The 57671-nt window shown below is 69.8% G+C and carries 51 protein-coding genes and 3 pseudogenes (1 of these 54 running past the window's edge); 40 read left to right on the top strand and 14 right to left on the bottom strand.

Going from position 1 to position 57671, the window contains the following annotated elements:
- The first annotated feature begins 614 nt into the window (after positions 1-614).
- Entirely contained in the window at positions 615-3332 is a 2718-nt protein-coding gene (locus OG422_RS30855) for a Helicase associated domain protein (protein WP_331759981.1), read from the top strand.
- Positions 3333-3359: 27 nt separating this feature from the next.
- Here OG422_RS30855 and OG422_RS30860 read toward each other — a convergent pair whose 3' ends face one another.
- On the bottom strand, positions 3360-3626 hold the full coding sequence (locus OG422_RS30860) for a hypothetical protein (RefSeq protein ID WP_331759778.1): 267 nt from the start codon (positions 3624-3626) through the stop codon (positions 3360-3362).
- 494 nt (positions 3627-4120) lie between these two features.
- On the opposite strand from OG422_RS30860, the gene OG422_RS30865 reads away from it, so the two are divergent.
- Complete coding sequence (locus tag OG422_RS30865; RefSeq protein ID WP_331759779.1) at positions 4121-4459, top strand: hypothetical protein; 339 nt, start codon at positions 4121-4123, stop codon at positions 4457-4459.
- Here the strand turns inward: OG422_RS30865 and OG422_RS30870 are convergent.
- Positions 4456-5316 (bottom strand): hypothetical protein, encoded by an 861-nt coding sequence (locus tag OG422_RS30870; RefSeq protein WP_331759780.1) that lies wholly within the window; start codon positions 5314-5316, stop codon positions 4456-4458. The genes OG422_RS30865 and OG422_RS30870 overlap by 4 nt on opposite strands.
- A 147-nt stretch (positions 5317-5463) precedes the next feature.
- On the opposite strand from OG422_RS30870, the gene OG422_RS30875 reads away from it, so the two are divergent.
- Positions 5464-5709: a hypothetical protein gene (locus tag OG422_RS30875; protein WP_331759781.1), complete on the top strand. Its 246-nt coding sequence runs from the start codon at positions 5464-5466 to the stop codon at positions 5707-5709.
- A gap of 39 nt (positions 5710-5748) precedes the next feature.
- Here the strand turns inward: OG422_RS30875 and OG422_RS30880 are convergent, their stop codons facing one another.
- Entirely contained in the window at positions 5749-6585 is an 837-nt protein-coding gene (locus OG422_RS30880; protein ID WP_331759782.1) for a hypothetical protein, read from the bottom strand.
- A 236-nt stretch (positions 6586-6821) separates the two neighbouring features.
- Between OG422_RS30880 and OG422_RS30885 the strand changes: the two genes are divergently transcribed.
- Positions 6822-7160 (top strand): DUF6233 domain-containing protein, encoded by a 339-nt coding sequence (locus OG422_RS30885; protein WP_331759783.1) that lies wholly within the window; start codon positions 6822-6824, stop codon positions 7158-7160.
- Positions 7161-7491: 331 nt separating this feature from the next.
- Here the strand turns inward: OG422_RS30885 and OG422_RS30890 are convergent, their stop codons facing one another.
- The 5 genes from OG422_RS30890 to OG422_RS30910 form a co-directional block, all read right to left on the bottom strand.
- On the bottom strand, positions 7492-7713 hold the full coding sequence (locus OG422_RS30890; protein WP_331759784.1) for a hypothetical protein: 222 nt from the start codon (positions 7711-7713) through the stop codon (positions 7492-7494).
- Positions 7714-7761: 48 nt separating this feature from the next.
- Positions 7762-8028, bottom strand: coding sequence for a hypothetical protein (locus tag OG422_RS30895; protein ID WP_331759785.1), 267 nt, complete (start codon positions 8026-8028; stop codon positions 7762-7764).
- 493 nt (positions 8029-8521) lie between these two features.
- Positions 8522-10573, bottom strand: coding sequence for a hypothetical protein (locus OG422_RS30900; protein WP_331759786.1), 2052 nt, complete (start codon positions 10571-10573; stop codon positions 8522-8524).
- Between the two features lie 39 nt (positions 10574-10612).
- A complete protein-coding gene (locus OG422_RS30905; RefSeq protein ID WP_331759787.1) occupies positions 10613-11281 on the bottom strand; it encodes a hypothetical protein in 669 nt (222 codons plus the stop codon).
- 637 nt (positions 11282-11918) lie between these two features.
- Positions 11919-12191 carry a hypothetical protein gene (locus OG422_RS30910; RefSeq protein ID WP_405748127.1) on the bottom strand — a complete coding sequence of 91 codons (273 nt, stop codon included), beginning with the start codon at positions 12189-12191 and terminating at the stop codon, positions 11919-11921.
- Between the two features lie 418 nt (positions 12192-12609).
- Between OG422_RS30910 and OG422_RS30915 the strand changes: the two genes are divergently transcribed.
- From OG422_RS30915 to OG422_RS30960, 10 genes and pseudogenes are all read left to right on the top strand, one after another.
- Positions 12610-13467 carry a hypothetical protein gene (locus OG422_RS30915; RefSeq protein WP_405748129.1) on the top strand — a complete coding sequence of 286 codons (858 nt, stop codon included), beginning with the start codon at positions 12610-12612 and terminating at the stop codon, positions 13465-13467.
- A gap of 110 nt (positions 13468-13577) precedes the next feature.
- Positions 13578-13859 carry a hypothetical protein gene (locus OG422_RS30920; RefSeq protein ID WP_326615662.1) on the top strand — a complete coding sequence of 94 codons (282 nt, stop codon included), beginning with the start codon at positions 13578-13580 and terminating at the stop codon, positions 13857-13859.
- The gene (locus OG422_RS30925; protein WP_405748130.1) at positions 13856-14020 is read left to right on the top strand and encodes a hypothetical protein; all 165 of its coding nucleotides are present in this window, start codon (positions 13856-13858) and stop codon (positions 14018-14020) included. The genes OG422_RS30920 and OG422_RS30925 overlap by 4 nt, the downstream gene beginning before the upstream one ends.
- On the top strand, positions 14017-15054 hold the full coding sequence (locus OG422_RS30930; RefSeq protein WP_331759792.1) for a conjugal transfer protein: 1038 nt from the start codon (positions 14017-14019) through the stop codon (positions 15052-15054). Before OG422_RS30925 ends, OG422_RS30930 begins: the two co-directional genes overlap by 4 nt.
- Entirely contained in the window at positions 15051-15371 is a 321-nt protein-coding gene (locus OG422_RS30935; RefSeq protein WP_331759794.1) for a hypothetical protein, read from the top strand. Before OG422_RS30930 ends, OG422_RS30935 begins: the two co-directional genes overlap by 4 nt.
- Complete coding sequence (locus tag OG422_RS30940) at positions 15368-15988, top strand: hypothetical protein (protein ID WP_331759796.1); 621 nt, start codon at positions 15368-15370, stop codon at positions 15986-15988. The genes OG422_RS30935 and OG422_RS30940 overlap by 4 nt, the downstream gene beginning before the upstream one ends.
- Entirely contained in the window at positions 15988-18522 is a 2535-nt protein-coding gene (locus OG422_RS30945) for an ATP-binding protein (protein ID WP_331759798.1), read from the top strand. Before OG422_RS30940 ends, OG422_RS30945 begins: the two co-directional genes overlap by 1 nt.
- On the top strand, positions 18519-20993 hold the full coding sequence (locus tag OG422_RS30950) for a hypothetical protein (RefSeq protein ID WP_331759800.1): 2475 nt from the start codon (positions 18519-18521) through the stop codon (positions 20991-20993). The genes OG422_RS30945 and OG422_RS30950 overlap by 4 nt, the downstream gene beginning before the upstream one ends.
- Positions 20990-21961 (top strand): NlpC/P60 family protein, encoded by a 972-nt coding sequence (locus OG422_RS30955; protein WP_331759802.1) that lies wholly within the window; start codon positions 20990-20992, stop codon positions 21959-21961. The genes OG422_RS30950 and OG422_RS30955 overlap by 4 nt, the downstream gene beginning before the upstream one ends.
- 488 nt (positions 21962-22449) lie before the next feature.
- Positions 22450-23889 (top strand): annotated as a pseudogene (locus tag OG422_RS30960) (ISL3 family transposase); the annotation flags it as partial.
- A 29-nt stretch (positions 23890-23918) separates the two neighbouring features.
- On the opposite strand, the gene OG422_RS30965 reads toward OG422_RS30960, so the two are convergent.
- On the bottom strand, positions 23919-26252 hold the full coding sequence (locus OG422_RS30965; RefSeq protein ID WP_405748134.1) for a tyrosine-type recombinase/integrase: 2334 nt from the start codon (positions 26250-26252) through the stop codon (positions 23919-23921).
- Positions 26249-27283, bottom strand: a complete 1035-nt coding sequence (locus tag OG422_RS30970; RefSeq protein ID WP_331759806.1) for a site-specific integrase — start codon at positions 27281-27283, stop codon at positions 26249-26251. Before OG422_RS30970 ends, OG422_RS30965 begins: the two co-directional genes overlap by 4 nt.
- A gap of 219 nt (positions 27284-27502) precedes the next feature.
- Here OG422_RS30970 and OG422_RS30975 point away from each other — a divergent pair.
- The 20 genes and pseudogenes from OG422_RS30975 to OG422_RS31070 form a co-directional block, all read left to right on the top strand.
- Positions 27503-27790, top strand: a pseudogene (locus OG422_RS30975) (IS21 family transposase); the annotation flags it as partial.
- Positions 27787-28585: pseudogene (gene istB / locus OG422_RS30980) on the top strand (IS21-like element helper ATPase IstB). The pseudogenes OG422_RS30975 and istB, both read left to right, overlap by 4 nt.
- Positions 28586-28682: 97 nt before the next feature.
- Positions 28683-29219 carry an SMI1/KNR4 family protein gene (locus tag OG422_RS30985; protein WP_405748135.1) on the top strand — a complete coding sequence of 179 codons (537 nt, stop codon included), beginning with the start codon at positions 28683-28685 and terminating at the stop codon, positions 29217-29219.
- Positions 29220-29536: 317 nt separating this feature from the next.
- On the top strand, positions 29537-30028 hold the full coding sequence (locus tag OG422_RS30990) for a hypothetical protein (RefSeq protein ID WP_331759811.1): 492 nt from the start codon (positions 29537-29539) through the stop codon (positions 30026-30028).
- Positions 30025-32250, top strand: a complete 2226-nt coding sequence (locus tag OG422_RS30995) for an ATP/GTP-binding protein (protein ID WP_405748137.1) — start codon at positions 30025-30027, stop codon at positions 32248-32250. The genes OG422_RS30990 and OG422_RS30995 overlap by 4 nt, the downstream gene beginning before the upstream one ends.
- A 23-nt stretch (positions 32251-32273) precedes the next feature.
- Positions 32274-33248 carry a replication-relaxation family protein gene (locus tag OG422_RS31000; protein ID WP_331759814.1) on the top strand — a complete coding sequence of 325 codons (975 nt, stop codon included), beginning with the start codon at positions 32274-32276 and terminating at the stop codon, positions 33246-33248.
- A 574-nt stretch (positions 33249-33822) separates the two neighbouring features.
- Positions 33823-34824, top strand: a complete 1002-nt coding sequence (locus OG422_RS31005; RefSeq protein WP_331759816.1) for a hypothetical protein — start codon at positions 33823-33825, stop codon at positions 34822-34824.
- Between the two features lie 259 nt (positions 34825-35083).
- A complete protein-coding gene (locus OG422_RS31010) occupies positions 35084-35674 on the top strand; it encodes a hypothetical protein (RefSeq protein ID WP_405748139.1) in 591 nt (196 codons plus the stop codon).
- Positions 35668-36531, top strand: coding sequence for an ATP/GTP-binding protein (locus tag OG422_RS31015; RefSeq protein WP_331759820.1), 864 nt, complete (start codon positions 35668-35670; stop codon positions 36529-36531). The genes OG422_RS31010 and OG422_RS31015 overlap by 7 nt, the downstream gene beginning before the upstream one ends.
- Before the next feature lie 36 nt (positions 36532-36567).
- Positions 36568-37260, top strand: coding sequence for an SAF domain-containing protein (locus tag OG422_RS31020; protein WP_405748141.1), 693 nt, complete (start codon positions 36568-36570; stop codon positions 37258-37260).
- Positions 37261-37265: 5 nt separating this feature from the next.
- Positions 37266-38141: a hypothetical protein gene (locus OG422_RS31025; protein ID WP_331759824.1), complete on the top strand. Its 876-nt coding sequence runs from the start codon at positions 37266-37268 to the stop codon at positions 38139-38141.
- On the top strand, positions 38134-39684 hold the full coding sequence (locus tag OG422_RS31030; RefSeq protein ID WP_331759826.1) for an ATPase, T2SS/T4P/T4SS family: 1551 nt from the start codon (positions 38134-38136) through the stop codon (positions 39682-39684). Before OG422_RS31025 ends, OG422_RS31030 begins: the two co-directional genes overlap by 8 nt.
- The gene (locus OG422_RS31035; RefSeq protein WP_405748142.1) at positions 39681-40604 is read left to right on the top strand and encodes a type II secretion system F family protein; all 924 of its coding nucleotides are present in this window, start codon (positions 39681-39683) and stop codon (positions 40602-40604) included. The genes OG422_RS31030 and OG422_RS31035 overlap by 4 nt, the downstream gene beginning before the upstream one ends.
- 5 nt (positions 40605-40609) lie before the next feature.
- Positions 40610-41500, top strand: a complete 891-nt coding sequence (locus tag OG422_RS31040; RefSeq protein WP_405748144.1) for a hypothetical protein — start codon at positions 40610-40612, stop codon at positions 41498-41500.
- 50 nt (positions 41501-41550) lie between these two features.
- Positions 41551-41763 carry a hypothetical protein gene (locus tag OG422_RS31045; RefSeq protein ID WP_331759832.1) on the top strand — a complete coding sequence of 71 codons (213 nt, stop codon included), beginning with the start codon at positions 41551-41553 and terminating at the stop codon, positions 41761-41763.
- Positions 41764-41827: 64 nt separating this feature from the next.
- Entirely contained in the window at positions 41828-42181 is a 354-nt protein-coding gene (locus tag OG422_RS31050; RefSeq protein WP_331759834.1) for a TadE family protein, read from the top strand.
- Entirely contained in the window at positions 42181-42627 is a 447-nt protein-coding gene (locus OG422_RS31055) for a hypothetical protein (RefSeq protein ID WP_331759836.1), read from the top strand. Before OG422_RS31050 ends, OG422_RS31055 begins: the two co-directional genes overlap by 1 nt.
- Positions 42628-42629: 2 nt before the next feature.
- Positions 42630-43091, top strand: coding sequence for a pilus assembly protein TadG-related protein (locus OG422_RS31060; protein WP_331759837.1), 462 nt, complete (start codon positions 42630-42632; stop codon positions 43089-43091).
- A gap of 5 nt (positions 43092-43096) precedes the next feature.
- Positions 43097-46513 carry a LysM peptidoglycan-binding domain-containing protein gene (locus OG422_RS31065; protein ID WP_331759838.1) on the top strand — a complete coding sequence of 1139 codons (3417 nt, stop codon included), beginning with the start codon at positions 43097-43099 and terminating at the stop codon, positions 46511-46513.
- Positions 46514-46566: 53 nt separating this feature from the next.
- On the top strand, positions 46567-47292 hold the full coding sequence (locus tag OG422_RS31070; protein WP_331759840.1) for an A24 family peptidase: 726 nt from the start codon (positions 46567-46569) through the stop codon (positions 47290-47292).
- A 270-nt stretch (positions 47293-47562) separates the two neighbouring features.
- On the opposite strand, the gene OG422_RS31075 is transcribed toward OG422_RS31070, so the two are convergent.
- A complete protein-coding gene (locus OG422_RS31075) occupies positions 47563-48963 on the bottom strand; it encodes a hypothetical protein (protein WP_405748145.1) in 1401 nt (466 codons plus the stop codon).
- A gap of 599 nt (positions 48964-49562) precedes the next feature.
- Complete coding sequence (locus OG422_RS31080; RefSeq protein WP_331759844.1) at positions 49563-49793, bottom strand: hypothetical protein; 231 nt, start codon at positions 49791-49793, stop codon at positions 49563-49565.
- On the opposite strand from OG422_RS31080, the gene OG422_RS31085 reads away from it, so the two are divergent.
- The 4 genes from OG422_RS31085 to OG422_RS31100 all read left to right on the top strand — a co-directional run bounded on the left by OG422_RS31085 (position 49792) and on the right by OG422_RS31100 (position 54622).
- Positions 49792-50010, top strand: coding sequence for a hypothetical protein (locus OG422_RS31085; protein WP_331759846.1), 219 nt, complete (start codon positions 49792-49794; stop codon positions 50008-50010). The two genes, OG422_RS31080 and OG422_RS31085, sit on opposite strands and share 2 nt — an antisense overlap.
- A 491-nt stretch (positions 50011-50501) precedes the next feature.
- Positions 50502-52364: an ATP-binding protein gene (locus OG422_RS31090; RefSeq protein WP_405748182.1), complete on the top strand. Its 1863-nt coding sequence runs from the start codon at positions 50502-50504 to the stop codon at positions 52362-52364.
- Between the two features lie 133 nt (positions 52365-52497).
- Positions 52498-53784 (top strand): hypothetical protein, encoded by a 1287-nt coding sequence (locus OG422_RS31095; RefSeq protein ID WP_405748147.1) that lies wholly within the window; start codon positions 52498-52500, stop codon positions 53782-53784.
- Between the two features lie 301 nt (positions 53785-54085).
- Positions 54086-54622 (top strand): hypothetical protein, encoded by a 537-nt coding sequence (locus tag OG422_RS31100; protein ID WP_331759851.1) that lies wholly within the window; start codon positions 54086-54088, stop codon positions 54620-54622.
- A 174-nt stretch (positions 54623-54796) separates the two neighbouring features.
- Here the strand turns inward: OG422_RS31100 and OG422_RS31105 are convergent, their stop codons facing one another.
- Both OG422_RS31105 and OG422_RS31110 read right to left on the bottom strand, forming a co-directional pair.
- Complete coding sequence (locus OG422_RS31105) at positions 54797-55204, bottom strand: hypothetical protein (RefSeq protein ID WP_331759853.1); 408 nt, start codon at positions 55202-55204, stop codon at positions 54797-54799.
- Positions 55201-55569 carry a DUF6415 family natural product biosynthesis protein gene (locus tag OG422_RS31110; RefSeq protein WP_331759855.1) on the bottom strand — a complete coding sequence of 123 codons (369 nt, stop codon included), beginning with the start codon at positions 55567-55569 and terminating at the stop codon, positions 55201-55203. Before OG422_RS31110 ends, OG422_RS31105 begins: the two co-directional genes overlap by 4 nt.
- A gap of 325 nt (positions 55570-55894) precedes the next feature.
- Between OG422_RS31110 and OG422_RS31115 the strand changes: the two genes are divergently transcribed.
- Positions 55895-57130 carry a Tat pathway signal protein gene (locus OG422_RS31115; protein WP_331759857.1) on the top strand — a complete coding sequence of 412 codons (1236 nt, stop codon included), beginning with the start codon at positions 55895-55897 and terminating at the stop codon, positions 57128-57130.
- Positions 57131-57137: 7 nt separating this feature from the next.
- Positions 57138-57671: the 5' portion of an N-acetyltransferase gene (locus OG422_RS31120; protein WP_331759982.1), read on the top strand. Its footprint extends 6 nt past the window's final position; the window shows 534 of its 540 coding nt (coding positions 1-534); its start codon is at positions 57138-57140; its stop codon lies off the right edge, out of view.

Here is a 57671-nt window from a genome sequence, read left to right on the forward strand (position 1 = left end):
CCGGAGGAACGACGCACGATCCTACGGATCGTAAAGACGATAAACCCCTCCGGGGTTTAAACAATTCCTCCGGAATTGTTTCGTAAATTCCTCCGGAATTTACCGCCCGAGCTGGTCTCGGGGTGTGGTCGGTCCGGCGAGCACAGGGGAGGTTCCTGATGCGACTTCAAGCAGGCGGCCTATGGGAGTGGTGAGGGGATGTCTGCTTCTGACGGGGCGGTAGCGGGCAGTCGATGGGCCATCGGGTTCTGGCCGGTCATCACTCAACGTCCAGGCCACCTGATTCCAGTGTCTTGCGAGTCGCACCCTACCAGAGTTCGCCCCCCGGGTCCGCTTCCTTCCACCCCCCTGCATCACTACGTGATGCAGGGGTAGAATTTGTGAAACGAAGGCACCACCCCAGGGTCGGCAGACCCCTGGGTTTCCCTGCACAACATTTTCCCTCCAGTACCGGAGGGAAAACACCGAATCTCACTCCCGGCCGTCCGGTGTTTTGGTCAGCTCCGGAATGTCCCTTGATGCAGGGGGGGAATCCACGGTGTCTTTCGAGCGGTTTATTGTTGCGTTGATTTTCCTTCAGGGCGGAAATGGAGGGGCAGGGGATGGGAAACAAGATGGGTGAGATTCCGCTTTTCCCGCATCAGGTGGAGTTTGTTGATGCGGTTGTCCGGGGGCTTTCGGGGCCTCTGGATGGGGTGTTGTCTGCCCGGGGGTTGCGTGGGCAGGTGGTGTCGGCGACCGGTACGGGCAAGACGATCTCGGCGGCGACGGCGGCACTGCGGATGGTGCCCCGGGGGCTGGTGGGGGTGTTGGTGCCGACGCTGGATCTGCTGACGCAGACGGTTCAGGCGTGGCGTGCGGTGGGGCACAAGGGTCCTGCGGTGGCGGTGTGTTCGTTGGGGGCGGATCCGCTGCTGGAGGCGTTGGATGTGCGGTGCACGACGAATCCGACGCAGTTGGCGCTGTGGGCGCGTCAGGGGCCGATGGTGGTGTTCGCGACTTACGCGAGCCTGGTGTCTCAGGGTCTGGAGGACGACCAGGACGGCGACGGCGAGGGTGTGGCCGACGAGGAGCGTGCGGGGGCTCCGGGGGTGCTGGAGCAGGCGCTGCGCGGTTCGTACGGCCAGCGGATGAGTCCGTTCGACCTGCTGGTGGTGGATGAGGCGCACCGGACGAGCGGGGCGATGGGTAAGGCGTGGGCGGCTGTTCACGATCAGGAGCGGATTTCGGCGGCGCGGCGGCTGTACATGACCGCCACGCCCCGCCTGTGGGCGCCCGCTGCGGCATCCGGCGAGGCATCCGGTGGGGAGGGCGCGGAGAGCGGCTCTGAAGGCCGGTCAGAGGCGTTGGGCGGGCGGTTGGTGGCGTCGATGGACGACGTCGAGTTCTATGGGCCCGTCTTGTACGAACTCGGGCTGATGGAGGCTGTGGAGCGGGGCATCCTCGCGTCGTTCGAGGTGGATGTGCTGGAGATCCGCGACCCCGAGGCCCCGGGCGAGGGCGCCGTTGCGGAGGAGGTGCGGGGCCGGCGGCTTGCCGCTCTGCAGGCGGCGTTGCTCAAGCACGCGGATGCCACCGGGGTCCGGAATCTGATGACGTTCCACTGGCGCACGCTCGAGGCGATGGCGTTCGCGCGGGCGCTGCCGGAGACGGCCGCGGAGCTGCACGAGACGGATCCTGCGGTCTACCCGAAGCGGGTGGGGGCCGAGTGGCTGTGCGGGGAGCATTCGGCAGCCCACCGGCGGGTGGTGCTCGACCGGTACGCGAACGGGCTGGACGCCGACGGCTGGGTGACCGACCTGGGCATCCTGGCGTCGTGCCAGGTGCTGGGTGAAGGGGTCGACATCCGCGGCAGGCGCGGTGTCGACGGCGTGGTGTTCGCGGACACGCGCAGTTCGCCGGTGCAGATCGTGCAGATCACCGGCCGGGGGCTGCGGCAGGCCCCCGGTGAGGGGAAGGTCGCACGGCTGGTCGTGCCGGTCTTCCTGCAGGCCGGGGAGGACCCTGAGGACATGATGGCCTCCGCTTCCTACCGGCCCCTTGTAGCGGTGTTGCAGGGGTTGCGTGCCCATGACTCCCGGCTCATCGAGCGCATGGTCCTGCGCACCGCCAGCTCCCGTGGCAAGGCCACCTCGGTGGTGGCCCTCGATCCCGGACGCGAGGAGGACGAGCACGACGAGGGCGAGGACGGGCAGTCCGAGGAGGAGCAGCCGGCCTCCGACGGCGGCGCCGGGGAGGGCGCGGAGCAGGACGGCCGGGAGACGGACGCGGCGGCCGAGGCCGCCGGCGGCGAGGACGGGGGCCAGGAGGACGAGGACGGCCGCGGGGGTGTGCCGTTGCTGCGGTTCTCCCTGCCGCGCAACCCCGACGTCATCGCCGCGTTCCTGCGCACCCGGGTGCTGCGGCCGGACTCCGAGGTGTGGCTGTCCGGGCTCAACGCCCTGCGCAAATGGGTCGCGTCGCAGGGGCATGCCCAGGTGCCGATGGACACCGTCGTGCCGCTTGGGACGACCGAGAGCAACGGTGATGGCGGCAACGGCGGGACGTACGCGCTGGGAGCGTGGGTCAGCGAGCAGCGCCGGGCGTTTCGTGCGGGGACGCTGAAGGCATGGCGGGCTCAGTTGCTGGACGAGCTGGGCATGGTCTGGTCAGTCGTCGATGCCCGCTTCTACAAGAACCTCGCCGCCGCCCGGGGCTACTTCGCCGTGCACCGTACGCTCGCTGCGCCCAAGGACGCGTCCCTCGACGGAGTGGCGGTCGGTCAGTGGCTGGCCAACTGCCGCAAGGCGGGCGGGTTGGGCAAGGACGAGGAACGCGCGGCGGAGCGGCGCCGGGCGCTGGAGCGGATCGACCGGGACTGGAATCCGCCGTGGCCGCTCCAGTGGCAGCAGCGGTATGCCGCGCTCGCCGCGGTCCTCGACGACGGGGCCACCCTTCCCGAGATCCTGCCCGGCGTCACCGTGAGCGGCCAGGACATCGGCACCTGGCTCCGCGCGCAGCGGGAGGGGTGGCAGCAGCTGGGCGAAGGGCAACGCAAGCGGCTGGCCGAGCTCGGTGTCACGCCGCTGCCGGCCGCCGTGGAGCGGGCCCGGGCCAGGGCCGCGGAGGGCGGCTCTGCGGCCTTCGATCGGGGGGTTGCGGCCTTGGTGCAGTACAAGGCCCGTACGGGCTCTGTGACGGTGCCCAGGGCCCATGTGGAGACCGTGGTGGTCGACGGTCAGGAGCACGCGGTGAAGCTGGGGGTGTTCTTGTCGAACAGCAAATCCAGGCGCGGCAAGCTCAGCGCAGACAAGCTCCAGCAGATGGCAGAACTTGGGCTGGAGTGGGCGTAGCCGGGCCGGGCGTAGACCGAAGGCGGTCTACGCCCGGTAGGTGGCATCGGCGTGGTCGATGTACGCGGCGGCCATGAGCGCGACGCCCTGGGCAGGGACGCCGCGTACCAAAAGCTCCACTCTCTGCCTGTTGACACCGATGCGGACCAGCCCGGATCCCCATAGCGACATGCCGTCACCTTCCTGGACGGGTCCGATCTTGGTCTGGATGATGCCGCCGTCGTGGAGGGGGCAGCGAGTCCATGCCGTGTGGATGTGCAGTCGGCGTCCGGCGTCCTCTTCCAACTCCTGCATCGAGCACCAGGGACCTCCTTCGAACCCCGTCTTGACCGCCACTTCATCAAGTGCCGCAGCGACCTCCGACAGCCACGCCCGTGAGGGCGGGACCAGATCCAGATGCGGCTCCCAGGAGCAAGGGCGCCGGGGCGTACGTGTAGTCATGCTCGGAGATTGTGCCCAGCGCGGTGACCCAGGTCCGGCAGACTCCCCGCGGTGGATCTGGGCTGGTGGGCCAGTTCGGTGTCGAGCAGGATGCGGTCGACGGTCTCGTGCAGGGTGCTGTCGGCAGCGATGTCGGTCTCGACTCCACCGGGCAGCAGATCGAGGGGGCGGTACCAGTCGGCGCATCTGCGCCTCGCCGTACTCGCTCGCCTGCGGCTTGGTGGCGTGGCGGACGAGGGTCTCCTCGTTCGGTACGTCCAGGGTGGAGTGGGTGAAGGCTCTGCGCGCCCCGCTGCGGCACTGAAAGACTCGGTCCGTCGTGATCGCCGAGAGCCAACGGAGGACATGTGAGCCAGCCGGAACAGCCCTGGCAGCCGGGCCCGAACGACCTGCCCTTCACCACCCACCTGATCAACCCGCATGGCGACCGGCACCTCGGCTTCAACGACGCAGACGGCCGCTTCTACCGACTGTGGCAGCACCGCCGGCCCGAGCCACTGCACACCGGCGACGCGATCCTGCTGCGCCCCAGCGACGTCGACCAAATCATCAAGCTGTCCATCCTCTGGGTGAAGAACCACCCGGCCGACCCGCGCAGCGACGCCCTGGCCGATGAAGTAGCCGCCGGGACCAAGGCCGTCGTGCTGCACTTCGCCCAGGCCGCCCAGGCCCCCGTGCAGCGCTAGACCGACGTCCCACCCGCCGTGCCCCAGCCTCCGAGGAAGTCGGCCAGGGCACGGCGCTGTTCTTCCTCGCGGGCGATCTGCTGCGCGAGCACGGCGCGGTCGACGTACGGGGCGACGGCGGCGAGGACCAAGCGCTGCAGCTCGTCCGGCTCCAGGGCCTCAACCTCCCACTGCACGGGGTGCCGGCGGTCGAAGCCGTAGCGGTCGGCGAAGGCCGGCCACCGGGGGTCGCCGCGCTTGCCCTCGGTAGCGGGCAGTTCGTACTCGCGCACCTGGTCGTAGGTGAGCAGCACCCGGGTGACCCGGCTCCAACAGCCGGTGCGCTCCACCCAGTCGCGCTCGATGTCGGCGCCCGAGCAGTCGAAATCGCCGATGTAGGCAAGGTGAGCCTCGCGCGGGTCTCGGGCCGTGCGATGGCGGACGACGTCGACGTAGGACTGGGAGCCGAAGCCGCGGACCACCAGGACTGGGATGCCATAGTCGGCGAGCCAGCCGGTCAGCTGCTGGCGGAGCGTGTCTTTCTCCGCGGCGACGTACAAGGCGTGCTCCTGGCCCGCGGTGCGGTCCAGGCGGAACCAGTCGGGCATCTCCTGGACGAACGCGCCCACGTCCGGCCAGGTCGGCGGCACGTGGACCTCGCGGACGGTGTCGATCAGGTCGGGGAACCGGCCTTCGCGGCGGGCCTGGGCCAGCTGTGCCGACAGCCGCCGGTACTTCGACGCCGTGTGCGGCAGCACGCCCTCGGTGGCCAGCCGGTACATGACCTGGCGGAGCGTGACCTTGAGCGGCGCGTAGCCCAGGACGATCTCCCGTGCCCGGTCCACCACAGCAGCCCACCGGATGCGTTCACCCGCCATACCGGTACTTGTACCCATTGGCCGTCACGGCGTGATGCGCCACCGGGTGATGTTCCGCGGCGTGCTCGGATCGGGGTTATCCACAGGCTCCGGTGCCTTCGCCGGGTTCCCTCTACGGTGCTGCCCAGTCGATCACGGGGGTGTGGGATGCGGTACGGCGTTGTGGTGGAGGAACTGGCGGTTGAGGTCATGGCTGAGCTGCCAAGCGACCAGGCCCGCAAGGAGGTGCTGGCGCTGATCGAGGCGGTGCGGATGGATCCGCGTGCCTGGCCCGATGTCCGTGATCCGGGCGCGTGGGAGGAGATTCGGGAGGCTTTCGGGCGCAGGTGCTGGATTCAATATATGCCGCACTCTGGGACGATTGAGGTCCGCGAGATCGGCTGGGCGGGCTGACTTGGGCAGTGCACGGCCGAGCGACGGCCAAACCTCACGTCAGCTGCACGACGGGCCCGTGCCGAGGAAGGCTTCTCTGATGAGAGCGGTCACGTGCCCCGGGTGGGCGCAGGCATCCGTGGTGTCCAGTTCCGTCCAGGTGCGCAGGATTCCGTCGTTGTCGATATCAGCGAGTCGCAGGAGGTTCCAGGAGGAGTCCCCGCGGTGGAACTCCCAGGGGGAGCCGGTGCTGCCGTGCAGTGTGATGCGGCACCCGCATCCGAAGCCTGAGCTGTAGTTTTTCGCGAGCTCTGTTTCGTCTTGGATGTGGTGGTCAGTCTCCAGTGTTGCTTTGTCGCCGAGAAGATCAGCCACTGCTGTGATCGTCTCGTGAGCGTTTGTGGGCAGCGCGCCCAGATACGGGGTCTGGGCGAGGATGCGCACCGCATCTGCGGCATTGATCCCGGCGACCCGCGATTCCTGGCCGGCGGCCCCAACGAACATCTCGGCATTGCTGAGGTTCAGATCGTCGCCGTGGCCGCCGTCGAACTCCGGCATCACGACGTCCTGCCGTGCATCCATGAGGTGCAGATACTCGCCGAGCTTCTCCAAGGCTGTTCCGGCCGCATCGATCTGGGCGAACAGCGCCGAGGCCACGACGGCTGCTTGCTGTGGGGTGTAGAGCGCCCACTCCTGGTCCAAGCCAGCAGCGGTTGCCTCTGCTGCCTCAGCTCCCGCAATCGCCACGGCGATCACTTCCCCGGGGTCATCGGCTGGCCCGTAATCGGTCACCAGGTGGATGCCAGCACAGACGTCATCGACCAGCCGCCGGCCACCTTCGGAATCGGCTTCAGCGGCACGTCGCCACAGATCGAGCCACTCCTGCGGTTCTTCCATGTCTCCTCGCAAGGATTCGGGTCAGCGCAAGGCGCTGTGGTGCTGGCAGCTTTACCGGCCAGACGCTCACCTCACGCGCTCCCTTTTCACCTCGGGCACACCCAGCGAACGCCCGGACAGTTCCGGACGTGCCGGTTTGTCACACGTGCGGCCTACGCGGCTCTGGAGGCGTGGCAGGTACCCAGCAGCTCCTCGATGTATGCCTCCCGCTGCACCAAACCCTTAGAATCGAACTTGTGAGCGATATCCCTCCGCTGCCTCCTGACCTGCCGCGGCTGCACGCGATTGCGACGTACCTTCAGCTGGAGCTGGAACGCGTGCACCATCGGATGGCCGAAGTGGAGCAGTGGGAGGCCAGTCGGCGGGCGTCGGCGCGGCCGGCGGTACGTCCGGAGTGGACGCTGCAGATGGATATCGGCGCGGATCCGCGGCCGGTCGCCGTGCACCACGGCGAGTGCAGCGTGCCTAGCGCCAGGATGCGGCAGATCACCCGCCGTGACGCGTTCGAGGCACTGGCCGCCGGCGTCCAGGCGTGTGTCCTGTGCCGGCCCGATCGTGAGCTCCAGGTCGACTGAGGAATGCCGCCGCACCCCGCCGGATTGTCATGAGGTTGAGAGAAAGGTTCCACGATGACCACACCCACATCGAACCCACCGAGCCCTGTGCCACTGGCCTGTGCACCCAAGGACGTCGGAAGATGCGCGCGGTGCCACCAGAGCTGCCAGAGGTACGGCCATGGCGGGAACCCACTGTGCGCCACCTGTCGCGCCAAGGTCGAAGCCGCCCGTCAGAAGCCGACGAGCGGCTGAGGCGCGGATACTGGTGTTGGGAGGGGCTTGGGTCACCCTCGGCGGCGGGCGGGCGCTGGTGTACGGGGCGCTGTCGGCCGTGTTGGGTGCTGAGCCGTCAGTCCGTCGCGATGCTCCACACGCCGGGGCCACCGCCGCGCCATTCGATCGCGGGGTCGTCGAGCCGGACTTCGTCCGGGTCCAGTCCGGCCCGGCGCAGGAATTCCAGCAGATCGGCCACGTCGTAGGCGATGCCTAGGCTCTCGGCATCGACATGCACACGGCGGCCGCCGGTCGGGGCCGGCGGATGTACCACGATGCGGGGCCGAGGCTTGGGCATACCCCTACGTTGCCGATCCCGGGCTCCCCGCGCCCGCCGTGCAGCTGGTCAGGGGACGTCGCCACCCCAGTCCCAGCGGCGCGGGTCCGACGGTCGCGGCTCGTACAGGGCCCGCCCGCCCGGCCCGTATGCACCGATCTCGGTAATCAACGCCGCTCCGTCATCCAGCTCGCTCTCGGTCCAGCCGGTCACATCGACCAGGAGACCATCCAGCGGACCGCCGACCAGCTCCCGGTAGACGTGGCCCGCCTGTGGGCCGGGGTCAGGATCGTCGTGGTCCGCGCCGTAGACGCGGCCGCGCATCAGCTCGTCCATCCCCACAACCTCGCACCCGCCACCGACAGCCAGCCGTATGTCGCGGGCACCCCAGTGCGGACATCGGCCAGGGTTTCCGCTTGTTGGGGCCATCGCGACGACGAAGCAAGAGGGGTGGCCCAGGGGCCACCCCTCTTGCTTCACACCTCCCGGCTGTCGACCAACCGGAACAACCCCGGCGCCCACACACGCCCTTCGCACACGTCGCAGTCGCAAGAGTGCATGCACTGCCCGCACGACAGCTCATCGCAGAACGGATCCGGCCCGTGCCACTGATGCGCAGGGTCAGGGTCTGGGCACCCCCATGTCGCGCAGCTCCGGTCCTTCGACCACGTGGGATAGATGACGTGTTCGCGCCGCCCTTCGATCCCGTGCGCCAGCGGCACGCCGGGGCACTCGAACCGGGAGGCCCGGCCGCCCTCCCTCGTCAGGAAGGCGGCCCGGCACCGCGAGCACTGGTAACGCTGCTCCGGGCGCTTGATCAGGTTGTGAGTCACCGGACTACCTCCAGCTGGGGCCGGGGCATCGTCGTGCTCGGGCCAGGCGACGAGGCCGAGACGCAGCACCCGGGCGCCGTCGCGGGCTTCCACGTGCCACGGGCGCCGCTGCCGGTGCTTGCGGCCCGCGCCCCACAGGGTGCGGGAATGGCCGACAGCCCCGCACCGTGGCCGATGCGCCTGCCGGGTCGGGAGCGTCCGGCGGCCGGACAGATGCGCGTCGGCCAGGGTGACCGGTCACGCCGTTCCAGCGAACCTGCCTGCTCAAGGCGGTTACCCGGCTTGCTTGCGCCCCGGATACCCCGGACGCCCCGCCGCGCAGCGGATACCCGAATGCTTACCCCAACCCGGATACCCGCAGGTGAGCAGGGCTTATTCGCTGCGCGTTGGACACGGCCATCACAGCGCAGCGCATCGGTCACCCCGCCGTGGACTGCACACCGCAGTGCCATGACCGACCGGCCACCGTCGGCCATGACCGATGGCCGATGCCGGTATATCGGCCATCGGTCATCGGTCATGCAGCGGACCGGCCATGACCGATGGGGCACGGACTCAGCCACCGCTTGCGTGCTCCCTATCGGCCATCGGCCATGGCACCCATGATCAACTTCGCGCGGCGGCCTCGCGCTGGTGGCTGACGTCTCGGTGTGCGGATGACCGATCGACCGATGCCAGGGGCCAGGCCGTACTGCACCAGAAGCTGGAGCGCGTGTGTCGACGGATGGCCGAGGTGGAGCAGCGGGAAGCGACCGGACGGGCGTAGGCGCGGCTGGCGGTGCCGCCGGAGTGGACGCTGCAGATGAGGGTCGGGCCGGTTCCGCGGCCGGTCGCCGAGCCGCCTCGGCCCGTTCCGCCTCCCACTGTGCGACGATCCGCGGATCCGGCCCACAGAACACATGCCGGAGGCGGCCGCCCTCACGGGCCGGAGCCTTAGATGCGCTCCGGGCCCGCTTACGGTCCGCCTCTTCTCGCCGCGCCTGCTCCGCACGCTCATCGATTTGGCGACGGATCTCTTCGACGCGCTCAACGGAGCGGCGCATGTCCGCGAACATTGCCTTCACGCGACGCTCCTCCTCTATGCCATGGGGAAGCGGCGGCAACCTGCGGGCAGCATTCTTGGCCTCCTCGCCGCTCACCCCGGTTTTGCGGGCCACCTTCAGACGGGCCGTGTACGCCTCCCGGTCGGTGGCGTACACGCCATCCGGGTACAGGTCTGCGAGGTACAGCGCGCGTGCACCATCCGCCGTGGGCGTCAACGGGTTCCCACGCCTGGCACGGTTCAGCATCCCGGATCCGACGAGCATCAGCAGGCGGTCCGTGCGCGTCTTATGGCCCTGCCCACCATTGGCTCCGACGATCCGCGGCTCGCCATCGGCACCGAGCACCAGTCGGCCCGTAGCTGCGGCCCGCAGCACGTCGTGAATGAGCCGCGACCATCCCAGCTTCGGCACGGTCTTCCGCGCGTCCTCATGATCAATCTCGGCCTGCACCCGCGCACGGATCTCCGCTTCAGCCACCATGTCCGCGAGATCCGCGACGTCTGCCGCCCGGTCCCGCGCATCCGCCTCCGCCGGGTCCGCTTCCGCCAGCGACGCAGGCGTGTACTCGCTGGACCGCGCCGCACTCTCCGCGGCCGCCCTCTCCGCCGGCTCCGCGTCGTCCTGAGCGGCTGCCAGCTCCGCGTCGCCGAACAGTCCTCCCTCCTCCGGCGGGGCCGAGGGGCGCGGCTGGCGACGCTTCGGAGTCACGTACAGGTCTGCCAGCTCTTCCGCGCCGAACAGCGATTCCTCGGTCACGACCGGAGCGGATGAGGCGGCCACCTCAGTCACGAACAGCCCGTCGGTCAAGGACAACTCGGCGCGCCGCCGGTCCTCCGCAATCTCGTCGCACTTCCGGCAGGTGCGCATGGCCCGGGACGCCAGCCCCATGGACGCGGTCTCCGGGTCGACCGGGTTCGGCGCGAACTTCCCGCAGTAGCCCTTGACCTTGCCCGTGTCCTGGCGGTGCAGCTCTGTCGCGTTGCTCTTGGTGGTGGCGTAGTGCATGACAGTCCCCTTCTCGTAGTGGTGTCTGGTGGTGGATGCTCAGGCAGCGATCAGCAGGTTGTGCGCCGTCTGCCGTGCCCGATCGGCAGCCTCGGTACGGGTCCCGCGCTTCATCTCGTCCCACTGCGCGAACGTCAGCCGCGGCTCAACGTCCGACCAGAAGCGGGTCAGGTCCTCTGACGCCCGTGCGTACGCGATCGTGGCCGGGCCGCTGAACAGGTCGCGCGGGTTGATGCCCTTCGCCGCGGCCTTTCGGTTCAGCAGGTTTCCGCGGCACCAGTCCTCCGCGCGCTTCCACTGCTCCTCGCAGTGCGACCGGTAGGTCTCGCGCGACTCGGTACGGGAGTAGGCAGCGCGGGCCGACTCCTGCTCCTGCTCCCGCTCCTGCTCCCACAGCGCGATGCGAAGGATGCGCTCTCCCTCGATACGCACCGCAGCGTCAGCGTCGCTCTCCAGCGGGAGGGCATCGCAGCCTGCCCACATGTCGACGTCCGCAGCGTCATCCACCAGGAGCAGGTCACCGAACAGGTCATCGGCGCTGTCCTCCAGTTCCTCCCCGGCCAGGTCGGAGCGCAGCGCACGCAGCGCGTATGCCAGCTCCTCCCAGTCCATCACGGGCAGGTGGCAGGTGGGCGCCTGAGCGGGAAGAGCCGGCGACATCTCCAGGCGGATCTCCCGGAGTTCGCCCTGAATCTCGTCGAAGCTCATCGCTGACCTCTTCCGTGCCGGCCATGTGGTGATGCCACCATTCTAGTATGCGTGACATACCAAAACAAGAAATTGATATGTCATACATACGTGATGTGGATCACATTCGTGCCGTCGTCAGCCACAACCACGAGCAGCACGAAGACGTCTCGCGCGTCCGGCGCCGGCGCCGATGGCGGCCGACTGACCGGCGGGCGCCACAGGGCAGCAGGCACCAGGCCGTGGAATACCGGGAGCGGACGTAATGCCTACTGAGCTACGCACCGCGCTGCGGGGCCCGAACGGAGAGAAACGGCCTCTTCCTCCTCCTGAGGAAGAGGTGTCAGCAGCGGGGACCGCATACCCCTACGCCCTGACCTGCCTGAATACGCCTGAGTTCCAAAACGACCTGGTACGCAGGGTGGTACGTACGGTGGAACACACGGTGGAACGCACCGTGGTACCCACGGTGGTACCTACGGTGGTACCGGCCCAGGACTACTCCGCGGTGAAGTGACAGGAAGTCACCCGCAGGAGATTCGAGAGGCTCCGCTGTAGCCCCGAAACGACCAGCGACCGCACGCAGGCAGGAGAGCACCCGCGCAACAAGAAGACCCCCGGGGCAGCCTCCGGGGGTCTGACGTTGTTCGAGATGCTGCTACGCCGTGGACGCGGCGCGGCGGCGCATGTCCTCAATCGCGTGCCGCGTGACGCCATACAGGTCTGCCAGGCGCTGCGGAAGCCCTCGCGCGACATCGGCTTCCTTGGTGGCGAGAGCCGCGGCATCCCGCTCCGCCTCCGCCTCCCTCAGCGCCCGCTCAGCCGCCTTGACCTTCTCCTGGGCCTCCAGAAACGCCTTCACGGTGCCGTCTTTCAGGTCCGCTTCACTCAACGCCTGAGGGTTCGGCTGTCGCTTCGGTGTCTTCGCCATGAGCGAATGGTACATGACGCATACCACTATGGTAAATACGTCCACGTTGATCCACCGCTCCTCCGACCGGCCAGCGTGACCGACTGGCCCGGCATCGGTCACGACACCAGATCGGACATGGCCGGTGGCCGATCTATCGGCCACCGGCCATGAGGCTCCCTGCTGGGGCGTCACCGTGGCCGATCGGTCGGCATCGGCCACGGGACCGGACCGGCCATGGCGGGCAACGGCGCCGAGAGCGAGGTGCACGGCCACAAAAGGCCCCCGCAGGCGGATACCCGTGCCCGGCGGTGCGGATACCCCACTGGATACCCCGCCGGATACCCCAATTGAGCTGCGCTTTTGCCCTTCTGGGGCAAGCAGTTTGGTAAGGGGTGCTGAGCAGAGTTCACGGCAGTCGATCCGAAAGGAGCCTGCCGTGGATGCCGTACAGCCGACGTTGGTCACACGTCTGAACACCGAGTGGGAGTGGCTGTGCGCCGACCGCGGCAGCGCAGACCGCGTGCGTTCTTGGATGCTCGGCGCCGGTGTGCTGGACGAGGACCAGGCCCCCGCCGATCTGGGTGAGCTGTGCGCTCTCCTGCGGAAGGGCGCCAAGCGCGACGAACCGGGCTTCATCGACGCCTGGATGGGTGTCCTGCTGTACCGGGTGAGTGCCGGCGACGTGCGGGATGGAGAACTGGCCGCCCGCGTGCTGGTACAGGCGATGCTCCCGCACGCCTGCCGCATGCTGCGCGGCTGTGTGCGCAGCGGCGAGGACATCGAGGACGTGGCGCAGGTGGTGATCGCCTCCCTGTGGGAGGTGGTGCGCACCTTCCCGATCGCCCGGCGACCACGGAAGGTCGCGGCAGGTCTGCGGCTGGAGTTGTGGCACCGCGTCTCGCGTGAGCTCAAGCGGGAGCTGGCGCCCTCTGACCATCTGGATGAGACGTGGGCGGCGGCACTTCCGGGTGGTGTCGAGCCTGAGGACGCTGTCGAGCCGGTGCTGCTGGCGCGGGCCGCCGAGGCGGCCGGCCTGCAGGCAGCTGTGAGTGCGGTGGAGGAGCTGGAGGGGGCCCGCGGCGAAATGGTGGCGCTCCTGGTGTGGGCGCTGGAGTGCGAGGTGCTCACCACGGAGGCGGCGTCCGGGATCTGCGATCACTACCGCGAGGGCGCGCCGCAGGACGCCGCGACGGCCTCGGTGTGGGGGGTGAGCCCGGTGGCGCTGCGTCGTCGGCGCAGCCGGGCAGTGGCGCGGCTGCGGCAGGCGGCGCCGCAGTGGGTCGAGGCAGCGTGAGAAGCCGTCAGAACTTTTTCGGGTGCCGGTGTCACATCAGGCCCGATCCAGCTCCCTTCTCTGTGTGTGCGGGGGGATTCCGCGCACCGAACGCAGCGGAGGGAGCCGTCGTGAACGAGGGGCTGGGACATGAGGGAGAAGCGGTGGAGCTGAAGGCAGAGGAGTTGCGGCTGGTGGCGATTCGCCGGCGGGCGACGCAGCTGGCGGTCGCGTTGGTGACGGAGCCGTTCTCAGCCGACACCCACGAGCAGCTGCGGTCATACGTGGAGCGGGACGCCGATGAGGCGCAGGTGCTCGTGCGGGAGGTGCTGGCGCTTCCGCCGGCGCGGCTGCGCGAGCGGATCGCCGAGCTGACCCGGTCCAAGACCGTGCGGGGCGAGGTGACGGCGTGAAGCCGACGAAGTTCGGCCCTGTGGGCCACGGCAAGAGCCAGGCCCTGAAGGCGGCAGTCATGAACCAGGTGGCGGCCAATCGCCGCGACGGCCGGCGTATCTGGGTTCTGGACCCGATGGGTACCTGGGGGCATCTGCTGCGGAAGGGGCCGCGGTCATGAAGTGGCGCCGTAAGGAAAAGCAGACGCCGCCGGTGGAGGAGTCCGCGCAGCCGGACACCGGGTGGGCCACCACGTCGATGTCGACGGGTGCCATGGCGAACTGGACGGCCGTGGTGCGCTGGAGCGCCTGGGGCCTGCTGCTGACGGGGCCGCTGCTCGGTGGCTTGGCGCTGGCCTCCACCGCCCAGCCCGCGGCCGTACCCACGCGGGCCGAGGCGCCGCGGGCGCAGCCGGCGTCGTCGGATGCGGTGGCACCGGCCGGCTTTGCCGAGGTGTACGTCGCCGCCTATGTGAAGGCCGGCGACAGTGACGCGGACGCGGAGGAGCTCGCGGCGTTCTACCCGGCGGCGCGTTCGATGTCGTGGTCGGCGCAGGGCGGTTCGGAGCACGCGGAGTCGGCGTCGGCGGTGCAGGTACGGCAGATCTCGGCCGGCTACTGGTCGGTGACCGTGGCCGCGCGAATCACCGGCTCGGCGAAGGACGCCGACAGCGGCCGCGTCCGGTACTTCCAGGTGCCGCTCCGGGCCACTGGCGGCCGCGGGGCCTCGGGATGGACGGCCGCGGCGCTGCCTGCCGAGGTCGCAGCCCCGACCGGCTCCAAGAGCGCAGCACCTGAGCTGTCGTACGGCACAGCGCACGCGCCGCTGGATTCCGATCCGGCGGTGCAGACGGTCCGCGGCTTCCTGGCGGCGTACCTGACGGGGCGAGGCGAGCTGGACCGCTACCTCTCCCCCGGCACCACGCTGCACGCGGTGCGGCCGGCTCCGTACACGGCGGTGACGCTCACGCAGCTCGCCGACCACGGCCAGGGCCCGGCTGAAGGTGCCGAAGCCCAGACGCCGCCCGACGGTGTCCAGCGCCGGCTCCTGGTCGACGTCGAGGGCGAAGGCAAGCACACCAGCAGCCGGCCGATGACGTACGCGATCGAACTGCGGGCCCGTGACGGCCGGTGGGAGGTCGCCTCCCTTGAAGCCGCGCCCGCCCTCGCGACGCCCGGCACGAACTCGAACTCTCAGGAAGGACAGGGCTCATGAACGAGCTCATGCAGATGGCAGGAGCCATCTCCGACGCCAACAGCCTCGTCAGCCAACTCAAGAACTTCTTCCTCGTGGGCGTGCTGGGGCTGATGTACGTCGTCTCCATCGCCTTTGTGTGGGGGCAGACCAAGAGCGTGCTGAAGGCCGGAGTCGCGGCCATCGGTGGTGCGGTGGTCCTGGCCGTCGTCGTCAACATGACCGTGCTGCGAGACAAGATCGGCGAGGACATCAAGAACCCCTCCGGTGGCACCGCGGCCCCGGCCGCGGTCCGCGTCGTCGACCACATCGACTCGCTGGACGGCGGCCGGCGATGAGCACCACTGCTGCTTCGCCGGAGCCGCTGATCGGCCGCTGCTTCACCAAGGCGCGCAAGCACACCCTCGTGGTGGGGCACTGGCCCGGCGGCGGCCGCATCTGGGGCGGCCCCTACACGGTCCCGCAGATCATCGTCGCAGCCGCCATGTTCGCGCTGCTGTTCCTCACCCGCGGGCTGTGGGCGCACCACGGCCTGGTCGATGTCCTGCCGCTGGTGGGAGTGCCGTACGCCCTGGCGCTGGTCGTGGGGCGGATCCACGTCGATGGCCGCAATCCCCTGTCCGTTGCCACCAGTGTGCTGGGCCTGGCAGCGAGCGGAAGCGCGGGCCGGATGGACGGCCGTCCCGTGCGCCAGCGCCGAAGCGGCGCGCTGGTGGGCGTCTGCACTCTCACCTGGCAGCCGCCGAACGAACCCGGCCGCTCGGCAGAACCCCTGGCGGAGGCCCTTTCCCGCGCCAAGCCGGGACGTCCGGCACCCGCGCCGACCGTCCCGGACGACAGGCCGGCCGCCGATCGGCCCGCGGCCGACGCCCCCGTGGTGCGGGTGGCGTCCGGCGTCGGCGCGCTGCTCGCGGCACGGGCCGCAACGACGAACACGAACGAGCAGGGGCAGTAATGCGAATCCCCGTACGGCACATCGCCGGAAACGTCATCTGGACCCGCCACGGCACCTGCTGGGCACTGTGGCGGGTGGAGGGCAGCGGACACGCGCAGTCCTCCCGCACCGTCAAGGAACGCCGACTGCGCGCCATGGAATCTCTGGTCAAGCAGCTGCACGGCGAGGCGATGCTGCTGAGCCTGTGCCCGCAGGTCGACCCGGCCTCCGTGGTGCGCAAGATGACCGACGGCGTGGACCTGGCTTCCTGCGAGCGCTACGCGCAACTGGCGACGCGGGTGTGGGACCAGCTGGAGCACTTGGAGCTGACCAGCCGCGCGGACTGGCTGGCCGTCCCGCTGCCCGCCGGCAGCAAGAAGCAGGCGGCCGGCATGGCGATCGATGCGGCCCGCGTGGAAATGGCCCAGCAACTGGGCCTGCTGCCCGCACCGGTCAGCGCCCGCGAGGAAGTGCGCCGGCTGCGGCAGGCGCAGGACCTCGCGGCGACCTGGCCGGCGACCGTGGCGCTGCGGCCCGCTACCGAGGCCGAGATTCTGTGGATCTACGGGCACAGCGCGCGGCGCGGAGTGCTGGAGCCCCTGCTGCCCGACCCGGAGCAGCACGCCGGGCGCGGCCGCGGCCGCGGCGCAGCAGCGCTGGGGCAGGTGGTCCTGGCCGAGGGCGCCCTCCCCGCCGCCGAGGACAGCGACGATGACGGCGCGCACCGGGGCCGGTTCGGGCGGCGCTGGCTGCAGGTGAGCACCGAGTGGGGCGAGTCCTACCAGACGGTCTTGGCGCTGTCGGAGATGCCCGAGCGGTTCGTCTTCCCGGGCAGTGAGTACCTCGCTTCCCTGGATGAGTTCGCCTTCCCCGTGGACTGGGCGATGCGCATCAAGGTCACGCCCGGTGATGTCGCCGAGGCCAAGGCCCGTCGGCAGGCGCGCGAGTTGGCGGGCCAGGCCGGGGAGTACGAAGGCGAGACGGCCGGTGTCCCCTCGCGGGTGCTGGACGCCGCGGACGGGATGGACGAATACCGCACCGCCATCACCAGCTCGAAGACCGAGGTGGAGGTCCAGGCGATGGGCGCGCTGTGCGTGTGGGGCGCCACCCCGGCCGAGGCCGAGGCCCGCGCAGCCGACCTGCAAACGCACTTCGCCGGCAACGACTACACCTTCACCCGCCCGCTCGGCGAACAGGAGAACCTCTGGTACGGCATGCTTCCGGGCGCCCGTACCCCGAAGGTCATGGCCTCCTACGCGCAGGTGCTCCTCGCCCGGGACTTCGCCATGGCCGGTGCGTTCGCCGGCAGCGCGCTCGGCGACGCCAAGGGCCCGCTCTACGGGCTGCAGCTGGCCGGCGGCGGCACCCGGCCCGTGCTGACCGACTGGTCACTGGGCCCGCAGAAGTCGGCGAGCGCGTCTGCGGCGTTCATCGGTGAGCTCGGCGGCGGCAAGAGCGTCGCGATGAAGACCGCCGTCTACAACACCCTCGCCGCCGGCCGCAAGACGGGGCAGCCGGGCAGCCGCGGCCGGGCGGTCATCGTCGACCGCACCCCACAGCAGGAATGGGTCCGCTTCGCCAAGACGTGCCCCGGCACCACCCAGGTCATCACCATCGACCACCAGGCGCAGGTCTCACTCGACCCGCTGCGCACGATTCACGACCGCTCGCAGGCGCAGCGCCGCACCGAGTCGTTCCTGACGCTGCTGCTGGGCATCGGCCCCATGAGCGACCAGGGCATCGCGCTGTCAGAGGCGATCGAGGCGACACTGGCCGGGCCGGCGCCGTCCATGGCAGCGCTGACCGGCGAACTGCAGGCGCGCGGCAAGCGCGATGCGACCTCGAACGCCGTGGCGCGCAAGCTCACCTCGGTGGCCCGCAAGGACCTGGCCCGCACCATCTTCGACCCCGCCCTGCCGGTGGTGGACACGTCGAGGGCGGACGCGATCGTCTTCGCCACCGCCAACCTGGCGCTGCCCAAGGAGCACGAGCTGGCGGCCGACCGCCTGTCGACGCTGGAGTTCGAGAAGGTCTTCGGCCGGGCGGCGCTGTATCTCATCGCGGCGCTCTGCCGAGAAGTCTGCTTCGCCAACCCCCATGAGTTCTGCGTGGCCGTGTGGGACGAGTGCTGGTGGCTGACCTCCTCCCCTGAAGGCATGGCCCTGCTCCTGGAGCTGGTCCGCGACGGTCGCAAGCACCATGCCGGTGTCTTGGCCGGGTCGCATGACGGCGAGGACATCGGCCCAGAGGCGTCCGCCACCGGGCAGGTCATCCGCGGGCTTTTCCCCAGGAAGTTCCTCTTCCGGCAGACCGACGTCGCCCTCGCCAAGCGCGGCCTCGCCTTCCTCGACCTCGACCCGGCCGACGAGGACCTGGTCGAGCTGGTCACCACGGGACTGTCCCCCATGGACGTGGCCGACGAAGTCCGCGCCCAGCGGGCCGGTGAATGCCTGCACCGCGACCTGTACGGCCGGCTCGGTGGGATGCAGGTCGTCATCCCGGCCGACCCCGAGGCGGCTGCCGCCATTCACTCCGACCCGACGCTCGCAGCATGAGGTGGCTGCGCCTGGCCGGGCAGACGGCGTGGATAGGGCGGCGGGGTACCTGGCGGCTGGTGCTGGTGCTGTGCGCCGCGGCGGTTCTCACCACGGGGCTGGCCGCGCGTGCGGCCGCGACTCCCGAGCCCAAGCCCTCCGTGTCGACATCGACCAGTGCGCAGCCTTCCCCCTCCGGCTCCAAGACGCCCGGATCACCCGGCCAGAAGCCGGCGCCGGACGGGCGTGCGGGCGTGGCCTACGAGGACACCGCGCAGGGCAAGGCGGCCGCGAAGAAGGCGCAGCGGGAGGCCAAGGAGTCGCTGCGCAAAAAGCTGCACCGGCTGGGCATCGGCAAGGACGACCTGCTCGACTCCTTCCATGTCACCGATGAACACGGCATCCCCGTCAGCGCGTTCAAGGTGGACTCCGAGAGCGGCGAGTGGTCCGACTGGGACCTGAAGGTCGAAGAGTGGCTGACCAGCCTGCTGTTCATGTGCACCAAGTGGCTGGTGGCCTTCGCCTGCTGGCTGCTGACCTGGGCCCTCGGCTTCAAGCTAGCCTCGCTGCTCCTCAAGCCGGCCCTGGCGGTATCGGACTCCCTCTACAACAGCGTCCTGCTCCAGCTCGGCCTGCCGGGCCTGTTCCTCGCCTTCAGCGGCACCGTCGCGGCCTGGCATCTCCTCTTCGGTGACCGCTCCCGTGGCTGGGGCGAGCTCACCGCGTCCCTGCTGATCTCCGCCCTCGCCGTCACCAGCCTCGCCTCGCCACCCCAGACGCTGCTCGGCCCCGACGGCGCCGTGGGCAAGGCACGCGATTTGGGGGTCGCCGTGGCCGCCATCGTCATGGGCGACGAGGACCCCACCGGGCATGCGACCGATGCCGTTACCGGCATCACCACGCCGATCACCGATGAACTCGTCAACGCCTTCGTAGTGCAGCCGAGCATGGTGCTCACCTACGGCCAGACGTTCACCGACGACACCAAGGACAAGTGCGCGTCGCAGTTCACGTCCTCCCGCATCACGACGGCGTTCGTCAACCAGCAGATCGCCCAGCAGACCAAGGCCATCAAGGACATGCCGGGCGCCGGGGACATCCTCCTGCCCGGAGTCGGCGGCAAGATCGAGGACTTCGTCAAGGACAAGGCAGCGCAGTGGGGCGTGGACACCTTCGGGACCAAGCCCGACGCCAAGTTCGAGAAGGCCTGCGTCAGCGGCAACACCAAGGCGGCGAAGAAAGCCTCCGTGGACAAGCTGGCCGGAGCGTTCTTCATGCTCTTGGCAGCGCTGCTGGTCTGTGTGCTCATCATCGGGCTCGCCGGCGGCTACCTGGCCGCCCAGGTATGGCTCGCCGCCGAGGCGATGCTGCTGCGCTGCGCGCTGATCGCCGGCACCCTGCCGGGGCCCAGCCGGGCATGGCTGTGGTCGCGCGGCGCTGCGATCGCCCGCGGCCTGGCCCTGCTTATCGTCCTGGTGGTGGGGCTCGGCGTGTTCGTCGTCGCGGTCACCGCCGTGGTCTCCGCAGCCCCGGCAGATGTCCCCGGCGGCATCGTCGTTCGCTTCGTCACCGTCGACATCCTGTGCGTGGGCGCGCTCATCTTCCGCAAGCGCCTGATCCGCAAGTCGCACCAGATGGCCGCCCGGCTCAAGACCCGCGTCGGAGCCTCCAAGCTCGGCGGCGCAGCCGCCCCGTCCGACCTCGGATCCGGTGGCGGTGGCGGTCGGCGCGGCACCTTGGGCAAGATCGGCGGGGCCGCGCTGATGCTCGGCCTGATGGCCGCTACCGGCGGCACCGCTGGTGCGGTCGGCGGTGGCCTGGGCCGGGCCGGCAGTGCCCGCGCGCTCACCGGGCGCCTGGCCAAGGGCGCCGGGAGTCTCGCGCGGGGCGCCGAGCGGACGGTGCGTGCCGGAGCCCGAACCGGCATGCGGGCAGGTCGCGTCGGCCTGAAGGGCACGGTGGGCCTGCCCGTTTACGGGCCGCGGGCCGCACGGCGCACTGCGGCCGCCGTGCAGGCTGTGCCCGGCCAGGTCACCACTGCGGCCACCCAGCTCAAGGACCGCCTCGATACCGCGCGCAATGTGTATGAGCCGCAGGTGCGGGACTTCGCCGACGAGTACTGGCGCGGCATCGGCGGCCGCTGGATCAGCAACCGCGTCCGAGCACGCCGCGGCCTGCCGCCGCTGCCCTCCCGCCCCGCGGGCCGCTCGGCCCGCCGAACCACCGGGCCTCTGTCCTCCGCGGCGCATCGTGCCCCGGGCCGGCCGCTCAATCCGACGCCTGCCGCGTCGCCGCGGCGCAGCCGTCGGCCGCAGATGGTGCCGCAGCGGCCGCTGACCCCGCCGGCCTCCAGCCAGCAGGCGAGCCTGCAGCAGCGCCTCCACCGCATCCGCACCCGCGCCGCCGCGTCCAACCAGCCCGTCACCCCGCCCGCACCGCCGCGCCGCCAGCCCCCGCTGCCCCGGCCCACACTGCCCAGGAGGCGGCCGTGAAGAAGCCAGCCATCGCTGCCGGCGCCGGTATAGGGGTCGGGGCCATCGCGCTGATCGGTGTGCTGGTGTTGTTCATCGCTGCCGTGGCGAACGGCGCCGCCGGCCACCAGGAAGAGCAAGAGACGGACGGGACGCAGATCTCGGCGGCTGGCGGTCCGGTGGGCGACATCCCCTCGAAGATGCTGACGCTCTACCGGCAGGCGGCGCCGGCCGCGTGCAAGGGGCTGGACTGGTCGGTGCTCGCCGCGATCGGCAAGGTCGAGACCGACCACGCCCGCCACCCCACCATGCTCTCGTCCGCGGGGGCGGTCGGGCCGATGCAGTTCCTGCCGGCCACGTTCAAGGGGTACGCGTACCCCGTCCCGCCCGGCGGCGCCAACCCGCCCAGCCCCTGGGACGCGACCGACGCGGTGTATGCCGCGGCGCGGATGCTGTGCGCCAACGGCGCCAAGGCCGGCACCAGCAAGGGGCTATACAAGGCGATCTACTCCTACAACCACGCCGACTGGTACGTGCGCAAGGTCCTCGCCCAGGCGAAGACGTACGCGGCCGCGCAGCCCAGTGGGCCCGACTCGAACGCTGACGTTGGCTCCAACGCGATCGTCCAGGCCGCGTACACCCAGCTCGGCGTCCCCTATGTGTGGGGCGGCGGCACCATCAACGGGAAGTCCGGCGGAGGCTTCGACTGCTCCGGACTGACGTCGTACGCCGTGTACCAAGGCACCGGCCACAAGGTGGTGTTGCCACGCACCTCACAGGCACAACGCCACGTCGGGACCTCCGTTCCACGCAACCAGATGCGGCCCGGCGACCTCATCGTCTTCAACAAGCACAGCTGGGGACACGTAGGGATCTACGCCGGCGGCAACCGCATGATCGACGCGCCCAAACCAGGCAAATCAGTCGAGGTCATCAGTCTGGCCGGGTACGGGGAGAACTACGCGTGGGATATCCGACGTGTCGGGTGAGAAACGGTCTCCGTTCGCTACAGGCAGGCGGACGGTCAGCTGATTGAGACAGACCTGGACCGGTTCGACATCAGGTAGCCGGCGGTCTGCCGGTGCGGGACTTCCGCTGGTACCAGGGCGGCCGCCATTACTCGGGCTGGTACTACGCCGCCGCGGTACTGCGGCTATCGAGGGCACCGTTGGTGCGGCCTCTCACGAGCGTACGAGCGAGAGCGGCCAACAGCGCAGGCTCGGTTCGGTCGGCGCGCCATGCCCGCCCTTCGTCCGGCCACCGCCTGGCTTTATCGAGCAGTAGTGGCTCTGGTCCACTTCTTGTGGTCGCGTACGCAGGGTGACTGTTGATCTTTGTGTGATGCGGGTTGAGGTCGCCCGAAAATCGCCCGGCTGGAACACACTGTGGTCGACAGTCCTTCGTCGTGAGCGACCTGCTGCAGCTGGATGAGTTGCTGTTCTTCTCGGTCGACGGTGTGTCGGTGGTGTCGGTCAAGGTGGCCGACAGCGCCGTCCGGGTCGAGGCCCGTACGACTGCCCGGCAGGCTCCCTGCCCGGGATGCGGGTGCTGGTCAGGGCGAAGACACGGCTCGTATCTGCGGGTTCCTCGTGATCTGCCAGCGGCCGGCAAGCCTGTTGTGGTGGCTCTGCGGGTGCGTCGCTTCGTCTGCTCGGAGGAGAACTGCCAACGCAGGACGTTCGCCGAGCAGGTGCCAGGACTCACCCGCCGGTTCGGCCGACGTACCGAGCGGCTGCGCTCCGCATTGGTCTCGGTCGGCCTCGCGCTCGCAGGCCGGGCCGGCGCCCGGATGACGGACGTCTTCGAGGCGCCGGTCAGCCGCAACACCCTGCTGAGACTGATCGCCTCGCTGCCGGACCCTCCCGCCGCGACGCCCCGCGTTGTGGGCGTGGACGAATACGCCCAGCGCAGGGGCCGAATCTACGGAACTGTGCTCGTCGACGTCGAGACACGTCGACCGGTGGACCTCCTGCCGGACCGGGAGGCTGACACGCTCGCCGCCTGGCTCGCCAAGCGTCCCGACGTCGAGATCGTCTGCCGTGACCGCGCTCCCTTTTTCGCCGAAGGCGCCACGCGCGGGGCCCCGCAGGCCCTGCAAGTTGCCGACCGGTGGCACCTCTGGCACAACCTGGGCGAGGCCGCCGAGAAGTGCGTCTACCGGCACCGCGGCTGCCTCCGACCGGCCCCGGCTCCGCCGAACAAGCAGCACAAGGAAGTGGAGCCTGCGGTGTCTTCACCCTGGCCAACGGGCCACCGGTTCGCTGAACGCACCCGCGCCAAACACGCCACCATCCACGCGTTCCTGGCCGCCGGTCACAGCAAGCGGTCCGTCGCCCGGCAACTCGGGATGACCCTCAACACCGTCATGCGTTTCTCCCGAGCCACCACCCCGGAGGAGATGTTCACCGGCCAGTGGCAAAGCCGTGCGACCCCGCTTGACGCCTACAAGCCCTACCTCGACCAGCGCTGGCAGGAAGGCTGCACTAACGCCTGGAAACTGTGGGAGGAGCTCTGCGAGCAGGGCTATCCACGCGGCTACAACAGCGTCCGCGACTACGTCAGCCGGGTACTGCGCGGCAAGCCCCAGCCGGTCGGGCCACGGCCGCCATCCGCCCGCGCCGTCACGCGTTGGATCCTCACGCACCCTGACGCCCTGGCCGAAAGCGACCGGCTCCACCTCAAGGCCGCACTGGCGAACTGCCCTGAGCTAGCAACCCTCGCCGAGCACGTGCGCTCTTTCGCCCAGATGGTCACCCACCTGCAAGGCGACGATCTCCCGCAGTGGATCGAATCGGCCAGAGCCACAACCGACCTGATCAGTCTCAGCCGGTTCGCCCAGCACCTCGAACGCGACCTCGACGCCGTCACCGCCGGCCTCACACAGCCTTGGAACTCGGGTGTCGTGGAGGGACACGTCAACCGCATCATTCTGTGGAATCAGATTTGTCAAGCTTGCGTTGCTTTGCCCTGTCGGACGTCGATGATCGGCAGGAGCCGGGCCGTGGCGGGTGCCTCGATCTGGCGGGGTGTCGGCCCGGCCGGAGTCGGGGTATCAGCGAGCCTCGCGAGGAGTTGGTCGATCGCGGTCTGACCGTCAGTGACTGCGGATTGTTCGTCCTCGGTGAGCGGGATCGAGACGGCCATCTTCTGCAAGTTTTCTCTGGCTTCAAGGAGTTGAGCCTTCGTGGAGTCCTTGGGGGTGTAGAAGTCGCAGCGTGCGCAGGCCATGCGGTGCTGGCACTGCTCGAAGAAGGTGTAGGTGCAGTAGCCGTGTCCCAGGTCGTAGTGCTGCCAGGGCTCGCCGGAGGCTGCGGCTCCGGAAGCGACCGCGTCGCGGTCGACCAGCACCTCGATGGTGCGGACGTTCCGTTCGAAGTAGCCGGCCTCGGAATAGGCTTTCGACAAGGTGTTCGGTGTGATCTTTGCGTAGTACTGGGTGGATTGCGGCGATCGGTGTCCGAGCCAGGCTTGCAGTTCGAACAGCGTCATCGGTTCCTTGGCGTTGTAGAGCTGGCTGGCGATGGTGGACCGGGCCCGGTGGCTGGTGATGTTCCCACGGACGTCGGCGTCCGGGACGCCGGCCTTGCGGCAGAGCATCGGGATGACCGTGTTGTTGATGTAGTGCGTGGAGACGCGGCGGGCCCGGATGGCGAACAGCAGGTCGACGCGCTCGCCGGTGCGGCGGTCGGTGAACTTCGGCTGATCCGGGCGGACGGCCTGCCAGGCATCGACGGCCTGGCCGAGGATCGGGTCGACCGGCTTGCTGAAGACGGTGCCGGTCTTGTGTGGCGGGACGTCGAGGAGACAGACGGTGTCGCGGGCCAGGACCCGTTGCGAGTCACCGTTGATGGGAGTGCCGTCGTGCTGCCAACGGATGCAGCCCACCCTCAATCGGGCGATCTCGTTGCTGCGTTGACCGGAGAACAACCAGGTCAGTGTGACCGCGCGGACCAGTTCGAAGGGGTAGAACTGCCCGGCCTGGGACTGTGGGAGATCCGCGGCTTCCAGGTTCAAACCCGCCCACAGAAGCTTCGCCCAGACCTCATCGGCGATCACCCGCGGGTCGGGGCCGAGGAGGGCAGTGATGCTGCGAGGGATCGCCAGCGCGCGCAGTGGGTCGAAGGTGCGGGGCAGCCACTCCCATTCTTGGCAGTCCCGGAAGAAGGTCCGCAACGCGGTGATCTGCCCGGCCTTGGTCGCCGCTTCGAGTGGCTTGCCGAGACGGTCCCCCAGGCCAGCGGTCCGCTGAACGTAGTCACCGACCCTCATCCGGTCCACTGCGGCGATCCAGGTCGCACAGGTCTGCCGCGTCCAGTCTGTCGGGTCAGCAACGCCGGGCTGTTCCGCGGCTATCCACCGGCCCACCCTGAGGAGGGCGGAACGCATGGCGCCGCGGACGCCCGGGGTGAGCGTAGAGGTGGCGTACCAGCGATCGACCCATTGTTCCCACGTCTTCGCGCCACCGGTCGCCCGTGCCGAGTGGCGGCCTGTGCTGGGCTGCGGTGGATCACAGAATCCGAGTTGGGCAACTGCCCGCTGCGTGGCGTGCAGGGTGTAGCGCTGTGAGCCGGCAAGCATCTTCTCGCGCCGGATCCTGTCGAACAGCGAGGTATCGAGATCCTCAAGATGCGGGCTGCGGTTGAGGAGAAACAGCTGGCAGACGACCATCGGCAGCAGAGTGTCGTCGTCCCGCCCCAGTTGGTATCCCCAGGAGGCGAGGACTGCGCGGATGCGTGCGATCTCGCTGCTCACCCGGTCGCGTCCGAAGATCCGCCAGGACAGGGTGAGTCGTTGGAAGCTGCCGAGTTGGTGGAATTCGTTGAAGGAGCCCAGCAGGTAGGCGTGCGCGGCGAGATAGGGGCGGACCTCGTCGTTGACCCAGCCCGGGGCGTGCTGGTGGAACTCGGACTGGTTGCGGCCGAGCAGATGGATCCACTCCTGCGGGGTCCATCCCCAAAAGGTTCGGCCGGTCTCCGCGCAACGTGTCAGCAGCACGGCGATCACGTCGAGCATGGCGCGTCGACGGTGCGGGGTGGGTGGCGAGTCAAGGGCGGCGTTGACCGCTTCCAGCGGGCCCAGCAGACGACGGATCACCCGCCACCCGGCAGCGGACGGATCGTGGTCCTTGAGCCGGCGCAGATTCTGCACCCCGAGTTCGCTCACTGCCAGGGCCTCGGCGGGCTGGACCTCGACGGCAGTGTCGTAGTGGTCCGGGACGATCGGCCAGGACCAGCGTCCGTCCCCGCCCTCCACGACGGAAGTGGCCGACGACGAGCTCACCGCGATACCTCCGCGGACGCGGCGTTCGGGGAGGTGAGCGCCTGTATTCGCCAGGCGTGAATGTGCTCCATCCCACGGGCCAGTTTGTCGGCCAGGTCCCGGCCGGACAGATGGATGTACTGCAAGGTGGAGTCGGTGTGACGGTGGCCAGCGAAGGAGGCGATCATGTGCAACTCCCATCCCATCCTGGCCAGATCGGTCAGACACAGGTGTCGGGTGGTGTGCGTGGAAAAGCGCGGGACGTCGGCCGTCACGGCGATCCGGCGTACGACCTTCGACCACGTCCACAGGCTCAGCGGCTGTGCGTAGTTGCGCCGCGACTCCGACAAGAACAGCGGTCCTCGCGCCCTACTGATGGTGGCCCGGTGCGCGAGATAGGCCGACATCAGCACCCCGGTCGACGCCGAGTACGGCACCACCCGCTCCAGCCGGTTCTTCGTCGTCTCCGCCCGGACCCGCAGCGTGCGGTGGGCCGGATCCAGATCATCAGTCCGCAGCGAGCACAACTCCTCGCGCCGCAGCGCGGCGTCGTAGGCCAAGGCAAGCATCACACGGTTGCGGATCGGCTCCTGCCGGGCCACCTCCAGGATGTGCAGCCACTCCTGTTCGCCCGGGATCCAAGGCAGCTTCGTTAGCCGCGGCACCAGGCCGCGCTGCTGGCCCCCGGCCCGCCGACCGGGGGTATATCGGCCCCGGCCGACAGGGTTGGACTCCCGCAGGCCCTCTTCCATCAGGAAGTCGTAGAACAGACGGACCGGCACCAGGCGCTGCTGGATCGTGGCGTTAGCCAGTCCCGACCCTGAATCGATCGAGATCACGTTCCCACCGCGACGATGGGGCCGCGAGGTCAACTCTCGTACGTAGACGGCGATATGGGCCCGGTTCGCGGCGACCGGGTCGATGCCCTCCCGTTCGCACATCAGCAGGTACTCGGCCAGTCCGCGACCGTAGGCGTCGATCGTGCGCGGTGCACGTCCGAGATCCGTCCAGACCGACAGCCAGGCCGTTGCCTGCTCGTGCCGGGCGAACACCGGCCACCTCTCCGTTAGCCCCGTCGTGGCGCTCAAGTGATCTCCCAAGTCCGTGGTTGCACCAGGGGGACATGATCACCCCGGCAGATTCCACGTAACTTTTAAGATGCTCAAGCGCCAGATGTTCGGCCGTGCAGGGTTCGAACTCCTTCGCAAGCGAGTCCTACTGGCGTGACCGAACGTCACCACTCCACAAGAAGTGGACCAGAGCCTGAGTTCGAGCATGTCGTCGCCGGCCTGGCTGCGGCCCTGCGGGTCGGCGCGATGACCGCTGACGCGGTCGCTCTGGAAGCCCGCAAGGCCGCCCAAGCTGAGCTCGAACCTACCCCTGCGGCAGACCAGATGGCCTCCGGGAAGCCGTCGGCGACGGTGACGTCCCTGCACGAATGGCGGCTCGCGCACCTTCCTACGGACACCAGGCCGCTGCCCTCGGTGGCCCCCTATGACCAACTGCTCCGGCGCCGACGCACCAGCGGCAACGACCACCGTGAGGGAGAAGCCCAGTGACTCTGCCCCGCCAGCGAGGCTTGACCGAGCAGGCCGCCGACGCCGCCATCGACAGCGCCTGTCGGCTGCTGCGGCTGCCGTCGATCCGCAACGAGTTCTCCGACATCGCCGACCGGGCGATCAAGGACCAGCTGACCTACCGCGGTTTTCTCGCAGAGCTGTTGATGGCCGAGTGCGACGACCGTTCCCGTCGCCGCTCGGAACGACGGATCAAGGCGGCTGGCTTCCCGCGGGAGAAGTCGCTGCGGGCGTTCGACTTCGACGCCAACCCGAACATCGACGCGGCGACCATCCACACTCTTGCCAGCTGCGAGTGGATCAAGAAGAGTCAGCCGCTCTGCCTGATCGGCGACTCCGGCACCCGGCAAGTCCCACATGCTCATCGCCCTGGGCACCGAGGCCGCGATGAAGGGCTACCGCGTCCGCTACACGCTCGCCACGAAGCTGGTGAACGAGCTGGTCGAGGCCGCCGACGAGAAGCAGCTGAACAAGACCATCGCCCGCTACGGCCGCGTCGACCTCCTCTGCATCGATGAGCTGGGCTACATGGAACTCGACCGCCGCGGCGCTGAACTCCTCTTCCAGGTTCTGACCGAACGCGAGGAGAAGAACAGCGTCGCCGTCGCCTCCAACGAAGCGTTCGGCGGCTGGACCAAGACCTTCACCGACCCCCGGCTCTGCGCGGCCATCGTCGACCGCCTCACCTTCAACGGCACCATCATCGAGACCGGCACTGACTCCTATCGCCTCGCCAGCACCCGAGCACGAGCCGAAGAGCCTGCCAAGGCCAGCTGAGTGCGATAGCTGCCGATCTTGACCTGAGCGACGAGGGGGTTGAGGGACATCGGAACGAAGGCCGGTGCTAAAAGATTGTTGTATGTGGGTTCAGCGAGTGATCGAACTGACCGGGTGGGAGCCACTCGGGACCTCCGTCGACTGGGCGGCGATCGAGGGAGAGCTGGGTGTTCCGCTGCCGGCGGACTACAAGGAGCTCTACGAGGCGTTCGGCGGCGGCGTCTTCAGTGATTCCCTCTACTTTCTGGGGCGCGACGAAGGCCCCGCGTTCGACTTCCTGACACAGTGGCGGGTCGACCTGTCGGTCGACCAGGGCAGCAAGCTCGGAGACGTCTCCGCCGTCGAGCCCTATGCGATCTACGCGCCGGGCAGCAAGGGGCTGGTTGAGTGGGGCTCCACCGAATGGGCCGACGAGTACTTCTGGCTGATCGATGTCGATCGGCCCGGCGAGTACCCCGTCCTCGCGCGGTCCAATGACGTCGGCGCATGGCACCGGTACGACATGTCCATCTCGGAGTTCCTCTACCGCGTCCTTGCCGATGCCGATTTTCAACCTTTTGGGATCGCGCAGTACAACCTCGGCACGACGTTCAAGCCCGGCTCAGGCGACCCCTTCGACGGCCAACCACTCTGACGAGAGGCTGGCTGTCCCACGTTCGTGGACACGACAGTGCCGTCGTTTCTCATCGAGATCCGTGAGCCAGGTGATCACCAACTGCCTCCGGAACCGCTCGCCAAACGCTGTTCCTAGAGATCAACGAAGCCAACCGCCGGTGCAGACAGTGACCGTGCCGAGGCCGCTCTCCCAGCGAAAGGAGAAAAAGACGAGGCCCGTGTGTCACATCGGGACAGATTCAGCTCCCTTCTCTGTCTGAGGCGGCAAGGTGTGCCGCCCGGCGAGGAGGCACAGATGAATTCGCACGGGGTCACGACGAGCCAGCGGGACCTGCGATGACCGGCATCCTGCCCCGTACCTCGGAGGTGGGGCACTGGATGTGGTCGCTGTTGGAAGCCGGTCTGGCGAGCCTGTGGTGGATCGCCCTTGCGGCCCTTGCCGCTGCGGCTGTGTGGGTGGCGGCAGCGGTGTGGTGGCGGCAGCGCGCGGTGCGCGAGCTTGCCGGCCGTACGCGGGTGGAGCTGGTGCCGGCGGCCACGTTCGACCCGGAGCTGACCGAGGTGGGTCGCGTCGCGGGACGGCTGGCCAGCGTGCGCTCCGCCAGCGGGACGCTTCCCCGGCGCGCGGCCGCGGTGCGCATACGCATCGCGGCGGGTGAGGAGGGGCGCCTGCACTACTGGTGGGAGGGGCCGGAGCGCTCAGCTGGAGTGCTGCGGCAGTCCGGATACCGGCGGGTCGAAGTTGTCGCTCCTCGCGCTCCCTCCGCACGACGCTGGCGCATCCGGTTCGCTGGTGCTGCGCCGCTGAAGCGGGGTGGATCGTGGTGAGCGCCGTCAACCTGACCAAGCCAGCCGCCACGGGCAGCAGCGTGGAGGGGCCGCGTTACGTGGCGCGGGCCGAGCTGGTGCTGGCCGGACCGGATCATCGCCCGCTGGGCAAGGCCGGGTTGGCCCCGGACCCTCTGGAGCACCTGGCGGCGGTGTGCGCCCAGGTGCGCACCGAGGCCGGTGAAGAGGCCGAGCTGGTCGTCGACCTGGTCCCGGTGCCCGGCCGGAAGGTGGCACGGCGGCGCCGCGCCCTGATGGGGCGCGCCACCCGGCGCGGACCGTCCGCGTACGGCGAGCAGCTCGGCGGTGGCGGCCGCGGGGGCGGAGCGATGGAGGTCCTGCGCGACGGCCTGGGCGTCTCCGCCGGTGGGGGTGTCAAGCAGTCGGCGAGGGTGCCGCGGCAGAGTGACCTGTCCGAGGGGGTAGGGAAGTTCACGCCCGGCGCAGATACGCAGGTGTTCGCCGTCCAGGTGCTGGTACGCTGTGTGGCCCGGCATCCTCAGCAGGCGCAGGCTCGCCTGCACCAGATGCTGGCGGCGATGGAGGCATTCAGCGGTGAGAACCGCTTCGTGCCCATCGGCCCGAAGTGGGGCCCGTGGCGTCGGTATTCGAATGCGTGGTGGCTGCGGAGTCGTTTCGACCGGCGGCTGGAGCGGGGGGACTTCGCGCCCGCCCGTCGGCAGTGGGTGACGTGGCAGGAGATCGCCGGCCTGCTCAAGCCGCCCACCGCCCGCTGCGACGCACCCAACGTGGCCCGCTGCGGCGGTGTCGTCCCGCCAGCGCCGGCCGCACTGCCGACGTGGACCGGGCAGCGCGATGTCTTTCCGCTGGGCCGGGTGACGGGCCCCGACGGCAACGAGCGGCTGGCAGGCGCCTACGCGAAAGACGTGCTCTTCGGTGCCTCCTACGGGAAGTCGGGGTTCGGCAAGACGGAGAAGGCGCTCGTGGAGTGCCTGGCCCGTGCCTACGCGGGCGACGGCGCCTGGTTCCTCGACCCGCACGGTGCGGCGTGGCAGCGGGCCCGCCCCTACCTCGCGCACCCCGCGGTCGCCGGCCGGGTGTGGGAGATCAACCTGGCCCGCCCGGCCATGGACGACCGGATGGCGTGCTGGAATCCGCTGTCCATGGAGGGGCGGCCCATCGAGGAGGTGCAGGACATCGTCGGCTCGGTGGTGGGGGCGATCGCCTCCGCCCATGCGTGGGGGGAAGGCGCGACCCGGGCCAGAACTCTTCTGTCCAGCGCGGCGCGCACCCTCGCCCACCTCTCACACCACCTTGTGGCCAGCGGGCGTCCAGAGCTGCAGCCGACCGTGTTCCAGATCAAGACGCTGCTGGAGGACGAAGAATGGCGTGAGGCGGTGCTGGCGGTCCTGGATCCGGCTGAAGCCGTCTTCTGGCGCAAGTCCTTCCCCCACATGGAAGCCGGCGCGCTCAATCCGGTGACCAACGCTCTCTACCGACTCGACAACTCCCTTTCCCTCAGGGCCTTTCTGGGCTCGCCTCGGTCGGCGTATGACGTGCGGCGGGCGATGGACGAGCGGCAGATCGTCTTCGTGTGCCCGTCCGGGACCGGAGAGAGCGACGAGCTGGTCACCGCGCTGCTGCTGTTCGACCTGTTCCGAGCCGGTGCCTCCCGCATCGACACCCCCGTCGAGGACCTGGTGACGCTCTGGGCGTGGGCGGACGAGCTGACCGCGGTCGACGGGGCCTCCCACGGCCACATCGCCAAGATCCTGGAGCAGCTGCGGAAATTCGAGGTCCGCTTCATGGGGATGACGCAGATGGCAATGCGGCTCAGCAACGAGACGCGCGCCGCCCTCATGCAGAACCAGAGCCTGTTGTCGGCGACGGCCGCCGACTTCGACGAGGCCGCCTTCGTGGCCAAGCGCCTGCCTGGGGTCGACGCGGAGACGGTCCTGGGCCTGGACAAGTACGAGTACATCCAGTCGGTCATGCTCCGCGGCAAGCGCACCACACCCTTCAGGGTCCGCGGCGTCCCGGTTGATGAGGTCTTCGCCGAATACCGCAACGAAGCGGGGCTGCCGGCCCTGGATGCGGCGATCGACAAGAACCTGGACCGCCGCACGGTCGGCGAAATCCTCGCCACACAGCGCGGCCTGGACGACGCGATCCTCGCCCACCTCACCACCGGCCGGACACAACCACCGCGCCCGTCCGGCCACAGTTCCAGCGACGTGGTCCGCACGCTCCGCCCCGTCTGACCCCTCCCACAGAAAGGCTTCCGATGCCACGCCCGCGCTTCCTGGACCCCACGGATCGGGGCCTGTCCCAGCTCGGACAGGAGATCCTGCCCGTGCTCTACCGCCACCGGCTGCTGACCGCCGGCCAGCTCACCCAGCTCCTGCGCCCGACTGCCACCTCCACCCGCTACATCCGCCGGCAGCTGGAGGTACTCCACGGCCGCGGCCTGGTCGATGCGTCGGTCCGGCGTACCAGCCGCGCCGGCGAACTCCTTTGGTACACGACCGCGCTGGGCTGCGAGGTCGTCGAGGGCGGCGGCGAGCTCGCGCCGCGGGCCTACCGCATGACGGAGGACGCGGCGGCCAGCCAGCTGCAGGAACACACCCTGGCGGTCAACACCATGGGGCTGGCGTTCGTGCAGTACGCCCGGCGCCTCGGTGACGAGTGCGGGCCGCTGGACTGGGACCCCGAGGTCGCCCACCGTGTCCGTGACGGCGACAGCCGTCTGGGCGATGAGGCGTTCCTGGTGCCGGACTCGGTGCTCCGCTACATCCACACCACCCACACCGGCGACGGTGGGCAGCAGCGGATGCTGCTGACGTTCTTCTGCGAGATCGACCGCACCACGATGAGCATCGCCCGCCTGGCCGCGAAGCTGCACGCCTACGCCCGCTACGCCCGCTACATCCCCCAGCCGGCCCTGGGTCGCGGCCGGCCGAAGGCAGGCGGGTACCGGCGGGAGGCATGGCGCGCCCGCTACCCGTCCTTCCCCCGGATCCTGCTAGTACTGGACGGGGCGTCGCAGAGTCAGCTGGCGAAGCGCACCGACGATCTGCGGGCCCTGGCGGCCGCGGACGTACGTCTGCAACCGGCCGCAGACCTGCAGGCCGGAGTGACCACCCTCGAACAGCTCCGCGCCCACGGTCCGTTCGCGCCGATCGTCACGCCGGTCCTCGGTGATCCCGAGCCGACCGATGTCCTGCTGCGCACGTCTGCCGCTGCCACGTCTGTGGCCTGAGTCGAGGAGAGACAGACATGTTCAACTTCCTTCGCCGTGCACGCCGCAGCGTGCCGGCCGAGTCCATGGGCGTTGCCGTTGTCGACGTCACCGCCTTCCCGGACCGGCATACCGAGCGGTGCGCGGACTTCGCCGTGGTGGCGCAGCCGCTGGGGCCTTTGGTGACCGAGATGATCGCCCGGCACACGCACACACGGCATCTGTCGTGGCTGTCCGAGCGGGAGCAGTGCCCGGACTCGTACCGACGGCCGCGGCACGATCGGCGATCTGCTGACCGACGACGCCCACCGCACTCGCCGTGGTCGCGTGCCGGAGCAACAGGATGCGCGGGCATCGGAGCCTGCCGCCTCTCGCCGCGGTGCGGGCCCTGAATAGGCAGTACCGGCGCAACCGGCACCCGAGCAGTCGTGGTCGCAAAGGACGTTCGAAGGAGAGGTCGAAGCCAAGGTACCGGCACGCCAATGCCGGATTCCAGCCCCATCTCTCGTGAGACTGATCTTGGAGCCTCTGAGCTGGCACAATCGGCGCCCCGGCAGGGTGCGACGCCCTGGTGGTCGCATGCGAGGGGGCAGCAGTGAGGAAGGCCGGATGGATCGTTCTCGGGACGGTGGCGGGGCTGGCGACGGGGTGCGCCAGCAGCCCTCCCGCGAAGCAGCGTCCCGCCGGCGACAGCAAACCGAAGGCGTCGCAGCCGGTGAAGCGTGAGCTGCCCGAGGGCATGTACAAGCTCGGCGAGGGCGTGACCACGGAAGAGGGGAGCTGGAAGCTGACTCCCTCTGCGTTAACGCAGGTGACGCCGACCTCCAGGGCCAAGGGCGTGCCGCGTGGGTGGCGTCCGGCGAAGATGACCTGGACGATCACCAACAAGACCAGCGAGATTCAGCAGCTGCTGGACCTCTCCCCCACTGTCCGGTATGGGGCGATGGGGCGGCCCGCCGCCGAGTTCACCGACGCCGGCATCGAGGGGATTCCCGACGCGATCAGCGACGATCCGCCGCGGGTCAAGCCCGGCGGGGCCTACACGCTGACGGTGGGTGTCGCGGTACCGGCCGACGCGGCCGGAGAACCAGTCACCATCACCACGCGCCCGTCGACGGTGTTCGGGAACATCGGGGACGTCGACTTCTTCGAGGGCCCGTTTCCCGGGGCAGCTGCCCGCAAGGACTCCGTCCTTCGTCCGCGGCCGGCACCGGAAACCGACAAGGCTTTGGCGTTCGGTCAGTGGAAGGCGGATCCGCAGATGACTGTGGATCACGTCCGGCGGGAGGGCGCCGCCGGTGACCGGGCGACGTTCTCCGGGGAGCTGACCGTGCGCAATGCCGCGGCGGTGGCGGATCTGCCCTACACGCCGATGAAGAAGAGCGTGCGCGTCTACTACGGCGATGAGCTGAAGGAGGCGGAACTGATCCCGGGTGGGTCCGGAGCTGCGGACATCGGTTTCATCGCTCCGCAGCGGGCGGCTACCCATAGGTTCCATTTCTCGTTGCCCAAGGGGGCTAAGGCGGAGTCGGTGACGGTCGAGGTGACCGACCTGGGGAAGGCTGAGGCCACTTTCGAGGGCGAGATCGCTGACTAGGTGTCATATCGGGATTCTCGTCACATCTCACGGGCTCCCGTGCCGGGAAGTCGGCCACTGCTCCGCGCCGAATTGCCGGAGATGCGGCGATCGTCCCGCAAAAACAGACTTCGTGGTCTGTAAATTCGCAGGTATCGTACAGGTTCGGCCACCCGTATGACGCATTCCCGCCCTTGCGGTGAGTGATCAAGAAAACCGTTCCACAGCAACAGAGTCACGAAAATTGCATGTAGATCGCGCCCTAGGGGAGGGAGCACTGATGCGAACCGCACGAAGCCGGGACCGGTACCGCAGGTCGCTCAAGAACAGCATGATCGCGCTGTTTACGGTCAGTTGCACATTGGCGGTCACCTCGTGCAGCGGCGCCTCTGACGATCCAAAGGCTTCTCCTACACCGTCGGCGGCCCAGCCGACCACGTCGGCGGACCCCACCGAGACCGCCAAGAAGGACGCCGTCGCCACCTACCAGGCGTACTGGAAGGAGGTGGCGAAGCTCTACGCCGACCGCAGCGGCAAGAGCGCAAACCTCAAGAAGTACGCCGCATCGGCGGCGCTGAAGAACGTCGAGTCGGACGCGAAGCAGGCCCACGACCACAACCGGATCCACATCGGGAAGGTCACCGTCGGCAGTCCGACCGTGACCGACCTCGACGTGAAGAGCAAGACGCCCAGGGCGACCCTCTCCAGCTGCCTCGACATCTCCCAGTGGGAGGTCGTCGACGCCAAGACCAAGAAGCCGCTCTCGCTCCCGTCCAACCGGCTCACCAAGTACGTCATCAAGTCCGAGGTCGAACGCTGGCCCGGAGGATGGCGCGTCATACGTGACGAGCCCCAGGGCAAGCGGTGCTGACCCGCAGGAGCGCCGCGAGAACCGCGGCGCTCAGTGCAGCCGCGCTCACTCTCGCCCTCCCCGTTCCCGCCTACGCCGATGGCCCGGCCGATGCCCATTGCGGCCTGTTCACCTGCCAGGTCGAGGCCAAGGACCCAGGCAGCGACGGCAAAGCCGCCGGCGGTCACGGCGGAGGGGAGCACGCCGGCGGCGGAGGCAAGAAGAGCAAGTGGAGCTGCACCTACAAGCGCGCTGATCCCCAGCCGCCGGCCGGATCTCTGGACTGGGAAGGCCACAAGCCCGGCGACGGCGCCGTGTATGAGCAGACCTGCTCCTACGGCAGCGACGACACGTACCACGTGATTCAGATGGTGTGGGCGGCCGTCCCGCCCAAGGACGGCGTCGACCCTGCGGTCCTCGCTCAGCGAGCTGTGGACACGATGCGGCTGCGCGGCCCTGCCATCGGCATCGTGCCGAAGGCCAGCGGCAAGGGCCTGGTGGGACTGCCGGTGTGGATGTGGACCTCGAAGGGTCCCGAGACCTACGGTCCGAACACGGCCACGGCGTCCGCTGGTGCGGTCACGGTCAGTGCCACGGCGAAGGTCTCCCAGATCGTGTGGGACATGGGCGATGGCCACCAGGTCACCTGCACCACGGCCGGCACGCCCTATAAGTCGTCGTACGGGAAGCAGAGTTCGCCGGACTGCGGATACCGCTACAGCCACTCCTCCAAGGACGAGCCCGGCAAGAAGTATCCGGTCACCGCCACTGCCACCTGGAGCATCGACTGGCGTGGCGGCGGCCAGACCGGTCAGATCACCCAGACCCGCCAGTCGCAGACCCAGGTCAGCATCGGCCAGCTCAAGGTCCTCAACTAGTTCCGCGGACCAGCACGTAACGGAAAGTCGGGCGCGATGAACCACACCAGCACCTCCCAGATCCCTGCCCCCACCACCGCGCCTCCGATGCGGCCCGAGACGCCGATCGGGGCCAGCCCCGCGCCCCGGCGTCGCAAACGCTCCACGCTGGTGCTCGGCGTGCTGATCACGCTCGTCGGTGTGCTGGGCACCTCCATGCTCGTGCGCAGTGCCGGGGACCGGGTCGACGTCTTGGCCGTGGCTCGGGACGTCCCGGCCGGACAGGAAATCACCGCCGAGGACCTGACCACCGCAGCGCTGCCCGAAGACCCTGCCCTGAGGCCGGTGAAGGCGAGCGAGAAGGACAGCGTGATCGGCAGGCGTGCCACCACTCCCCTGCACCGCGGTGAGCTGCTGGCCAACTCGCAGATCCACGGCGGCAAGACGCTGCCCGACGGCCAGGAGCTCGTGGCCGTTGAGGTCCAGCGCGGCGCCGCGCCGTCCGACGCGCTCGCCCCCGGCGATCAGGTCAAGGTCGTCTCCACACCCGGCAAGGACGAGGCGGCCCCGGCCGCAGGCTCGAAGTCGGCCAGCCTGGAGGAGATTGAGGCGAAGGTCGTCAAGGTCGGGGCCCCCAACGCCGCAGGGGCCGTCGTCATCCAGGTTGCCGTCGACTCCACCGACAGCGCGCAGCTCGCCGCCCGTGCCGCCACGGGCCGGGTTGCCATCGTGCTCGCTGCGAAGGGCTGAGCAGAATGTCCGTGATCGCGCTGACCTCAGCACACGCGAGTGGGGTGACCGTCTCCTCCCTGGCGATGGCACTGGCCGGCCCGCGGCCGTCGCTGCTGGCCGAGGCCGACGCCAAGGGCGGCTCCATCCGTACCGGCTACCGCATGGGCGAGTGGGGCGGCGAAGTCGGCCTGTGGCACCTGGCCCAGGCCGACCGCGAAGGCGCGCTGGCGGAAGCCTTCGAGGCACACCTGCGCCGCCTGGACGCCTCCGGCAGCCGGCTGTGGCTGCCGGGCCTGACCGATCCGCTGCAAGCTGCGGCCCTCTCTCAGACCTGGGAGCCGCTGAGTCTGCTGCTGCAGGCCATGGACCAGCACGCCGGCTTCGACGTCGTCGTTGATGCCGGCCGGGTTGCCCTCGAGCCTGGCGGAGTGCATCCCTCCCTCTACCCGCGGCCGCTGCTGCACCGCGCCGACCTGGTCCTGCTGGTCATGCGCAACACCGTGACGTCCGTCGCGCAGACGCTGCCCGTCGCCCGTTCCCTCCAGAAGGAGTTGGCCGAGCGCGGTACGGGCGCTGACGCACTGCGGCTGCTGCTGGTGCAGGAGGGTGATGTGTCGGGCCATGACATCGCCCGCCGTCTGGAGATTCCGGTCATCGGCACGCTGCCGTGGGAGGAAAAGACCGCCCGCATCCTCACCCACGGCACGACCCGTCAGGTGAAGCCGGGCGCGATGCGGCTGCTCAAGCACGCCCGGGAGGCGGCCCGCGCCGCCGAGGTCGACGCCAGCACGCGCCGGCTGCGGATGCAGCTGCCTCCGCCGCCCGTGCCGTCGCCGGTGGTTGCTGGTGTGGTGCAGCGGCTGACCGCCCCGGGCCAGGAGGTGACGATCAGTGGCTGACCGCACCGGCTTCCCGGTGAACGGCACTGCCCTGTCCGGGATGCTCAAGGATGTGCTCGCGCAGCGCCAACACAGCGGCGCCCCCACGCCGGCTCCCGCGCCGCCGCCGCCGTCGTCGGAGGCCAACGTGCAGCTCTCCAAGGGCGACGCCGCCGGCCCCGGCCGCCTGGCCGAACTTCCCGGTGTGCTGCCTGTCTCGCGGGCCGTGATCCGGGAACTGCAGGATGCGGTCTCTCAGGACCTGGTGGAACAGGAACGCAAGAGCGAGAGCCGGCTCAGCGCGGAGGACCAGCTGGAGCTGGCCCGTTCCCTGGTCGCCAAACGCGTGTCGGCCTGGGCGGTCGAGCACGCCCGCACCACGCTGCCGCTGTCCGGCCCCCAGCTGGAGTCCATCCGGCAGGCCATCATCAATGCGCTGTTCAAGGCGGGCCCGCTCCAGCAGTACTTGGAGGACGAGAGCGTCGAGAACATCGTCGTGGACGGCGACCAGGTCCTCATCGACTACTTCGACCGGCCCACCCAGCGCGTCGACCCGGTGGCCGACGACGACGAAAGCCTGGTCGCGCTCATCAACCGGCTCGCCGCGCGCTCCGGGCACGGCGACCGTGTGCTGAACCCTGCGACCCCCATGGTCAATTTCCGGTTGCCGGACCGCTCCCGTGTCGCGGCGACGCTGCTGACCACCCGGCCCACCATGGCGATCCGCCGCCACCGCGTCATGAGCGCCTCCCTGGAAGACCTCGTCGAATGGGGCACGCTCAGCCCGGCGCTGCGGGCATTCCTGTGGGGGCTGGTCACGGCGAAGCAGACGATGCTGATCGCCGGGGACATGGGCGTGGGCAAGACGTCGCTGCTGCGGGCGCTGGTGCGCAAGGTCGGCGCGGGTGAGCGCATCGTGACGTTGGAGACCGATCGCGAGCTGTTCCTGGACGAGGATCCGAACGTCGCTGCGCACGTGATGGCGATGGAGGAGCGCGCCTCCAACGGCGAGGTCGGCAAGGACGGTCGGGAGACCGGGCGGATCACGATCGCCGACATGTATCCGCACACCCTGCGGATGTTGTCCACGCGCGTGGTGGTCGGTGAGGTCCGCTCCACCGAGGTCGTGCCGATGCTCGATGCGATGAGCTCCGGCGGCCGCGGCAGCATGTGCACCTTGCACGCCGCCTACCCGCGCCTGGTCCTGCCCCGTCTGGTGCAGCTGTGCCAGAGCGCCGGCAAGGACGTCGACTCCACCCACCAGCTCGTCGCCAACGCGGTGAACTTCGTGGTCTTCATTCGGCAGACCGACCAGACGCAGATCGGCGGCCGCCGCCACCGCTATGTCTCCGACGTCCTCCAGGTCACCCCCGGCGAAGGTGGCCAGCCCGCCTTCAGCCGCATCTTCGCGCCGGCCGGTGACGGAGACCCGCGGGGAGTGCCGAAGGACCTGCCGACCGGCGAGGTGATGCAGGAACTGGCCGACGCCGGCTTCGACAAGCGGTGGCTGACCGAGGAGCAGTACGGGCGCTGGCCCAAGCCGATGGAGTTGGTGCGGCGATGAGTCTGGGACAGCTTGGGATGCTCGGTGCCCTGTGCGGACTGCTGATGGTGGCCGGCATCGTTCTCTCCGTACTGTCGTTCAAGCCGGCGGCCGCAGCGGATCGTGCTCGGCCGCGGGGAGCCTCGTTGTGGCAGCGGGTGTGCGAATCACTGCCGGGTGCGTGGGCGGAGCGCTACCGGTGGATCGTCGTCACTTCCGGTGTCGTGGCGGTTGTGGTGTGGGTCTGGACGGCTCGGCCCGTTCAGGGGCTGTTGGCCGCCGCGGTGGTGGCCGGGTTTCCGTGGATCTGGCATCCGTCGGTCACCTCCACCCGCCGCATCGTGCGGCTGGAGGCGTTGTCGCGATGGCTCCAGCACCTGGCCGGCGCGCACGTCGTCGGGCACACCCTGGAGGCCGCGATCAGCGGCGCGATGCGCCAGGTGCCCGCTGAAATCCACGCCCCGGTACGCACGTTGGAGGCACGTCTGCGGATGGGCGTCAATCCGGAAGCGGCTTACCGTGCATTCGCCGACGACTTCGAGGACGGCGCGGTCGACAACGTCGTGCTCGTCTTCATCACCCACATCCGCGACCGAGGCCGCGGAATGGTCGAGACGCTGCAGACCCTCTCCGACCTGACGGCCGAAGAGGCAGCCTCGCTGCGGACGGTGGACGCGGACCGCCAGAAGGTGCGCACGCAGACCCGCTGGGTGGCGATCATCGTGCTGGCCATGGGCTTCTCCATGGGCAGCAGCTTCGGGCCCGCGTACAACAGTGCGGGCGGACAGATGTGGCTGCTGCTCATGGGCGTCGGATTCGTGGGGGCCCTGGTGTGGCTGCGGCGCCTGTGCGCGGTCAAGCCTTCGCCGCGGCTGCTGCGGCCGCGTGCGGCCGAGGAGACGAAGCAGGTCGCGACGGCCGGGCAGGGGGGCGTTGGATGATGTCGATGGCAGGCGCTGTGTATGGCGCGATGATCGGCGGCGGCGCCTTCCTGGTGGTCCGGGAGTTGCTGCCGTCCCGCCCGGACCTGGGCACCGTCCTCGACCGCCTGGAGAACACCACTCCGGCCCCGGAGAACTCCACGGCGCCGGGGGCTCCGCGCAGCGTGATCTGGACCGAGCAGGTCGGCACGCGCGTCCTGGGGTCCGCCGGTGACCGGGTGGGGGTGCCGCGCAAGGACCTGGATGTGCTGGGGATCTCGCCTGCCAAACACGTCGGTGACAAGGTCATCGGCGCCATCGGCGGGTTCGCGATGCCGCAGATGGCTCTGGCCATGGCCGCGCTGCTCGGCGTGCCGCTGCCGTTCGTGGTGCCGCTGTTCGTCAGCTTCCTCTTCGCGGCGATCATGTGGGTCTCCGCCGACACCAACGTGCGCTCCAAGGCGACCAAGGTGCGGCTGGAGTACCGGTATGCGGTGGCGTCCTTGATGGAGCGGGCCCGGCTTCAGCGTGGTGCGCACTCCGGTGCCGAACGTGCCCTGTACGAGACAGCAGCCGTCGGGGACGGACGCGTCTACGTCCGGATCCGGACCGCGCTGGACCAGGCCCGGCTCTCAGGCACCCCGCCATGGGATGCCCTCAAGGCGCTCTCCGAGCAGCTGGACGTCCCCGAAATGGCCGGACCGGCCGATACGTTCGCGCATGCCGGCGGCGAGGGCGCCTCGATCGTCGCGGCGCTGGAGACGCAGGCCAAGGCCCTGCGCAAGCGGTTGCAGACCGATGTCCAGGCCGAGGCCAACGCCGACTCCGAAAAGAGCGTGGTGCCGGGCACGGTGCTGTTCGTCGTGCTGTTCGCGACCCTCGGCTATCCGCTGTTCCAGACCCTCATCAGTACCTGACCGCTCCGGCGGCATCGATCAGAAGTTGACCACCGAAGGGGGAAATTCCCATGAAGCACACCGCCCGCACCCTGCGATCCCGACTGACCGACCGCTGGCTGACCGCCGTTGCCCGCATGACGAGCACCCGGAGCGACGCCGGCCTGGAGACCCTGGAGAAGCTGATCATCGGCGCCGTCCTCATAGTCGCCGCCACCGCCTTCGGCGTCGCGTTCAACGGCAAGTTCAACGACCTGATGAACACCTTCAAGAGCTCGTTCTGACATGTGGCAGAGCTGGAGGCAGCTGTGGCGCGCGCAGTGCGCAGGCGCTCGGGGCGAGGAGGGGATGGGGACGCTGGAGTTCACCATCATCGCCCCGGTCATCATGCTGATTCTGTGCGCCGGCTTGCAGTTGGGCATGTGGTACCTGGCCCAGGAGGCCGCGCTCACGGCTGCCCGCAAGGCCGCCACCGCCGGCGCCGCCTACCAGGCATCCCCCGCTGACGGCACCGCCCGTGCCCGCAGCTGGCTCGCCGAAATCCACCTCATCAAGGGCACGAACGTCTCCTCGGCCGGCTCCACCGCCGACCGGGTCCGTGTGACCGTGACCGGGACCAGCCTCTCGCTGGTGCCGGGTTGGACCCCGCAGATCACCAAGTCGGCCGAGGTGCCGGTCGAGCGCTGGAATGTGGGGCCGTGATGATGCTGCTGCGCCGCCTGCGCTGGCGGGACGACCGGGGTACCTACACCCTGGAGACCGTCATCTGCGTGACGTTCTTGCTGCCCTTCCTGGGGCTGCTCGCCGCCTACGGCCTCGCCGGGGTATTCGACAGCTCCGTCGACAATGCGGCCAACAGCGCGGCTCGCGCTGCTTCGCAGGCCGCCGACGCGGATACCGCCCAGGCCCGCGGCCTCGCCGCCGCCACCGCGGCTCTGCGCCAGGACGACCGCAACTGCACCAGCCGGACCGTCAGCATCGACACCACCTCCTTCAACGCGCCGCTCGGACAAGCCGCGAGCGTGACCGCCACCGTCACCTGCACCATCCCGCTCTCCCAGCTGACGGTCCCGGGCCTGCCCGGCTCCAAGACGCTCACCGCCACCGCCACGAGCGCGCTGGACCAGTACGCCGACCGCGCGGAGTGAACATGCTGCCCCTGCCCGCCGCCCTCCGACGGTTTCTCCGCCGCCTCGTCCACAGCGCAGACGGTGACCGCGGTTCGACCACCTTGTTCTGGATCATCGTCGGCCTAGTCTTTCTCGTCCTGCTGGCCCTCGTCGTGGACGGCGGCGGGCAGCTCAAAGCCTCCGCGCACGCCGACGATGTCGCCAACGCCGCAGCACGGGCGGGCGGTCAGCAGATCGACGTCGGCAAGGCCATCCCGGGCGGGGAGGTCGTCGTCGACCCGGAAGCCGCCGCCTCCGTCGCCAGAGACTTCTTGCACCAGGCCGGGGTGGAGGGCACCGTCACTGTCTCCGGCAGCGGCAAGCGCCTGGAGGTCAGCGTGACCGACACCTACCACTGCCTCATGCTCGTCGGCGTCGGCCGCCCCACACTGCCCGTCACCGGACACGGCACCGCCCAGCTCGTCCACCAGGTCGGAGACTGACTGACATGCCCCACCCCCCCTCCCTCACACGCCGCCCCTGGCCGCTGACCCTGGTACGCATCACCGGTAGCCTGGTGGCCCTCGCCGCGCTCGTCGCAGGCCTGCCGCTCGCGCTGCTGCGCATCGGCACGCTGCCCGCCGGCGTGCCCTCGATGGGAGACATCGGCAACGCGCTGATGGCGCCGGATGACGGGCATGTCCTGTTCACCGCCATCACGCTGGTGTGCTGGGTGCTGTGGGCATGGTTCATCACCTCCCTGGTCGTGGAGGGCGCAGCCCTCCTGCGCCACCGCACTGCACCGCGCGTGCGGGGCCTGGCGGCACCGCAGCGTCTTGCGGCGGTGCTGCTGGGCGGCCTGCTGGTGCTCCCGTCGGCCACCGCTATCGCCGCGACCCCCGCCACCGCGGTTGCCCACGGCGCCACAGCAGCGCCCGGCCCGTCCACTGCGCATGCGCCCACCCCGCAGAAGGCCACCCACGCCGGGCCCCGGCACACCGTGGGCGCCACAGGCGAGACCGTCTGGGACCTGGCTGAGCACTACCTCGGCGATGGACGCCGCCATGCCGAAATCCGCGCCCTGAACCCTGGACTGCCACAGACCGCGACGCTGCCCGCCGGCACCGTCGTCAACCTGCCCGCTGACGCGAGCGGCGTGCACACCCAACTCGCAGCGGCCGCCCCGGAGACCGGCACGCGCCATGAGGCGAAGACCGAGCCGTACACGGTGGCTTCGGGCGATTCGCTCTCCGGCATCGCGCAGAAGAAGCTCGGCGACGGCGACCGGTGGACCGACATCTACGCCGAGAACAAAGACACGATCCACGACCCCGACCTGATCTACCCCGGCCAGCGTGTCGACCTGCCACAGCAAGAGGCAACGCCCGCCCCGCCGGCCGAGGACCACAAGCACCACCAAGGCGCGGCCCCACAGCACGAACAGCACACGCCCGAACCGGACGACGCACGCCCCGCCACGCCTCATCACGAGCACCAGCAGCACGGCACCGACGGCGAGAAGACCAAGCCGGCACCCCACGCGTCCGATGCCTCCGGAGACAAGGCCCTCCCCGGGCAGCAGCAGAGGCACACGACAGCCCCCGAGCACGAGCCCGCTGCGCCCGAGACCGCTGAGCCCACCACCCCGCACTCCCCCACGGAAGCAACTCCCGCGCCGCACCAGAGCGCCCCCGCTACGGACTCGGGGCGGTCCAACTCCGGTCAGATCGCCGCGATCGGGGGCGGGGTCCTGGCGGCCGCGCTGCTGTCCGCAGTGGCTACCCGGCGCATCCTTCAGCAGCGCCGCCGGCACCGCGGCCGCCGCATCGCCCTGCCGGAAGACGGGGCCGCGGTGACCGAGCAGAACCTGCGTACTGCTGAGGCGGCGCTGGACACCACCATGCTCGACGGGGCCCTGCGTACCGCGGCGGTCCACCTCACCGCCGCCGGCCGAGAGCTGCCGCCGCTGTCCGCCGCGGTGATCGGTCCGCGCGAGATCGTGCTGCACCTGACCGAACCGGCGGCCCCCGTGCCGCCCTTCACCGCGGCCCCCGACACGTTGCAGCGGTGGACCTGCCCAACCCGCGGGGGCGACCTGCTGCCCCAGGCGCAGACCGACGACGTCGAAGCCCCCTATCCGACGCTGGCCTCCCTCGGGTGGGACGAGCAGGGCCACCTGATCCTGCTCGACCTGGAGAACGTCGGCCACCTCCACCTCACCGGGCCCGATCGGCGCCGGGTGCTGCGCACCCTGGCACTGGAGCTGGCCGCCAGCGAATTCGCCGACCACCTCACCGTCTCCGCCATCAGCCCGTCGGCACCCGGCCTGCGCCAGGAGCTGCCCGAGCGGGTCATCGAGCACGCAGACATCACCAGCGCGCGGGCCGCTGTCCGGGCGCATCACACCGAGCAGCAGCGTGCCCTGGCCGTCATGGGAGCACCGGGTCTGCGGCGCGCACGGACCGGTGAGGAGACCGCCGCTGCGTGGAGCCCGCACCTCTTGTTCTCCGACACCGAGGCCGGGGACGTCGCGGGGGCGGAGCTGGAGGATCTGCGGCAGGTCGTTGCCGACTATCCGCGGTCGGCGACCGCGCTGGTGACCACCGGCAGCGGTGCGGCTGCCCTGCCGGGGGCCCAGGTGGTGGAGGCCGATACGTCGGCCGGGCCGGTCACGCTGCTGCTGCCGGGCACCGAGGTGGAGGTCTTGTGCAACGTCCAGGCGCTCAGCGACGAGGACTACGCCTACGCGCTCGAGGTGCTGGCGACGACCCGCGCGGACGACGTCCCCGCCGCCCAGCCCACCTCCACTCCCCCGAAGGCCGTCCCCGACCTACCGCAGTACACGCCGGCAGCGGATGAGCCCGCGGCCACGCCCGTCGCTCCCCCGGCAGTGGCCCCGTCCAGCCCCCCGGCTCAGGTACCGAACCTGATGGCCCAGTTCGCCGTCTACGAAGACGAGCCGCCCACCGAAGCAGCTGACCAGGCTCCTGCCCCCGTGGGCGACACCAAGGGCGAGGATGCTGACGGCTTGCCCACCGTCGACGAGATGAACGAGCCCACTCCGTCCGGCTCTTCCACAGCTGCGGCGCAGCACCATGGCCCGGCCGTACACGGGCGCGTCACGCTCCTGGAGGAGACGCCGGAGCCGTTGCCGGAGCCCGAGGTCACGGTGGACGCCGCGGGCGACGGTCCAGTGGTGCGGATGCTGGGTCCAGTGGACATCGAAGGTGCCCGGGGCAGCATCGAGTCCAAGCGCAAGCGCACCTGCATCGAGCTGGCCGCGTGGCTGGTACTGCACCCGAACTTGGACCATCACTCCGTGGACGAGGCGATGTGGCCCGGCCGGGAGACCGCCCGCAAGTACCGCAACGCCACGGTAAGCCGTCTGCGGACGTGGCTGGGCACCGACGAGGACGGCAGCCCGTTCTTCCCGCCCATCGCCACCACCAGCGACGCCCGCTACGCGCTGGCCCCGGCCGTCGAGTCCGACTGGCACCGGTTCCAGCGTCTGACCGCGGCCGCCGCCAAGAGCCCCGGGCCGCATGCCGCAGCCCAGCTGCGTGCTGCACTCGAACTCGTGCGGGGTCGGCCGTTCTCCGGTGTGAACAGCCGGCGCTACGCCTGGGCCGAGCACCAAGCCCAGGACATGACTTCCGCGATCGTGGACGCAGCCGCGGACCTGGCCGAGCACTGCCTGGCCCAGTGCGATCCGCGCGGGGCACTGTGGGCGGCCACCAAGGGGCTGGACGCGGCGCCCGAGATGGAGAACCTGTACCGCATCCTGTTCCGCATCTACGCCGCCCTCGGCAACTACGACGCCCTGGAGCGGGCCGCGGAGAAGCTCGACACCCTGAACATGGAGTTGGGCGTCGACATGGAGGAGTCCACCGCCGAAATCCTGGCCCAGCTCAGCAAGTCCGCCTGATCCAACCGCCCCGGGTCGTCGCGCACCGGTCTCGCAGCACGAGAGGACGCCGCATGCTCAGCCAGCTGCTGGCCACGCTCGTGGGCCTCGTGGCCGGAGCTGGCCTGCGCCCGCTCGTCGTCGCCCTCGCCGTACCGGCCGGACAGCCCGCTGACGTCACCTGCCCGGCCTGCTCACCGCGGCCAGTGCCGACGTGGGGCCCCCACACCCTGCGGCTGCTTCCGCCCGGCGGCCGCTGCCCCAACTGCCGTGCGCGGCTGTGCGCGCCGTGGCTGCCGGAGCTCACCACCGCCGCCGCGTTCGCTGTGGTCGCGGCCGGTGGAGCTGTCGGCTGGTACGCCGCCGCCCAGTACTGGATCGCCTTCCTCGGGGCCGCCCTTCTGCTGATCGACAGCGCAGTGCAGCGGCTGCCGAACCTACTGACGCTGGCCGCAGCTGTCGGCACGCTGGTGTTGCTCAGCGCCGCATCCGCTCACCACGAGACCGGGAGCCTTCTGCGTGCCGCGGTTGTCGCGGCGGTGGCCGGGGGGCTGTTCACCGTGCTCGCTGGTCTGGGCACCACAGGGCTGGGCGACGCAAAGCTGGCGCTCTCCCTCGGTGCGGTGCTCGGGTGGCACAGCTGGCAGGCCGCAGTCCTCGCTCTCGTCCTGACCTATCTCCTCGGCGCCACGGTGGCAGTCCTGCTCCTGCTCACCCGGCGCGGACACCGCAAGAGCACACGGGCCTTCGGGCCGTTCCTCATCATCGGCACGCTCGCCGCCCTCACCACAACCACCTGACCTCCGGCTGGCCGTCACAGCATCTGATTCGCATACCCGTGGTCCGGGCACTGCCCGACTACCCCATTGCTTACCCCGCAGCGAATACCCTCAGGTCCCCGCGTTCCACGGCGTGGCCGATGACCGACTCCGGGATTTCGGCCATCGGCCACGGGGTGGCCGGCCGTGGCCGATCGGCCCGCGTCGTGACTGATTGCTCATGGCCGGTTAGGGAATCCGGATCAGTCACGAGGCGGATCGGCCAAGCCCCCGCGGGCAACGGCATGACCGTCAGCGGCCGCGCAGACGCTTCAGCCAACTCCGTACGCGGGTCCGCGGCGAGGATACGACCGCGGGCGGGCATGACGGAGGCGGCGGGAAACGCGGAGCTGTAGTTGGAGGAGGCACGGCCGCATGGGGTACATGGGGCGCTGGGCAATCTTCAGCCGCCGGCGTTGGTGTCTCGCTCGTCTGAGGGTCCAGGGTGGGCAGCGGGTCGTTCGTACCCGGGTCCGTCTGGGCGGTGGGACGGACGACGGGCTCCGCTCCTGAATCGCTCATGTCCGGAGCTGCGACAGCGGCCTGCGTGGCGGGGCGCTGCTCGGGCTCGTCGGCACGTGCGGCGGATTGGGCCGTGCGCTCTTTCTGCTCGGCGGGGCGGAACGGCTTTGTCGGAGCCAGATCACTGTCGACGGGTGCCGGGGCGGGCGGACGCCGAGGTGGAATCGGCTTGGGCTTCGATGGGGAGACGGAGCCGCCCCACCGCTCTACCTGCCACGGTTCCTTGACCCACAGCTGCAGTTCAATCCAGCCGCGATCGGCAGCCTTCTGCGCCCAGTCCGCGCCCTTCGGGAAGAGCTCCCAATAGCCGTAGCCGAGGAACTCCCCCGAGGACGTGCTGGCACCGATCCACTCCCCTGTCTTACAGCGCACCGCAACGTTGACCTTCACTTGTCGGCCCTCGATGAGGACCGGGTGCCGGGCTGCGTACATCACGACGTGACTGTCACGCCGCTGGCCGGTCGACTTCGCCGTCCTCGCCGGCCCCCACACGGCGCGCGGTATCTGCCCGGCCGTGCCATCGACCAGCTTCTGCGCCAGCTGGTGGGCGGTGGCGGGGCCCACGCAGAACTCGTCCCACGGGATGTTTCGTCGACCGCTCGGAGCTACCGCAGCAAACTGGGCGACTGTCTCCGGATCGTGCTTGAAGGAGTTCAGAAGCTGGACGATGCGCGCGGCGGAGGCGATGGCCGGTCCGCGCAGCTTGCTGACGACGGGCTTGCCACCACCGCTTGTGGCGCGCGGCGACCGCGGTGGGGTGCTGCCGCTCTTGGCTCCGCCGCGGGTGCCGGGGCGGGTCAGGGGCGGGCACTTCAGCCGCCACTGACCCTCGCGCCGGACGATGGTGCCCCGCGAGGAATCCACCAGTTCCTTGCCACGCCGCGGGAGATCAAAGTTGCATGTGGGATTGTGCTTGCGGCCCGGCATCGTGAAGAAGTGCGAGGAGCGGGAGTCTGGGTCATCGGCGTTCGCATGCCGCACCGAGACCTGGACGCCGCAGCCACCGCATCGCAGCGGGATGGCGTACGGAGGGTGGGGCTTGATGTCGATGGCCAACCGGTCGTAGTCGTCGTCCCGTGCGTCCCGGACCCACGGAATCCGCACCCCTTGCTTCTTCTGCGGCTTCCCCACCCGCTCCCCCACTCCTTGATGGCTGCTACACCCGATCTTCCCGCAGTTGCCGACGCGCGCCGGTCGACTTGGGGGGTTACTTTGGCCTGTGTACCGCCGAGCGGGATACGGCGGTGAATAGCTGGCTGGGATGGCCGATGGGGACAGCAGCCTGCGCCATGCGCAGAGCGGGATACCCAGATGCTTAGATGCTTACCCTCGTCAGATACCCCGCAGGTGCGCCGCGGGGCGAGGTTTGGTCATGGGGTATCCGTGCGCGTGGGCGGCTCCGGCACTTCGGCCATCGGCCACAGGGCGGATCGGCCATGGCCGATCAGGTGGAGCGAGGCTCGTCGGCCAATCAGCCACGGCCCACTGTGGCAGCAGTTGCGTACGCGGGCCGTGGCCGATGCGTGTCCACGGGCCGACTGGTCGCGTGTGGTGGGTGACCGACCTCAGGTGCGACCGGCCCTGCTGCCGCTCGCGTTCTTTCTTGACTTCCTTGGCCGCAGCGACGGCACACTGGCCCGTCCGCGGGGCCACTTCCAGCCGAAGAGCAACCTCTGCACCGGACAATTGCCACAGCGGCTGCCTTCGTCGCCGTCGCGACCAGCGGCGCCTCAGGTTGGTACGCCGCCGCCCAGTCCTGGATGGCCCTGCTGGGCGCCGTGCTGTTCCTCATTGACAGCGCCGTACACCGGCTTCCCGACGCGCTGACCCTCCCGGCCGCCGTCGGCGTCCTCGTGCTGCTCGCCGTCGCGGCCGCCGCGGGCAAGGTCGGGAGCCTGCCGCGCGCAGTGGCCGTCGCGGCGGCGGGCGGCGTGCTGTTCTTCCTCTTCGCGCTGGGGCATGGGCCTCGGGGACGCGAAGTTCGCAGTGCCGCTCAGTGCGCTGCTCGGCTGGCACGGCTGGGCGGCCGCTCCACTTGGCCTTGTGCTGAGCTACGCGCTCGGCGCCGTCGCCGCGGTCATCCTGCTGCTTCGCGGGCGGAGCAGCACGAGCACGATGCCGTTCGGGCCGTTCCTTCTCATCGGCACGCTAGTAACCGAAGTCCTCGTCGGCGGATAGCGGCAAGGGCGATTGCCCCTTCTCATACCCTGCCCAATACCCGCAGGTCGCAGCGCTGATAGCCCTCATCTGGGCGGCAGGCGGACGACGGCATCAACCCTGGCGAAGCCTGCGTGTCGTCCAGTCCCACCGGACGGCTGCGGCGGCGGCCGACCCACATTCCCGTGCACTGCATCTGGCTGGCGGGTACGTACGGTGCACCAAGTGTGGTGCTGCTCTCCGCCCCTGACAGGGTGTGACATGGCGGCGGTAGATTTGGCATGTCACAGCGGCGATGCGAGGGGCGGGACATGGCGGAACACGAGGTCGGACGGGAACCGGCGTCTCCACCAACATTGGCGCAGCCCGTCGGTCCGCCGATGCCCCGGAAGCTGCCACCGGCGACCGCGTCGCTCGTGGCCTGGCTGCAGCTGCCGCGCCCCGAGGCGCCTCCGGGGATCTGGCGTGCCGGGCACACGCCCCGCGCTGCCGACGATCCGGCGCACGTGCCCATGAGGCAGCTCGTCCGTGGAGCCGTGTTGTCCTTCCTGGCCGGGTATCTCTTGTGGTCGTTGCTGTGGAACGGCTACCTGGGCAAATACTGGCTCTGGCCGTTCCTGGCGATCGTCCCGAACGACTGGCACGGCACCATGGCCTACGTCGTCGCCGGCAACATCTACATCGGCCTGATCGGGCTGCTGCTGGTGGCCGTCTTCGGGCGGCTGGGGCGCTGGCCCGAACTCGCCCGCCGCGCCTGGTCCCGCGCCGGTGGCCGACCGGCTGCCCGCCGTGCGGCCGCGCCGCTGCCCCCGCACGTCGACCCCTCCACGTGGCCCGAGCTGCGGGCGGACGGTGCGACCAACGCAGCCGATCTGCTGGACCGGGAGCTGAAGGCCGGCCGCGTGACGGACGTCGACCACGCGCGCATCACCCACGCATGGAAGTCCCTCCCCCGCACCGATAACGTCCGGGACATCCTCGCCCGCGGGGCGGCGGCGTGCCCGCATGGCTCAGGCAAGCGTGACCTTTCCCGCCGTACCGGGCACCACGATCTGCACACCCGGCAGGTGCGCGTCGGGGTGGTCGCCGACGACGACCGCAACCCGACCGAACTCCGTGACGCCGGTGTCGCCCTAGACCCGAGCCTGCTCGGCACCTCCGCCGTCGCGCTCGGGCCGTCGAGCACGACCGACCGCATCGTGCGCCCGGTCGTGGAATCCCTGTGCCTGCAGGCCCTCGCCGGCCAGGCCGCGGTCATCTGGGTCACTTCATCCGACCACCACGGCGGCGCGGATCACGGCAACTTCGACGCCGTGGTCCGCGCCGGAACTCAGGCGGCTGGGCACGGGCTGGACCTGTACGCCGATTCGCAGGACCCCGACATGGCCGGTGCGATGCTCGCCGAGGCGCTGGTCGGCGACGTCGCCGACACGCTGCCCGGCGGGGACAGCCGGCGCGCGGCCACCGCGCTCGCCCAGCTCCTCGGCCCCTTCCGCGCCGCCCACGACCGTTTCCCCGACGTCGCCGAGCTGCGCGATCTGCTGAGCGTCCCGGACGCTGTCGACGACCTGCGCGCCGCCCTGGACGGGCTGCAGCACCTCGCCCAGCTCCGCGAGCTCCAGGCGTACGGGCAGCAACCCGCGGACGTCATCTCCCTGCTGGGCAACCGCATCGCGCTGCTGGACCGCCCCGCCTTCGAGGGCTTCTTCACCCCGCCCCGCGACGGCGCGGCCCCGCGCCGGATGTACGCGCTGCGGCACCTCGACCAGCCGGTGCGTATCCGCATCGAGCTGCCCGAGCGCGCGCACGCCGAGGCCGCCCGCATCATGGCCCGGCTCGTCCTCGCGCAGTTCGGCGCCTGCGCTGCCGCGCGCGCCGACCGCAGCCTCTTCGCCGCCCTGGTCCTGGACGACGCCGCCCAGACCGTCACCGCCCAGGGCCTGCGCGGCCTGCAGCGCCTCCAGGACAACAACGCCGGTGTGCTGCTCGCCCTGCGCACCCTGAACGACGTACCGGAGCCGCTGCGGCGGCCGTTGCTGAGCCGGGTCGGGTGCCAGATCGTGTGCGCGGGCGTCACGACGTGGGATGCGGCGCCGGTCAGCGAAGCCTGGGGGGAGGCGTGGGTGGAGACCCGCACCGTCACCGACCGGCAGCTGGTGGCAGATGAGCCGATGACCCGGGTGATGCACGGTCTGCGGAAGATTGTCACCGGTCGGCACGTCACCGCCCAGTCCGTGACCGTCAAGCAGGAGCGCCGTCAGAGGTGGTCGGCCTCCGACCTCGCCCACGAACTGCCCGCCCAGCACGCCGTTGTCGCCGTCACCTCGGTCCGCGGCGAGCGCACCGCGCCGCTCCTGACCCAGCTGGACGCATGAGACTCGCGCCCGGCCGGAACCCGCAGCCGCGCCCCGAGGTGGCGTGGCCAACACCGCACACCGGCCGCCATGCTGGCCCGGTGACCACCGTTTCGAGGAGGCCCTGGTGTCCGTACGAGCAATAGGCGGTCGCGTGGCCGCAGCAATGGCCGCGGCCACGGTACTGGTGCTCGGCACCGGCGGCGTCTCCGTGGCCGCCGATGAACCCCCGGCCGTCGGCCGTGTCGTTCTGGCGGCGCCAGCCGCCCCGTCCCCGGATCCGAAGCCCAGCGACTCGTTCGATCCCTGTGAGCACATGGCGGCGCCGCTCGGCCACGCCTGCGACGATGACCCGCCGAGCGCCGGGTCGGGCTCCAGCCCACTGGATCCGGGCTCGGGAGGCGTCCTCGACCCGTTCGAAGCCATCACGAAGTCGTGCACGGACGGCGCCGCCTGGGTGATCAAGCAGCTCAACGCCGCCGTGACCGCCACCGGTGACGTCGACTTCACCAGCAAGGAGTTCCTCCAGCAGTACGCGCTGGTGTTCGCGGCCAGCACGATCCTGACGCTCCTGGTGTGGCTGTGGGCCGTCATGACGCGGGCCTTCCGTGGGGTGCCCTTCACCACCGCCTTCGGGGAAGCCATCGGTTTCCTGTGGATGGCGGTGCTGGCCTGCGCCTTCACGCCTTTGGCACTTCACGTCGTGACCGCCGCAGCTGACGGCGTCGCGGCGGTCCTCGCCAAGGCCGGCGGCTCCAACGACAAGTTCTTCGGCGACTTCGCCCACACCCTGCAGGGCCGCTCCGGCTTCGGACCGGCCTTGGTTCAGATCATCGCCGCGCTGGCCTCGATCGCCGCAGCATGCGTCCTGTGGCTGGAGATGGCGCTGCGCACCGCGATCCTCTACGTCGGCGCGGCCCTCGGGCCGATCGTCTACACCGGCCTGGTCAACAAGCAGCTGTGGCCGAAGGTCCGTCGATGGGCTGGGCTGATGGGGGCCATCATCATGGCCAAGCCGATCATGGTGATCGTGCTGATGCTGGCGAGCGCCATCAGCAACACCCAGACCGGCACATCGTCCGAGCTCAGCACCATCGTCTCCGGCCTGGCGGTCATCGTCCTCGCGATCATCGCCACCTTCGCGGTGGGCCGGTTCGTCCCGGGCATGGGCGACCAGATCATGGACCGGCAGAAGGCCCAGCGCGACGCCGAGGCCGAGGCCCGCCCCGCGTTCACCTCTGCCGTCGGCACCCTGAAGCAGGGCATCTCCGCACACAGCGACCGCACGCCGCAACGTACCCAGCCCGTCCCGCAACAGCCGGCCACGCAGGCGGCCAGCGGCATCGCCGCACACGGCAGCCGCTCACCCGAGCCGTCCAGCACAACCCCGAGGGCACGCCCCGGCGCGGAGCTCAGGACCAACCACCGCAACGAGCCCTGAACCCCAACACACAAGGCAGTAGTGAACGTTCAAGAGATAGGCGATACAAGATGGTGCGCTTCACGCCAAAGGGCTGCTTCTGGTTCTTCGTGGTCGCGACGATCGTGGGAACCTACGTGGGATACACGAGCTCGCACTGACACGGCGCACCAGGAGATACCTGGCCGAGGGGGGAGACGACGTGCACAGGCGTGATGGAGACCAGCCGATCCACGAGGTGAAACTGCCCGTGCCTATGGCGGACCTGGCCCCGGCATCTCCCTGGAAGCGCCGGCAACGGCGCTCCGGGCCTGGGCTCGTCGTGAGTGTCGGCGTCATTGTGCTCCTGCTCGCTGCCATCGCCCTCGTCAACCGCGGGAGCAGCGACTCCGGACTGGCGCGTCACCCGCACACCCAGGAGGGGGCCCGCCAGGCCGCCGACGACATCGTCGGCCTCCTCGGCTCGGAGAAGATGCTCACCAAGCAGGACCGCGACGAGATCCTGGACGACGTGTACGCCCCCGGGACTGTCGACGAACTCCGCCGCAGCCTCGACCAGGCGTACACGCCCGGCATGTTCAAGCGGCTGGGCCTGGACGAAGACGGCGCCGCGCCCGCGGGCTACACCTTCGTTTGCCGCGACGTGCCGCTCGACGAGACAGTGACGTCGTACCGCGGCGACACTGCGTCGGTCAGAGTCTGGTCGCTCGGGGCCATCGGGCTGGCCGGTCACCACTCGCCGAGGCCGGTCACCTCCAGCTGGTACACCAAGACCCTGAAACTGACCTGGGCGGCCGGCCGGTGGCGGCTGCTCGACTCACCCCAGCAGACAAACGGCCCGGCCCCGAAGGACCAGTGACAGCGGTCGGCGGGCGGCAGCCGGACCTCCGGTGGGCCCGGGTCCGGGCCCACCGGGACGGGGCGGGTCACGGAGGTGTATGCGCGGTGCGCGGTGGTTGCCGTTCCCGACTGCCGCCGGTGTCCTAAGACATCGGGCTTTGCTTAGGCCGAGTACAAGGAGTTCTCGCACGCGTCAGCCGGGTGGTGCTGGTTGGCTGGTGGGAATTCGGGCTTCCCAGCGGGCATCGCTCTCACCGAAGGTGGTGGCCACGCAACCTCCGGCATCGGCAACCTGGCGTTGGAATGCCATCCGCATCGTGCGCGCTGTAGTCAGCCGGTCCCAGTCGTGCACGAGGCACATGCGCTGGCGACGGACCGCGCTGGCGTCGGCCGTCATCCGATGGACAAGGTTCAGGAAGGCGGGACGTTCGCGCGGCAGGTGGCTCATTGCGTCGGTGCCGTGGTCAGTCCAGATGCCGGTGATCTCCCACCCGTACCGGTCGGCGGTGGTGCGGCAGCCGATGAGGCGTTGCTCCAGCAGACGCCGGGAACTAAGTCCGGTGGAGCGGTCGTAGACGTAGACGAGGGGGCACCGCGTCACTCCAAATCGCCTCCCCGCAGGTGGTCTCCTCGGTGTTCCAGGAGCCATTGGCAGTCCTGGGCGAGGGCCGCGACCTGGACGTGGGCGGAGAGCCGTCCGAGGCCGAGGCCGCTTCCGAGCTGAGCACGGATTGAGACCAGTCGGCGGGTGGTCTGTTCGACGCCGTCGCTGCCGCCGCGGCGCGCGGCTGCGGCTTCCGCGTCCGGGAGGAGGACGGCGATGTGCCCGCGCAGCCGCTCTTCCAGGTCGGCCAGGGTCGTGAGTCCCGGACGTGTCGCGCCAAATCGCAGGGCGCGGCGGACGGTGTCGCTGATCGTCTCGACGTCGACGGGCAGGTCGCCCTGGGGAACCTTCCATGAGGTCATCGTGGCCGCCGGTCGGCGCACGTGGGGCTGGCGGCGATGCGCCAGGGGCCCAGGCCGCCGCGGACGGGAGTAGATACCGATCTGGCTGGAGTGAGCGTGGAATATGCGGTCGCCGCCGCAATGTCGGCGTCTCCCCTTACCGCGTCGCTCGGATTCGTAGGTGCTTCCACCAGGGCCCCTTTCATCACAGTGACCGTGCGAAGAGCTAACCGCCCCCGGGAGCAGTTCGGGCATGGCGAATTCGCGGATTTCTACTCGCTGCCGCCATGGCGAATTGACCAATTCATTACCTGAGGTGATGAGCCCTCAGCTCTACCGTGGCCCCATGCAACGGGCGAAGAACCAGGCACTCAGTGCTTGGATGCACGACCAGGGCGTGACGGCTCCGGAGCTGGCCGAGCGTGTCAACGACGCCCTGCTGAGTCTCACGGGGCGCCGCGGGCGCCTCGACGAACGGCGCATCTTCCGCTGGCTGTCCGGCGAGACACGATGGCCACAGGAACGCCAACGCCGGGCCCTGGAGACGGTCACCGGCCACAGCGCTCGCGCCTTAGGGTTCGCCCCTCGGAGCACAGCGCAGGAGGGTGACGTGCAACGACGCGAATTCCTAGCGGTCGCCAGCGCCTCCGCTCTTCCTGCCCGCAGTCAGGTGGGCACCGGCGACCTCGCCCGGCTGCGCGCCCTAGTCGATGCCCTGGCGCAGCACGACGACGCCCATGGAGGCAGCCGCCAGCTGGAAGAGACGGCCCTGCACCGCGCCGAACAGGCACACGGCCTGCTCCAGCGCACGGTTGTCTCCTTGCGGGTGCGCGGTGAGCTCTACGCCCTGGCCTCCGACGCGGCCACCACCGCAGCGTGGGCCGCGATCGACACACATGCTCCCGGCCGCGCCGCCGACCATCTTCACCGTGCGCTGGCGCTGGCCGGCATGTCCCACGACCCGGTATCCGAACTGCGGGCGTGGCACAACCTTTCGCTTCTCGCCTCCCAGGAGGGGCGGCATGCCGATGCGCTCGCTGCAGCACGCGCCGCACGCGATTCCCGCGCCGCGCGGCGTGACCCCCTCCTTGCGTCCCTCGCCCACGCCCGTACGGCCGCCTGCCATGCCCGCAGTGCCAACCGGAACGGTGTCCAGCGCTCCCTCGGCTACGCCGAGCAGGCCTTCAGCCGCGCCGACGACCGCAGCCGGCCGCGCTGGACGCACTTCCACGGCACGGGTGAGCTGAACGGCCTGGCCGCGGTCTGCTACCTCCGGTTGGGGCAGTACGACCTCGCCGAGTACCGCGCCCACCACGCACTCGCCCAACTGTCCCCCGAACTCGTCCGCAACCGCCTCTATTACACGCTTCAGCTCGCCCTGGCTCAGGTGCAGCAGGGCGATGTCCCCCGCGCCTGCGCGAGCACCGACCACGCACTCACCCTGGCCGGCCCGAGCGGGCCCTCGGCCCGCATCCGCACGCTCCTGACCGAATTCCGCACCCACTTGTTCGCCGTCGCTCCCGCAGAGCCGGACGCCCGCAATTGGCTTGAGCGCACCACCCCGACCCGCCCCGGAAGGTGAGACTGCCGTGCCCGACCGCCTCCAGCTCGTCCCCGCCCAGCAATACTCCGAGGTCCGGGCCCTGCTGCTGGGCCTCTACCGCGAGATTTACGTCGACGAGGACACCGGCTTCCACGACGCCGACCGGTTCGCCGACCGCGCTGACGCCTACGCCCGGCACCCGGGATGGGCTGCGGTCATCGGCCGCGGCGGCGACGGCGAGGCGACTGGCTATGCCTTCGGCGCGCCGCTTCCCCCAGGGTCACGGTGGTGGCGCAGCGCCCGCCGCCCCCTGCCCGCGGCATACACCGAGGAGACCGGAGGCCGGACATTCGCGGTTTTCGAGCTGATGGTCCGTCGGCCGTGGCGGGGCACCGGTGAGGCAGCCCGCATCCATGAATCGTTGCTGAAGGACCGCCCGGAGGAGCGGGCGACTTTGCTGGTCGACGCTGCCCATGACGCTGTACGGCGGCGGTACGAGGAGTGGGGCTACCTCCGCATCGGTGATCAGCAGCCGTTCGAGGACTCCCCGGTGTACAGCATGATGGTGCGTGACCTGAAC

This window comes from Streptomyces sp. NBC_01525 (assembly GCF_045040405.1).
Taxonomy (GTDB): Bacteria; Actinomycetota; Actinomycetes; order Streptomycetales; family Streptomycetaceae; genus Streptomyces; species Streptomyces benahoarensis.

Excerpts from the sequence above, each read along its gene's own strand:
- OG422_RS31065 (WP_331759838.1), top strand. The coding sequence starts at position 43,097 with ATGCCCCACCCCCCCTCCCTCACACGCCGCCCCTGGCCGCTGACCCTG.
- OG422_RS31010 (WP_405748139.1), top strand. The coding sequence starts at position 35,084 with ATGCGAACCGCACGAAGCCGGGACCGGTACCGCAGGTCGCTCAAGAAC.
- OG422_RS31035 (WP_405748142.1), top strand. The coding sequence starts at position 39,681 with ATGAGTCTGGGACAGCTTGGGATGCTCGGTGCCCTGTGCGGACTGCTG.
- OG422_RS31050 (WP_331759834.1), top strand. The coding sequence starts at position 41,828 with ATGGGGACGCTGGAGTTCACCATCATCGCCCCGGTCATCATGCTGATT.
- OG422_RS31085 (WP_331759846.1), top strand. The coding sequence starts at position 49,792 with ATGGGCCTCGGGGACGCGAAGTTCGCAGTGCCGCTCAGTGCGCTGCTC.
- OG422_RS31000 (WP_331759814.1), top strand. The coding sequence starts at position 32,274 with ATGCCACGCCCGCGCTTCCTGGACCCCACGGATCGGGGCCTGTCCCAG.
- OG422_RS30945 (WP_331759798.1), top strand. The coding sequence starts at position 15,988 with ATGCGAATCCCCGTACGGCACATCGCCGGAAACGTCATCTGGACCCGC.
- OG422_RS30855 (WP_331759981.1), top strand. The coding sequence starts at position 615 with ATGGGTGAGATTCCGCTTTTCCCGCATCAGGTGGAGTTTGTTGATGCG.
- OG422_RS30910 (WP_405748127.1), bottom strand. The coding sequence starts at position 12,191 with ATGGCGAAGACACCGAAGCGACAGCCGAACCCTCAGGCGTTGAGTGAA.
- OG422_RS30950 (WP_331759800.1), top strand. The coding sequence starts at position 18,519 with ATGAGGTGGCTGCGCCTGGCCGGGCAGACGGCGTGGATAGGGCGGCGG.
- OG422_RS30875 (WP_331759781.1), top strand. The coding sequence starts at position 5,464 with ATGCGGTACGGCGTTGTGGTGGAGGAACTGGCGGTTGAGGTCATGGCT.
- OG422_RS31090 (WP_405748182.1), top strand. The coding sequence starts at position 50,502 with ATGAGGCAGCTCGTCCGTGGAGCCGTGTTGTCCTTCCTGGCCGGGTAT.
- OG422_RS31025 (WP_331759824.1), top strand. The coding sequence starts at position 37,266 with ATGTCCGTGATCGCGCTGACCTCAGCACACGCGAGTGGGGTGACCGTC.
- OG422_RS30940 (WP_331759796.1), top strand. The coding sequence starts at position 15,368 with ATGAGCACCACTGCTGCTTCGCCGGAGCCGCTGATCGGCCGCTGCTTC.
- OG422_RS31020 (WP_405748141.1), top strand. The coding sequence starts at position 36,568 with ATGAACCACACCAGCACCTCCCAGATCCCTGCCCCCACCACCGCGCCT.
- OG422_RS30930 (WP_331759792.1), top strand. The coding sequence starts at position 14,017 with ATGAAGTGGCGCCGTAAGGAAAAGCAGACGCCGCCGGTGGAGGAGTCC.
- OG422_RS30890 (WP_331759784.1), bottom strand. The coding sequence starts at position 7,713 with ATGCCCAAGCCTCGGCCCCGCATCGTGGTACATCCGCCGGCCCCGACC.
- OG422_RS30895 (WP_331759785.1), bottom strand. The coding sequence starts at position 8,028 with ATGGACGAGCTGATGCGCGGCCGCGTCTACGGCGCGGACCACGACGAT.
- OG422_RS30905 (WP_331759787.1), bottom strand. The coding sequence starts at position 11,281 with ATGAGCTTCGACGAGATTCAGGGCGAACTCCGGGAGATCCGCCTGGAG.
- OG422_RS31110 (WP_331759855.1), bottom strand. The coding sequence starts at position 55,569 with ATGACCTCATGGAAGGTTCCCCAGGGCGACCTGCCCGTCGACGTCGAG.
- OG422_RS30900 (WP_331759786.1), bottom strand. The coding sequence starts at position 10,573 with ATGCACTACGCCACCACCAAGAGCAACGCGACAGAGCTGCACCGCCAG.
- OG422_RS30935 (WP_331759794.1), top strand. The coding sequence starts at position 15,051 with ATGAACGAGCTCATGCAGATGGCAGGAGCCATCTCCGACGCCAACAGC.
- OG422_RS31060 (WP_331759837.1), top strand. The coding sequence starts at position 42,630 with ATGCTGCCCCTGCCCGCCGCCCTCCGACGGTTTCTCCGCCGCCTCGTC.
- OG422_RS31070 (WP_331759840.1), top strand. The coding sequence starts at position 46,567 with ATGCTCAGCCAGCTGCTGGCCACGCTCGTGGGCCTCGTGGCCGGAGCT.
- OG422_RS30870 (WP_331759780.1), bottom strand. The coding sequence starts at position 5,316 with ATGGCGGGTGAACGCATCCGGTGGGCTGCTGTGGTGGACCGGGCACGG.
- OG422_RS31115 (WP_331759857.1), top strand. The coding sequence starts at position 55,895 with ATGCAACGGGCGAAGAACCAGGCACTCAGTGCTTGGATGCACGACCAG.
- OG422_RS30860 (WP_331759778.1), bottom strand. The coding sequence starts at position 3,626 with ATGCAGGAGTTGGAAGAGGACGCCGGACGCCGACTGCACATCCACACG.
- OG422_RS31045 (WP_331759832.1), top strand. The coding sequence starts at position 41,551 with ATGAAGCACACCGCCCGCACCCTGCGATCCCGACTGACCGACCGCTGG.
- OG422_RS31080 (WP_331759844.1), bottom strand. The coding sequence starts at position 49,793 with ATGCCCCAGCGCGAAGAGGAAGAACAGCACGCCGCCCGCCGCCGCGAC.
- OG422_RS30880 (WP_331759782.1), bottom strand. The coding sequence starts at position 6,585 with ATGGAAGAACCGCAGGAGTGGCTCGATCTGTGGCGACGTGCCGCTGAA.
- OG422_RS31040 (WP_405748144.1), top strand. The coding sequence starts at position 40,610 with ATGGCAGGCGCTGTGTATGGCGCGATGATCGGCGGCGGCGCCTTCCTG.
- OG422_RS30990 (WP_331759811.1), top strand. The coding sequence starts at position 29,537 with ATGACCGGCATCCTGCCCCGTACCTCGGAGGTGGGGCACTGGATGTGG.
- OG422_RS31055 (WP_331759836.1), top strand. The coding sequence starts at position 42,181 with ATGATGCTGCTGCGCCGCCTGCGCTGGCGGGACGACCGGGGTACCTAC.